General features: G+C 63.8%; 53 protein-coding genes (1 of these 53 cut by a window edge). 18 read left to right on the forward strand and 35 right to left on the reverse strand.

The genetic code is table 11. The features are described from left to right. Nucleotides 1-118: 118 nt before the first annotated feature. Together B552_RS0118295 and araD are read right to left on the reverse strand one after the other, a co-directional pair. A complete protein-coding gene (locus tag B552_RS0118295; protein ID WP_019450501.1) occupies nt 119-838 on the reverse strand; it encodes a ribonuclease activity regulator RraA in 720 nt (239 codons plus the stop codon). Nucleotides 839-845: 7 nt separating this feature from the next. Continuing rightward, complete coding sequence (araD, locus tag B552_RS0118300) at nt 846-2585, reverse strand: L-arabinonate dehydratase (RefSeq protein ID WP_019450502.1); 1740 nt, start codon at nt 2583-2585, stop codon at nt 846-848. A 247-nt stretch (nt 2586-2832) separates the two neighbouring features. On the opposite strand from araD, the gene B552_RS0118305 reads away from it, so the two are divergent. Next, a complete protein-coding gene (locus tag B552_RS0118305; protein WP_237718272.1) occupies nt 2833-3075 on the forward strand; it encodes a helix-turn-helix transcriptional regulator in 243 nt (80 codons plus the stop codon). A gap of 4 nt (nt 3076-3079) precedes the next feature. Here B552_RS0118305 and B552_RS0118310 read toward each other — a convergent pair whose 3' ends face one another. Together B552_RS0118310 and alkB are read right to left on the reverse strand one after the other, a co-directional pair. Next, nucleotides 3080-4564, reverse strand: a complete 1485-nt coding sequence (locus tag B552_RS0118310; protein ID WP_019450504.1) for an SLC13 family permease — start codon at nt 4562-4564, stop codon at nt 3080-3082. Between the two features lie 115 nt (nt 4565-4679). Next, nucleotides 4680-5342, reverse strand: coding sequence for a DNA oxidative demethylase AlkB (gene alkB, locus B552_RS0118315; protein ID WP_019450505.1), 663 nt, complete (start codon nt 5340-5342; stop codon nt 4680-4682). A gap of 141 nt (nt 5343-5483) precedes the next feature. On the opposite strand from alkB, the gene B552_RS0118320 reads away from it, so the two are divergent. Then, nucleotides 5484-5951: a helix-turn-helix domain-containing protein gene (locus tag B552_RS0118320; RefSeq protein WP_019450506.1), complete on the forward strand. Its 468-nt coding sequence runs from the start codon at nt 5484-5486 to the stop codon at nt 5949-5951. After that, the gene (locus tag B552_RS0118325) at nt 5948-6523 is read left to right on the forward strand and encodes a PIN domain-containing protein (protein WP_019450507.1); all 576 of its coding nucleotides are present in this window, start codon (nt 5948-5950) and stop codon (nt 6521-6523) included. Before B552_RS0118320 ends, B552_RS0118325 begins: the two co-directional genes overlap by 4 nt. A 237-nt stretch (nt 6524-6760) precedes the next feature. Here B552_RS0118325 and B552_RS0118330 read toward each other — a convergent pair whose 3' ends face one another. The 6 genes from B552_RS0118330 to fliF are packed head-to-tail and all read right to left on the reverse strand — an operon-like array spanning nt 6761 to nt 13613. Next, nucleotides 6761-8209, reverse strand: coding sequence for a flagellar hook-length control protein FliK (locus B552_RS0118330; protein WP_019450508.1), 1449 nt, complete (start codon nt 8207-8209; stop codon nt 6761-6763). Nucleotides 8210-8224: 15 nt separating this feature from the next. Further along, nucleotides 8225-8677 carry a flagellar export protein FliJ gene (gene fliJ, locus B552_RS0118335; RefSeq protein ID WP_019450509.1) on the reverse strand — a complete coding sequence of 151 codons (453 nt, stop codon included), beginning with the start codon at nt 8675-8677 and terminating at the stop codon, nt 8225-8227. Next, nucleotides 8670-10118 carry a flagellar protein export ATPase FliI gene (gene fliI / locus B552_RS0118340; protein ID WP_019450510.1) on the reverse strand — a complete coding sequence of 483 codons (1449 nt, stop codon included), beginning with the start codon at nt 10116-10118 and terminating at the stop codon, nt 8670-8672. The genes fliJ and fliI overlap by 8 nt, the downstream gene beginning before the upstream one ends. After that, on the reverse strand, nt 10111-10947 hold the full coding sequence (gene fliH / locus B552_RS0118345) for a flagellar assembly protein FliH (RefSeq protein ID WP_019450511.1): 837 nt from the start codon (nt 10945-10947) through the stop codon (nt 10111-10113). Before fliH ends, fliI begins: the two co-directional genes overlap by 8 nt. Beyond that, nucleotides 10934-11944, reverse strand: a complete 1011-nt coding sequence (gene fliG, locus B552_RS0118350; protein WP_026035792.1) for a flagellar motor switch protein FliG — start codon at nt 11942-11944, stop codon at nt 10934-10936. The genes fliH and fliG overlap by 14 nt, the downstream gene beginning before the upstream one ends. Then, the gene (fliF, locus tag B552_RS0118355) at nt 11931-13613 is read right to left on the reverse strand and encodes a flagellar basal-body MS-ring/collar protein FliF (protein ID WP_019450513.1); all 1683 of its coding nucleotides are present in this window, start codon (nt 13611-13613) and stop codon (nt 11931-11933) included. Before fliF ends, fliG begins: the two co-directional genes overlap by 14 nt. A gap of 361 nt (nt 13614-13974) precedes the next feature. Here fliF and fliE point away from each other — a divergent pair, with 361 nt between their 5' ends. After that, nucleotides 13975-14295 (forward strand): flagellar hook-basal body complex protein FliE, encoded by a 321-nt coding sequence (fliE, locus tag B552_RS0118360; protein ID WP_019450514.1) that lies wholly within the window; start codon nt 13975-13977, stop codon nt 14293-14295. A gap of 61 nt (nt 14296-14356) precedes the next feature. On the opposite strand, the gene B552_RS0118365 is transcribed toward fliE, so the two are convergent. After that, nucleotides 14357-14695: a hypothetical protein gene (locus B552_RS0118365; protein WP_019450515.1), complete on the reverse strand. Its 339-nt coding sequence runs from the start codon at nt 14693-14695 to the stop codon at nt 14357-14359. On the opposite strand from B552_RS0118365, the gene B552_RS0118370 reads away from it, so the two are divergent. The 3 genes from B552_RS0118370 to rfbG are packed head-to-tail and all read left to right on the forward strand — an operon-like array spanning nt 14690 to nt 18779. Next, entirely contained in the window at nt 14690-16924 is a 2235-nt protein-coding gene (locus tag B552_RS0118370) for a tetratricopeptide repeat protein (RefSeq protein WP_019450516.1), read from the forward strand. The two genes, B552_RS0118365 and B552_RS0118370, sit on opposite strands and share 6 nt — an antisense overlap. Next, complete coding sequence (gene rfbF, locus B552_RS0118375) at nt 16921-17691, forward strand: glucose-1-phosphate cytidylyltransferase (RefSeq protein WP_019450517.1); 771 nt, start codon at nt 16921-16923, stop codon at nt 17689-17691. The genes B552_RS0118370 and rfbF overlap by 4 nt, the downstream gene beginning before the upstream one ends. Next, nucleotides 17673-18779, forward strand: a complete 1107-nt coding sequence (gene rfbG / locus B552_RS0118380) for a CDP-glucose 4,6-dehydratase (protein WP_026035793.1) — start codon at nt 17673-17675, stop codon at nt 18777-18779. Before rfbF ends, rfbG begins: the two co-directional genes overlap by 19 nt. A gap of 138 nt (nt 18780-18917) precedes the next feature. Here the strand turns inward: rfbG and B552_RS0118385 are convergent, their stop codons facing one another. The 8 genes from B552_RS0118385 to B552_RS0118420 form a co-directional block, all read right to left on the reverse strand. Beyond that, entirely contained in the window at nt 18918-19193 is a 276-nt protein-coding gene (locus tag B552_RS0118385; RefSeq protein ID WP_019450519.1) for an EscU/YscU/HrcU family type III secretion system export apparatus switch protein, read from the reverse strand. After that, nucleotides 19190-20545: a flagellar hook-length control protein FliK gene (locus B552_RS0118390; RefSeq protein ID WP_019450520.1), complete on the reverse strand. Its 1356-nt coding sequence runs from the start codon at nt 20543-20545 to the stop codon at nt 19190-19192. The genes B552_RS0118385 and B552_RS0118390 overlap by 4 nt, the downstream gene beginning before the upstream one ends. An 81-nt stretch (nt 20546-20626) precedes the next feature. After that, entirely contained in the window at nt 20627-20974 is a 348-nt protein-coding gene (locus B552_RS0118395) for a flagellar protein FliT (RefSeq protein ID WP_019450521.1), read from the reverse strand. Between the two features lie 18 nt (nt 20975-20992). Then, a complete protein-coding gene (gene fliS / locus B552_RS0118400) occupies nt 20993-21424 on the reverse strand; it encodes a flagellar export chaperone FliS (protein ID WP_019450522.1) in 432 nt (143 codons plus the stop codon). 24 nt (nt 21425-21448) lie between these two features. Then, a complete protein-coding gene (gene fliD, locus B552_RS0118405) occupies nt 21449-22954 on the reverse strand; it encodes a flagellar filament capping protein FliD (protein WP_019450523.1) in 1506 nt (501 codons plus the stop codon). 41 nt (nt 22955-22995) lie between these two features. Beyond that, nucleotides 22996-23376: a flagellar protein FlaG gene (locus B552_RS0118410; protein ID WP_019450524.1), complete on the reverse strand. Its 381-nt coding sequence runs from the start codon at nt 23374-23376 to the stop codon at nt 22996-22998. Nucleotides 23377-23495: 119 nt separating this feature from the next. Then, complete coding sequence (locus B552_RS0118415; protein ID WP_019450525.1) at nt 23496-24692, reverse strand: flagellin FliC; 1197 nt, start codon at nt 24690-24692, stop codon at nt 23496-23498. Nucleotides 24693-24951: 259 nt separating this feature from the next. Next, nucleotides 24952-25272 carry an RNA chaperone Hfq gene (locus B552_RS0118420; RefSeq protein ID WP_019450526.1) on the reverse strand — a complete coding sequence of 107 codons (321 nt, stop codon included), beginning with the start codon at nt 25270-25272 and terminating at the stop codon, nt 24952-24954. A 931-nt stretch (nt 25273-26203) separates the two neighbouring features. On the opposite strand from B552_RS0118420, the gene B552_RS0118425 reads away from it, so the two are divergent. Next, nucleotides 26204-28201 (forward strand): methyl-accepting chemotaxis protein, encoded by a 1998-nt coding sequence (locus tag B552_RS0118425; protein WP_280949278.1) that lies wholly within the window; start codon nt 26204-26206, stop codon nt 28199-28201. Nucleotides 28202-28315: 114 nt separating this feature from the next. Here the strand turns inward: B552_RS0118425 and B552_RS0118430 are convergent, their stop codons facing one another. Genes B552_RS0118430 through B552_RS0118450 form a run of 5 tightly spaced genes read right to left on the reverse strand, consistent with a single transcriptional unit; the run spans nt 28316 to nt 32646 of the window. Beyond that, nucleotides 28316-28969, reverse strand: coding sequence for a hypothetical protein (locus B552_RS0118430; protein WP_026035795.1), 654 nt, complete (start codon nt 28967-28969; stop codon nt 28316-28318). Further along, nucleotides 28956-29774, reverse strand: coding sequence for an NAD(P)-dependent oxidoreductase (locus tag B552_RS27685; protein WP_019450529.1), 819 nt, complete (start codon nt 29772-29774; stop codon nt 28956-28958). The genes B552_RS0118430 and B552_RS27685 overlap by 14 nt, the downstream gene beginning before the upstream one ends. A 5-nt stretch (nt 29775-29779) precedes the next feature. Beyond that, nucleotides 29780-30844, reverse strand: a complete 1065-nt coding sequence (locus B552_RS0118440; protein ID WP_019450530.1) for an FkbM family methyltransferase — start codon at nt 30842-30844, stop codon at nt 29780-29782. Between the two features lie 12 nt (nt 30845-30856). Further along, nucleotides 30857-31411, reverse strand: a complete 555-nt coding sequence (gene rfbC / locus B552_RS0118445; RefSeq protein ID WP_019450531.1) for a dTDP-4-dehydrorhamnose 3,5-epimerase — start codon at nt 31409-31411, stop codon at nt 30857-30859. Beyond that, nucleotides 31408-32646 (reverse strand): class I SAM-dependent methyltransferase, encoded by a 1239-nt coding sequence (locus tag B552_RS0118450; RefSeq protein ID WP_019450532.1) that lies wholly within the window; start codon nt 32644-32646, stop codon nt 31408-31410. Before B552_RS0118450 ends, rfbC begins: the two co-directional genes overlap by 4 nt. Nucleotides 32647-33136: 490 nt before the next feature. Here B552_RS0118450 and B552_RS0118455 point away from each other — a divergent pair, with 490 nt between their 5' ends. Both B552_RS0118455 and B552_RS29380 read left to right on the forward strand, forming a co-directional pair. Then, nucleotides 33137-34693 carry an MDR family MFS transporter gene (locus tag B552_RS0118455; RefSeq protein WP_019450533.1) on the forward strand — a complete coding sequence of 519 codons (1557 nt, stop codon included), beginning with the start codon at nt 33137-33139 and terminating at the stop codon, nt 34691-34693. Nucleotides 34694-34807: 114 nt separating this feature from the next. Then, entirely contained in the window at nt 34808-36358 is a 1551-nt protein-coding gene (locus B552_RS29380; protein ID WP_019450534.1) for a methyl-accepting chemotaxis protein, read from the forward strand. A 73-nt stretch (nt 36359-36431) separates the two neighbouring features. Here the strand turns inward: B552_RS29380 and B552_RS0118465 are convergent, their stop codons facing one another. The 9 genes from B552_RS0118465 to B552_RS0118505 form a co-directional block, all read right to left on the reverse strand. After that, nucleotides 36432-37559: a phosphoserine transaminase gene (locus B552_RS0118465; RefSeq protein WP_237718274.1), complete on the reverse strand. Its 1128-nt coding sequence runs from the start codon at nt 37557-37559 to the stop codon at nt 36432-36434. 13 nt (nt 37560-37572) lie between these two features. Continuing rightward, nucleotides 37573-38856, reverse strand: a complete 1284-nt coding sequence (locus B552_RS27690; RefSeq protein WP_202802751.1) for a hypothetical protein — start codon at nt 38854-38856, stop codon at nt 37573-37575. 374 nt (nt 38857-39230) lie between these two features. After that, nucleotides 39231-40193: an oxygenase MpaB family protein gene (locus B552_RS0118475; RefSeq protein ID WP_019450537.1), complete on the reverse strand. Its 963-nt coding sequence runs from the start codon at nt 40191-40193 to the stop codon at nt 39231-39233. A gap of 48 nt (nt 40194-40241) precedes the next feature. Next, a complete protein-coding gene (locus B552_RS0118480; RefSeq protein ID WP_019450538.1) occupies nt 40242-41279 on the reverse strand; it encodes a cytochrome d ubiquinol oxidase subunit II in 1038 nt (345 codons plus the stop codon). After that, complete coding sequence (locus B552_RS0118485; protein WP_019450539.1) at nt 41276-42655, reverse strand: cytochrome ubiquinol oxidase subunit I; 1380 nt, start codon at nt 42653-42655, stop codon at nt 41276-41278. The genes B552_RS0118480 and B552_RS0118485 overlap by 4 nt, the downstream gene beginning before the upstream one ends. Before the next feature lie 3 nt (nt 42656-42658). Further along, complete coding sequence (locus tag B552_RS0118490) at nt 42659-43291, reverse strand: GbsR/MarR family transcriptional regulator (protein WP_019450540.1); 633 nt, start codon at nt 43289-43291, stop codon at nt 42659-42661. A 187-nt stretch (nt 43292-43478) separates the two neighbouring features. Beyond that, nucleotides 43479-44450 carry a tripartite tricarboxylate transporter substrate binding protein gene (locus tag B552_RS0118495; protein ID WP_019450541.1) on the reverse strand — a complete coding sequence of 324 codons (972 nt, stop codon included), beginning with the start codon at nt 44448-44450 and terminating at the stop codon, nt 43479-43481. A 134-nt stretch (nt 44451-44584) separates the two neighbouring features. Next, nucleotides 44585-45748: a mandelate racemase/muconate lactonizing enzyme family protein gene (locus B552_RS0118500; RefSeq protein WP_019450542.1), complete on the reverse strand. Its 1164-nt coding sequence runs from the start codon at nt 45746-45748 to the stop codon at nt 44585-44587. 65 nt (nt 45749-45813) lie between these two features. Further along, complete coding sequence (locus B552_RS0118505) at nt 45814-47175, reverse strand: MFS transporter (RefSeq protein ID WP_019450543.1); 1362 nt, start codon at nt 47173-47175, stop codon at nt 45814-45816. 237 nt (nt 47176-47412) lie between these two features. Between B552_RS0118505 and B552_RS0118510 the strand changes: the two genes are divergently transcribed. Beyond that, nucleotides 47413-48450, forward strand: a complete 1038-nt coding sequence (locus tag B552_RS0118510) for a LacI family DNA-binding transcriptional regulator (RefSeq protein WP_026035797.1) — start codon at nt 47413-47415, stop codon at nt 48448-48450. 125 nt (nt 48451-48575) lie between these two features. Here B552_RS0118510 and B552_RS0118515 read toward each other — a convergent pair whose 3' ends face one another. Together B552_RS0118515 and B552_RS0118520 are read right to left on the reverse strand one after the other, a co-directional pair. After that, a complete protein-coding gene (locus tag B552_RS0118515) occupies nt 48576-49745 on the reverse strand; it encodes a porin (protein ID WP_019450545.1) in 1170 nt (389 codons plus the stop codon). A gap of 392 nt (nt 49746-50137) precedes the next feature. Further along, the gene (locus B552_RS0118520) at nt 50138-50833 is read right to left on the reverse strand and encodes a TetR/AcrR family transcriptional regulator (RefSeq protein ID WP_019450546.1); all 696 of its coding nucleotides are present in this window, start codon (nt 50831-50833) and stop codon (nt 50138-50140) included. A 139-nt stretch (nt 50834-50972) separates the two neighbouring features. Between B552_RS0118520 and B552_RS0118525 the strand changes: the two genes are divergently transcribed. The 7 genes from B552_RS0118525 to B552_RS0118555 form a co-directional block, all read left to right on the forward strand. Further along, nucleotides 50973-52205 (forward strand): acyl-CoA dehydrogenase family protein, encoded by a 1233-nt coding sequence (locus B552_RS0118525; RefSeq protein WP_019450547.1) that lies wholly within the window; start codon nt 50973-50975, stop codon nt 52203-52205. A gap of 18 nt (nt 52206-52223) precedes the next feature. After that, entirely contained in the window at nt 52224-52727 is a 504-nt protein-coding gene (locus tag B552_RS0118530; protein WP_157160292.1) for a flavin reductase family protein, read from the forward strand. 80 nt (nt 52728-52807) lie between these two features. Then, nucleotides 52808-54130, forward strand: a complete 1323-nt coding sequence (locus B552_RS27695; RefSeq protein ID WP_019450549.1) for an MFS transporter — start codon at nt 52808-52810, stop codon at nt 54128-54130. 15 nt (nt 54131-54145) lie between these two features. Next, nucleotides 54146-54754: a nuclear transport factor 2 family protein gene (locus B552_RS27700; protein WP_019450550.1), complete on the forward strand. Its 609-nt coding sequence runs from the start codon at nt 54146-54148 to the stop codon at nt 54752-54754. A 31-nt stretch (nt 54755-54785) separates the two neighbouring features. Further along, nucleotides 54786-55625: a fumarylacetoacetate hydrolase family protein gene (locus B552_RS0118545; RefSeq protein ID WP_019450551.1), complete on the forward strand. Its 840-nt coding sequence runs from the start codon at nt 54786-54788 to the stop codon at nt 55623-55625. Between the two features lie 14 nt (nt 55626-55639). Continuing rightward, the gene (locus B552_RS0118550; protein ID WP_019450552.1) at nt 55640-56560 is read left to right on the forward strand and encodes a VOC family protein; all 921 of its coding nucleotides are present in this window, start codon (nt 55640-55642) and stop codon (nt 56558-56560) included. 3 nt (nt 56561-56563) lie between these two features. Then, a protein-coding gene (locus B552_RS0118555) for a nuclear transport factor 2 family protein (protein WP_019450553.1) crosses the window boundary here: on the forward strand, nt 56564-56644 show its 5' end (the start). 366 nt of this gene lie beyond the right edge of the window; the window shows 81 of its 447 coding nt (coding positions 1-81); it begins with the start codon at nt 56564-56566; its stop codon lies off the right edge, out of view.

A 56644-nucleotide genomic window follows, 5' to 3' on the forward strand; every position in this document is an offset into this window, starting at 1 on the left:
AAGTGGGAGAGGGGTGGGGGAGAGGGCAATGAGGTTCCATTTGCGACCTCGCATCTTGAGCCGCTGAGCCCTCTCCCCCGGCCCCTCTCCCGCAAACGGTAGAGGGGAGAAAAACTGGTCACCGTCCCTGTGCCTTGCGCCAGATCGCAAAGTCTTCGCGCGCTTTTTCGGTGGTTGGCGGGTAGAGCCCGATGATCGAGCGGCCGTTGCGCACTTCTTCGGTCACGAAGTCCTCGAACGCCGTCATCTCGACCGCTTCGGCGGCAATGTCCTCGACCATTTCCCGAGGGATCACGACCACGCCTTCGGCATCGCCGACGATGACGTCGCCGGGAAACACCGCCACATCGCCGCAACCGATCGGCACGTTGAATTCCAGTGCCTGATGCAGCGTGAGGTTGGTCGGTGCCGAGGGGCGATGGTGATAGGCGGGCATCGCCATCTGGGCGATCTCGGGCGAGTCCCGGAAGCCGCCATCGGTCACGATGCCCGCGCCGCCGCGTTGCATGAGGCGCGTGACGAGGATCGATCCCGCGGATGCGGCACGGGCATCCTTGCGGCTGTCGATCACCAGCACCGCGCCTGGCGGGCATTGTTCGATGGCCTGGCGTTGCGGATGATTCGGGTCCTGGAACACGGTGATCGGGTTCAGGTCCTCGCGTGCGGGGATGTAGCGCAGCGTGAAGGCCTGGCCGACCATCGTGCCGGGGTTGGACTGAAGCGGTCGCACGTCCTGGATGAACTGGTTGCGCAGGCCGCGCTTGAACAGCGCGGTGCACAGCGTGGCCGTGCTGACGGTCTTCAGCGCGGCGCGCAGGGCAGGGGTTAGCTCGGACATGGCGGGTTCAGTAGATGCTCGGCTCGCCGACGGGGTCGCCAAAGTCGGTTTGCAGGAAATCGAAATCACAGCCGTCATTGGCCTGGCGGATATGGCGCGAGAACATCCAGCCGTAGCCGCGGGCAAAGCGCGGTGGTGGCGGCGTCCATTCCGCGCGGCGGCGTGCCAGTTCGTCGTCGGAAACTTCCAGATGAATGCTGCGCTGGTCGATGTCCACCGTAATCAGGTCGCCGTTGCGCACCAGTGCGAACGGCCCGCCGATATACGCTTCGGGCGCCACATGCAGGATGCATGCGCCATAGCTGGTGCCGCTCATGCGCGCGTCGGACATGCGCAGCATGTCGCGCACGCCCTGTTTCAGGAGCTTCTTCGGAATCGGCAACATGCCCCACTCGGGCATGCCAGGCCCGCCTTGCGGCCCCGCGTTGCGCAGGATCAGCACGTGGTCGGCGGTTACGTCGAGGTCTTCGTTGTCGACGGCGGCCTTCATCGACGGATAGTCGTCGAACACGAGCGCCGGGCCCGTATGTTTGAAGAAGCGCTTCTCGCACGCGCTCGGCTTGATCACGCAGCCATCGGGTGCGATATTGCCGCGCAGCACGGCCAGTGCGCCTTCCTGGTAGAGCGCGTTGTCACGCGTGCGGATCACGTCGTCGTTGTAGACCTCGGCCCCCGCGATGTTCTCGCCGAGCGTGCGGCCCGTGACGGTCAGCGTATCGAGATGCAGCTTGTCGCGGATGCGGCTCATCAGCGCCCGGAGCCCGCCTGCATAGAAGAAATCCTCCATCAGGTACTTGTCGCCGCTGGGCCGGATATTGGCGATCACGGGCACATGGCGGCTCATGCGATCGAAATCGTCGAGGCCAATGTCGTGGCCCGCGCGGCGCGCCATGGCGATGACGTGAATGATCGCGTTGGTCGAACAGCCCATGGCCATGGCCACGGCGATCGCATTCTCGAAAGACCTGTGCGTCTGGATGCGTGCTGGCGTCAGGTCTTCCCAGACCATGTCGACGATGCGGCGGCCGGATTCGGAACACATGCGGATGTGGTTGGCGTCCGCAGCGGGAATCGACGAGGCACCAGGCAGCGTCATGCCGATGGTCTCGGCGATAGCCGTCATCGTGCTGGCCGTGCCCATCGTCATGCAGGTGCCATGGCTGCGCGCAATGCCACCTTCGATGCCGATCCACTCGGCCTTGCTGATATTGCCCGCGCGGCGCTCGTCCCAGTACTTCCACCCGTCCGAGCCGGAGCCAAGCACCGTGCCCTTGTAGTTGCCGCGCAGCATCGGTCCGGCAGGCACGTAGATGGCCGGTACGCCTGCGCTGGTCGCGCCCATCAGCAGGCCCGGCGTGGTCTTGTCGCAGCCACCCATCAGCACTGCGCCGTCGATCGGATGCGAACGGATCAACTCCTCGGCTTCGATGGCCAGCAGGTTGCGGTAGAGCATTGTGGTCGGCTTGACCGAGCTTTCGGACAAAGAAATGGCCGGTAGTTCCACTGGGAAACCACCGGCCTGCAGGATGCCGCGCTTGACGTCGTCCACGCGCTGCTTGAAGTGCGCGTGGCACGGGTTGATGTCGGACCATGTGTTGATGATCGCAATGAGCGGCTTGCCCATCCATTCATCGGGCGAGTAGCCCATCTGCATGATCCGCGAGCGATGCCCGGACGATCGCAGGTCGTCAGGCGCAAACCAGCGCGCGCTGCGGAGCGTGTCCGGCGTCTTTCTGTGAGCCGTCATCTTGTCTCTTCCACCGTTGCTGTCATCGCAGTCATCAGTTGTCGTATGACTGTTGTTCGGCTGATTTAATCACCGATGCAATGGGGCGTCAATGCAAGGCAGATATGCGCAGGTTGGGATTGCGCGACAGAAAAATCACGTTATACATCACAAATTTCACGGGAATTGGCGTGGAATTTGTCATCAATGTTCGTGGGCTGATAGCTTTCGGATACTTCCTAACCGGTAGCCGGCCATGTCGAGAGTCATGATTACTAGCAGCGAGCAACTCGGCCAGGTGCTTCAGGGTGCTCGAAAGGTAGCGGGACTGACCCAGGCCGACGCCGCCGCCAGGCTGGCCATGAGCCAGAGCCGCATGTCACACCTGGAACTGAACCCGGAGATGATCAGCGTGGCGCAGTTGCTGGCGCTGCTGGCGGCCTATGAACTGGACCTGTTGGTGGAGCCGCGCGCGATGGACGACACGGAGATAGACCGCTTCGAATGGTGAGCTTTCACGGCAGGTAACCAAGCAGACGCCACCAGAAATAATCCAGCGGCAGCAGCACCACAAGCGTGATCGCCGTCATTGCCAGGCACAGCCGCGTGCCGTGCCGCAGGCCCACGCCGCCAAGTTGCATCGCGATCATGATCGGCGGTGACTGGTACGGGAAGAGCACGGTGGAAAACACCGGCACCTGCAGCATCAGTACCGATTCAAGTGGCAGGCCGGTGGCGCGGGCGAGATCCCCCGCAAGCGGCGTCAGCACGGCCGGTAGTGCCGGCAGTGTGGACATCATGCCGATGATGGAACCCATTGCGCCGATCGTCGCGACGTTTGCGGCAGTATGTCCCGGTGTTAGCGGCAGCCAGTGCAGCATGCCGGCGCTGATCGCGCTGCCCAGTCCCGTCGATTCCACCACCGCGCCAAGCCCCAGGAACCCCGCCACATAGATCAGCGGCACCAGATGCACCTGCTCGGCCATGGCTTTCGGGGATACCAGCCCGATACCCGGCAGCAGGCACACGATACATGCGGCCAGCGAGATCCACGCGGGCGAGATGCCGTGCCAGGCATCCGTGGCAAAACCCGCCACGGCCAGCGCCAGGATGATCGCCAGCACGCGCTCCTGCACACCCAGCGCCGAGCGCGCACTGGCGGGCTGCGGTGCCATCGGCCCGTTTTCGGGAAACATCCGGCACACCACCCAGATCAGCACCGCCGTCTTCAGCACGCCGAGTACGGGGAAATGCAGCAACAGGTAACTGCCGTAGCTCAGGTTGATGTTGTAGAGCGAACTGGCGGCGCCCAGCAGTACGCTGTTAGGAATGTTGGCGGGCAGGATTGCCGTGGGCGGCATGTAGCTGGCGGCCGCAGTGGTCAACACCATGCCGATGCGGCCATTGGAGCCCGGCGCAAAACCCAGGCGGTCCGATAGCGCCAGTACGATCGGCATCAGCAGCAGCACCCGGCCCGTGGTGGACGGCATCAGGAAGGCCAGGCCGACGGCACTGAGCGCCACGGTGGTGATCACCTGCGGGTAGGTGCCTACGCGCTTGTGGAAGATGATGTCGGCCAGCCGCAGCGCCAGCCCGGTATTGCGCAACGCCACGCCGGTGACGGCGCCGCCGAACATCAGCCACCACGCGGTGGACGTGAACCCCGAGAACACAACCTTCGGCGGCGCGATATGGAATATCACGGCGCTCAGGAAGAACAGCAGCGTCGCGGTGGGCTCCGGCAGCACGCCCACCGCCCAGCAGCAGACCGTCGACAGCACAAGCGCCCCGGCCCAGATCAGCGCGGGCGGCACATGCAGCGAGTGTCCGGCAATCCAGACCGCGCTGGTGCAGGCGGCGATCAGCAGTGCGGCACGGATCGAATCGGCAGGGCGGCCGCCAAGCGGCGCGGGTTTGGGGGCCGCGGTTTCCTGCTGCTTGTCTTGCTGCTTCTCTTGCTGTGGCTCGGCGTGGCCTGACTGGCCGGAAGAGGCTGACATCGGGGTTTGTCTCGCAGACGGCCGGGCTTATCGTGGCGCCGGCGTTGTTTTCGTGATGGTGCAGTGCCGCTATCGTAGTGGTTGTATCGTTGTGCAGGCAACTGCTCCTGGCGTTCTACCGGGTCTTGCGAAACGTCAGGTTGATGCGTTCGTTGCCGGTCAGCGCGTGATCGCCGTCGGCCAGTGGCGCAATGCCGTGAAAGACCAGCCGTGACGGCCCGCCCCAGACCACTACATCGCCATGCGCCAGCCGCAACCGGCTCGGCCGGTCGGCGCGGCGCAGGCCGCCCCACAGAAAGATGGCAGGCAGGCCCAGCGACACCGAGACGATCGGCGCGCGCAGATCCAGTTCGTCGCGATCCTGATGGAGCGATAGCCGTGTACCGGGCAGGTAACGGTTGATCAGGCAGGCGTCGGGTGCAAAGCCTGTATAGCCTGCTGCCTCGGCCGCGCGTTCGGCCAGTGACCGCAACACGGGCGGCATGGGCGGCCACGTACACCCCGATTCCGGATCGACGGGATCGTAGCGATAACCAGTGCGATCCGACACCCAGCCACGCTCGCCGCAGTTGGTCATGGCCACCGACATGCGCAGCCCACCCGGCGTGATCAGATGCCGGAACGGCGCTTCGGCGCTGACGGCTTGCACCGCAGCCAGCAAATCCGGCCCGGTATCCCGCGCGAATCCACGCAATACCACCGCGCCAGGCGCCAGCGGTTCAACGGCTGGCGTGGCATCAGGGTCGGCGGGAAGGGCGTCGAAGAGATCGAAGGTCATGGTGGGGGCGGGGCTGCGCCTCGATGATACCGGCGGGCAGACTCCGACGGCGAAATCCGCCGTTTCGTTTATTGCGAATTTCGTTTATTTCGATTACGCTGCGAACATCCAAAAATTGCTGCGGCCAGTTGGAGCCATGCCATGACCACCAAAGTTGACACGCGCGTGACATTACCCGTCGAACACGAAGTGCAGGCCGCGATGCGGGGCCGGCGCGATCTGGCCGCCTACCTCTCGACACACATTGACACACAGCGCATCCAGATTCTCGATGAGAAGAATGAGGCGCATCAAATCGAACTGCCTACCTCGGCACTACGCTTGCTGCTCGATATCCTGGCGGAACTGGCGGCCGGCAATGCCGTGCAGGTCGTACCCGTTCATGCCGAACTGACGACCCAGGAAGCTGCGGACCTGCTCGGCGTGTCCAGACCGTTTCTCGTCAAGCTGCTCGAAGATGGCGAGCTGCCGTTTCATCGAACCGGCAAGCACAGGCGCGTACGCTTTGCAGATGTGATGGCGTATAAATCGGCGCGTGACGAAGCCAGCGAGGCTGCGATGACGGAACTGGCCCGAGAAGCCCAGGCCCTGGGCATGGGCTACGAATGAGATGCTCAACTTTTACTGCAATCTACGATGCCTGCGTGCTCTATCCCGCGCCACTGCGGGACTTCCTGATGCGCCTTGGGCTATCCGGGCGCTTTCGCGCGCGATGGAGCAGGCAAATCCATGACGAATGGAAGCGCAACCTTCTGCTTAACCGGCCGCATTTGACGCGCGCGCAGCTCGACAGAACCTCGGACCTGATGGACCGCGCAATCGCGGACAGCGTGGTGACCGGTCACGAAGGTCTGATCTCTGGTCTCGATCTTCCGGATCCCGATGATTGTCACGTCCTCGCTGCAGCCATTCGCTGCGGTGCGAGCGTCATTGTGACGTTCAATCTCAAGGATTTTCCTGCCGAAGCGCTCGGTCGCTTCGGCATCGAGGCCCAGCATCCTGATGAGTTCGTCGATAACCTGATCGATCTCGACATGGGCGTGGTGCTCGCAGCGGCGCAGCGCCAACGTGCAGTCCTGAAGAGTCCGCCGCTGAGTGCCGACCAATTCCTGGAGACCCTCCTGAAACAGGGCCTTGTACAGACAACAAAGGCCCTCTCGGCTTTTCGGACAGTGCTCTAGCCCGCAGCTTTTCTCCCCTCCAGCAGCGCATTGTGGAAGAGGGGGAGAACCGAACAGCCTTCGATATGCCCGCGGCGTTCTCCCCTCTCCCATGCAATGGGAGAGGGGGCGGGGGAGAGGGCAATGCGGTTCTGCTTGCCGTTGGTGCCAACTTGAACCGCTGCACCCTCTCCCCCGCCCCCTCTCCCGCGCTGCGGGAGAGGGGAGCAAACCGACGCAAACCGATGAACCGCTCGATCAGGCGAACGTATCCACTTCGCCGCGCGCCAGCGTACGTGGCACGCGCGGTGCCGGGGCCGTGTCGGCCACCGATGTGTCCTGCGTCAGGCCAGCGGCCTGGGCGAAGGCGCTGCCATTGGTCTGGCGTTGCTGCTGTTGCTGACCGCCGTTGCCGGCCTGTGCAAAACCATCCGAGCCGACCGACGTATTGCCAAGCTGGATGCCTGCTTCGGCCATCGACGTGCGCAGATGCGGCAGCGCGGCTTCCACCGCGGCGCGCACGGCCTGGTGGGGCGAGACGAATTGCGCCTGGGCCTGGTCGTTGACCATGTTGAGCACGACCTTGAGCGGGCCCAGGTTGGGCGGGTTCAGGTCGAGTTCGGCGGTCTGGCTGCCTTGCGTGGACAGGCGAACCATCTGCTGGCCCAGTGCCTGCGCCCACTGGTTGTCGCCGACATTGGGGGCGATGGCCGGGCGCGCGGCAGCGGCGGCGGCCGTGGCCTGTGCGGCATTCGATTGCGTTTGCGCGGCCAGTGCCGACGCCATCATCGCCGCGCTGCCCGGGTTGGTGGCGCCGGTATCGGCGGCCTCGCCGGTACGTGCGCTGGCCTGCGCCGCCGCATACGGAGTTGCGGCCGGCTGTGCATTGCCTTGCGTGGTGTCCGCCTGCAGTTGCGGCTGGGCACCATGGCCGAGTCCTGCCTGCTGTTGGCCGGCACCCTGACCACGCGCATCCTGCGCTGCGGTCTGGGCCGGTGCGGTCAACGTGGCGGCGATCTTGTCAGCGGCGGTCGGCGTGTTGTTCTGCAGCGCGGCGCGTTGCTGGGCGATGGTGGCCAGCGTGTCCGCCGGGCTCGGCGTGGCGGCCTTCGCGGCGGAATCCGTGGTGGCTGCCTGCGCGAGCAGTGCGGCGGCATCGGCGGCAGGATTCGCCGGGGCGTTAGTGGTGGTTGCCGCGTTTGCTGCCGTGGCAGCCTGTGCTGCTGTCGGCAGGCCGCCGGTTGCGGCCAGGCTTGCTGCATCGGCCGCAGCTGCACCAGCGGGCGTCGGCGTGGCCGGTGCCGTGTGCTGGGCCAGCATTGCAGCGGCCAGTGCCGCAGCGGCGGCTTGCGCATCGCTCGACACGGTGGAGCCATCGTCGCTGCCTTGCTCGCTGTCGTCCTTCGCGTTGCCCTGTGCGGTCTTGCCCGAATCCTTCTGCTGCGGCGCGCTGGCCTGCGCGCTCTGCTGCGCCTGCTGTCCGCTGCCTTGTGCCGAGTTGTCCTTGGGCGTGCTGTTCTGGCTGGAGTCCTTGGCCGGTGCCTTGCTGGCCGACGAGGATGCCTGCGCATTCTGCTGGCTGCTGTCGCGCGCGCGAGAGAGGGCGTCCTGGAACGCGTTGGCGTCCGTCCCGGTGGAATTGGCCGTGCTGGACGGGGTCAGGTTCTTGAGCGCGGCATTGCCGAGAATCTGGCTGATATCGATCATGTTCTCTTCGTCGGATCAGTTGTGGCCGCTCGCCGGCTGGCGGGCGATGCGGGCCGCATATTCGTCATTGGCGCGCTGCTCGCGCCGGGCGGAGATCTGCTGCTCGCGTGTTTCCGCGCGCGTGATCAGCGTATCGAACGAGTTCTGGCGACGCTTCTGCTGCTGCCAGTTGGCGCGGCCGGCCAGCAGGTCGGCCTCGGCCCTGTCCAGCGCGGTGGTCTGCTGGCGGATGGCATGGTCGAGCGAGTCAAGGAAGCGCGAGAAATCGTGCCAGCGGCTCGACGTCATGCCCTCCGCCGCAATCGCCTGCATGCGCGTGCGGTACTCGTGACGGTACTGCGTCAACGCGTTCAGCTGCTGCTCGGCCTGCGTGCGCAGCCCCTGCAGCCGGCCAAGTTCGCGCGCGGCTTTGTCCGTGTTGTCCTGGGCAAGATCGGCCAATGTGTTCAGCGGATTGTGCTTAACCATGGTGCATCCTCTCGAAGAGATCGTGCAGCTGGGCGATCGAGCTGCCGTAATCGGCGCGCTCGTGGATGTCCTGCTGCAGGAAGGCCTCCATGCGCGAGTGCATGCGAATCGCGAGATCAAGTTCCGGATCGCTGCCCGGCACATAGGCGCCGACGCTGATCAGGTCGCGGTTGCGCTGGTAGCGCGACATCAACTGCTTGAAGCGCCGCACTGAGGCAAACTGCGGCGCGTCGATCAGGGCCGTCATGGCGCGGCTGATCGATGCTTCAACGTCGATGGCCGGATAGTGGCCGGCCTCGGCAAGACTGCGGGACAGCACGATGTGGCCGTCCAGAATGGCGCGCGCTGAGTCGGCGATCGGGTCCTGCTGGTCGTCACCCTCGGTCAGCACCGTATAGAACGCGGTAATCGAACCGCCGCCCTCGGGGCCGTTGCCGGTGCGCTCCACCAGCGTCGGCAGCTTGGCGAATACCGACGGCGGATAGCCCTTGGTAGCGGGCGGCTCGCCGATGGCCAACGCGATCTCGCGCTGGGCCATCGCGTAACGCGTAAGCGAATCCATGATCAGCAGCACGTGCTGCCCCTTGTCGCGGAAGTACTCGGCCAGCCGCGTGGCATAGGCGGCGCCCTGCATGCGCAGTAGTGGCGAGCAGTCTGCCGGCGCGGCAACCACCACCGAACGCTTGCGGCCTTCCTCGCCAAGGATGTTCTCGATGAATTCCTTCACTTCGCGGCCGCGCTCGCCAATCAGGCCCACCACGATGACGTCAGCGTTCGTATAGCGCGCCATCATGCCCAGCAGCACGCTCTTGCCGACGCCAGAGCCCGCGAACAGGCCCATGCGCTGGCCGCGCCCAACCGTGAGCATGCCGTTGATTGCACGCACGCCCGTGTCAAGCACGGTTTCGATCGGCGCGCGTGTCAGCGGGTTGATCTGCATACCGGCCAGCGGCACTTCGCTGGCGGCGGTGATCGGGCCCAGACCGTCCAGCGGACGGCCGGCGGCATCGAGCACGCGGCCCAGCAGGCCATCGCCAACGGGCAGGCGCTTCGAGCCCGGTTCACGCGGCGCGGCCACGCCACTGGGCAGCGGCGAAGGTTCCAGCGGGTAGACGCGGGCACCCGGCACCAGGCCGGCCACGTCCGATTGCGGCATCAGGTACAGGCGGTCGGCGCCAAAGCCGACGACTTCGGCTTCGGCCGTGCGCGGGCCGCCGTGCGAATGCTGGCCGGACGGCAGTTCGATCAGGCAGTCGCTGCCCACCGGCATGCGCAGGCCCACGGCTTCCAGCACCAGTCCGGCGGCACGCGTCAGGCGGCCGCAGGTGCGCTTGCTGTCGATCTCGGCGACGCTTGCCGACGCGGCCGTCAGCGCATCGCGCCAGCGTCCGGCATGGCCTGCAGCGGGGGGCGCAGTGACCTGAGCCTGCTCGTCATGCATGCGGCGGCTCCCACGGGTCGTTACGGCCGAGTGCCTTGACTACGCGCTCCCAGCGCGTGGATAGGCTGGCGTCCATTTCACCGCTGGCCGCGCTGGCGATGCAGCCGCCGCGCGCGATCGTGGGGTCGGCACGCAGCGTCCAGCCAGCGGCTTCCAGTTCGCCGCGCAGGTGCGTTTCCACCAGTGTCACGTCGTCCGGGTTCAGCAGCAGGCACGGCGCGCCGGACAGCGGCGGCTCGGCGGCCAGCAGCTCGCGGGCGGCCGGCAGCAATGCGGCCGGGTCCAGTTCCATGGTCTTGCGCACAAGCTGGCGGGCCACGTCGAGGGCCAGCCCGATCAGCGCGTTGGAGATGTCGTTGTCGACACGGCCGAGCGCATCGCGGAAGTTGGCGGCAAGCTGCTGGAGACGCGCTGCTTCATTGCGCGCCGATTCCAGTCCACGTGCGTAGCCTTCGCGGTGGCCATCGCCATAGCCCTGGGTCTGGCCCTGGTTGTAGCCTTGCGCGTAGCCTTCCTTGCGCGCGCCGTCGCGCATCGCATCGAGCGCTTCGAAGTCGATTGCGGGCGGGGGAGGCGGCTCCACGGGCAACTGGGCCTCGAGTGCCTTCTTCAGTGCGTCGCGCGGATCGAGCGAATCCATCTGCCAGCGCTGCCAGCTTTCGCCACGCGTGCGTGCGCGGGCAGGGGTGGCAAAGCCCTGGAACCCTTCGTCCTTGCCGTTCCCGTTTCCGCTTCCATTGCCGCCGCCGCTGGACGGCGCGCCGAAGAAGCCGGGGTCGCCGTGGCCCGGGCCACGGCCGGCGGCAAAGCCGCGGTCAAACGTAGGCATCTTCGCCTCCGCCAATCTGGATTTCGCCGGCTTCGGAAAGGCGTCTCACAACCTGCAGGATTGCCTTCTGTTCGGCCTCGACCTGCGACACGCGCACCGGCCCCAGCGCATCGAGATCCTCGCGAAGCATTTCGCCGGCACGGGTCGACATGTTGCGGATGAACTTGTCGCGCAGTTCCTGCGGCGCGCCCTTGAGCGCGACGATAAGCGACTCGGTGGCGATTTCCTTGAGCACGCGCTGGATGCCGCGGTCTTCCACTTCCAGCAGGTTCTCGAACAGGAACATCTCGTCGATGATCTTCTGCGCCAGATCGGCGTCGTGCGTGCGCACGCCGTCGATGACCGCTTCCTCGTGGGCCGTGCTCATCAGGTTGATGATCTCGGCAGCCGTGCGGACGCCGCCCATGCGGCTGCGCTTCAGGCTCTGGCCTGCCAGCAGCTTGGTCAGCACGTCGGTCAGTTCCTGCAGCGCGCCCGGCTGTACGCCGCCGAACGTGGCGATACGCAGGATCACATCGTTGCGCAGGCGGTCCGTGAACAGCGACAGCACTTCGGAGGACTTCTGGCGGTCGAGGTGGATCAGGATCGTGGCGATGATCTGCGGGTGTTCGTCCTTGATCAGTTCGGCCACGGACGTTGCATCCATCCAGTTCAGCGAATCGATGCCGCCGCCCGGATCGCGCGATTCGAGGATGTCCTCGATCACCGACAGCGCGCGTTCTTCGCCCAGCGCCTTGTTCAGCACGCTCTTGATGAACGAACTGGAGTCGACGTTCAGCGCCAGGTACTGTTCGGTCTCGTTGCGGAACTCGGTCAGCACCTCGGCCATTTCCTCGCGGGTCACCGCCGACAGGCTGGCCATGGCCGAACCAAGCTGCTGCACTTCGCGTGGCGACAGGTGCTTGAAGACTTCGGCGGCCGAATCCTCACCCACAGCCATCATCAGGATGGCGCTCCTCTGCAGGCCCTTCTCGGTCATTCCCTTAGCCCTCGTCATTTGCCATCCAGGTCTTGATTACGCTGGCGACCAGGCGCGGGTCGCGTTGCGCGGCGTCGCGCACCAGGGCGAGATCGCTTTCGTATTTCGCGGCAAGGCGCAGCACTTCCGGATTGGTTTCCACTTCCGGCGGCAGCAGAACGGCTTCGGTTGCGGCGGAAGTCTCGGTGGGCGCGGGCAGCGGCGGCGCGGTGTACTTGCGCAGCACCGGACGCGCCACCTTGAACCACAGGAACACGGCCAGCAGTGCCAGCAGCAGATAGCCCACGCCAGTCTTGGCCAGGTCGATCATCTGCGGCTGCTTCCACACCGGCACTTCCGGTTCCTTCTCGACGTCGTTCGTGAACGGGCTGTTGACCACGTTCAGCGAATCGCCGCGATCGGCGGAGAAGCCCATCGCTTCCTTGGTCAGGCTTTCGACCTGCGCCAGTTCCTTGGCCGACAGCGCTTCCGTCACCGGCTTGCCCTTGGCATCGACCTTGGTGCGGTAGTTCACCACCACGGCCACCGACAGGCGCTTCACGCCGCCCGGGGCCTGCTGCACGTGGCGAACCGTGCGGTCGAGTTCATAGTTGGTGGTGGCGTCGCGGCGGCTGCTGCTCGGGCCGGTCTTCTCGGCGGTCTGGGTTGCCTGGGTGGCCTGATTGGCCTGTGCTGGCGGATTCGGCTGGCCGGGCTGGCGCGGCGGCTGTGGCGTGGTCACCGGCGCCACGGCAGCAGCCGGCGGCTGGTTCGACAGCGCGCCGGGCACGCCGCCCACTGGGGCCGAGTTCTGCGTATTCGATTCGCTGACCTGCTGGCTGCGGATCGCGGCGTTGGTCGGGTCCTGGTTCGGCTTGAAGCTCTCGTCGGTGTGCTCCACGGACGAGAAGTCGACGTCGGCCGTGACCTGGGCGTGGACGTTGTCCTTGCCGAGGATCGGCACGAGGATCGACTCCACGCGCTTCACGTAGTTCTGCTCCACCTGCTGCACGAACTTGAGCTGGGTGGCATCGAGCGACCGGTCGCTGTTGCCCGACAGCAGGTTGCCATGCTGGTCGACGATGGAAATGGACTTGGGCGTCAGTTCCGGCACGCTGGACGACACCAGGTGCGTGATGGCGGCCACCTGGCCTTCATCAATCGCACGGCCCGGATACAGCTGAAGGACGACCGATGCGGTCGGCTTCTGGCGCTCGCGCACGAAAAGCGTGGGCTTGGGGATGGCCAGGTGCACGCGTGCCGCCTGGACGGCACCGATCGATTCGATAGAGCGGGCCAGCTCGCCTTCCAGGCCGCGCTGGTAGTTGACCTGTTCGGCGAACTGGCTGATGCCGAACTTCTGGTTGTCCATCAGTTCCATGCCCGTGGTGCCGCTCTTGGGCAGGCCCTGACCGGCCAGGCGCAGGCGCGTCTCATGCACCTTCTCGGCGGGCACCATGACCGCGCCACCGCCCTCGGCGAACTTGTACGGCACGTTCATCTGCTGGAGCGACTGGATCACGGCACCGCCGTCGCGCTCCGACAGATTGGAATAGAGAACCTTGTAATCGGGCGCGCGGGACCACATCACGCCCACGGCGATGGCCGCCACCAGCGCGGCGCCGCCCAGCATCATGGGCAGGCGCGGATTGGCCTTGACCTTTTCCAGCAGGGCCGCGCTGTTAGGCAGGGTTGCGGTCGCGTTCATGCGAGCGTCTCCGGCTCGACAGGGCTAACCCTGCCCTTGCCACTCTGGCCTTTGCTGCCGTTATTCATTCCGGCACGGCTCAAATCACGCTGCTGAAAAAACACGCGCACTCCCGCGATAGTTGATATTCATTGGCCGGGGGCGGGCTGCAAGGGACGCGGCTGTTCCGCCAGATCCGGCACGGTAGCGATGATCGGCCACAAGCGCCCATGACAATCGGCTGAATAGGGGAGGTTTTCCCGCCGATTTCGTCCTTTGGTCAGTGCGGGCGGATCAGTACAGTGCGAGGGCTGAAACTGGATGATGTGTGATTTATCGTGCACGTCGTCCGTCAACCCTGACTTATGGACCCGGACGCGTCATGACGATTTCTTCCATCGAGGGCATGCTCCAGCAACTGCGCGGCCTGGCGCAGGTGGCTGGCGGCGGCACCACTACGCAGGCGGCCACGGCTGCCACGGAAAGCTTTTCCGGCGAACTGCAGCGCTCGCTGCAACGCCTGAACGCCACGCAGGACCGTGCCTACGGCAAGGCGGAGGCATTTGAACTGGGCAAGCCCGGTGTGTCGCTCAACGACGTGATGATCGACATGCAGAAGGCCAACATCTCGTTCCAGACCGCCGTGCAGGTGCGCAACCGCCTGACGACGGCCTATCAGGAAATGATGAACATGACCGTCTGAGCGTCACTCAGGACGGCAAAACCCGCGGCGCGCGCGTGCCGCGGGCGTCCCCTCCGGGACATCACAGACAGAAGATCTCTTCCGCGTAGCGATGGCTGCGCGGCTTGAACGCCAGATCCCCGCCTTCGGCGCCAAACACCGTGCAATCTCCCGGCGTATCGCGGTTCACTACCTGCGTGCCGATGGACAGCGCAGAGAAGTTGCCAATGTGGCTGCGTCCGATGATCGAGGTGCCGGAGACCCATTCCCGCCGGTGGTTTTCATGATTGGTTGAATTGCCGAGGTTTTCGGCGCGAGTTCGCCAAATGGGCGTAGCAGCGGCAGCAGTAATCTGCGCGGACTCAAACTGGAAAGGCGTTTTGCGTGGGAGGCCGCGCGGCGCCGGGCTCCCATCATGCATGACAGCTACTACGCCGAGAAGGCGTCCAAATATCTCGCCAAGGCCGAGTCGCGCTTCAAGGCAGAACAGTACAAGGACTGCATTCGCCTGGCAGCACGCGCCGAGGAACACGGCTTTGACTCGCCTCGCACCCACTTCCTACGTGGGGTCAGCTGGTTGCGGCTTGGTGACAAGAACCTGGCATTGCGCGCTGCCGAGCAGGGGATCGACCGGTTTGCGGACGATGATGAGCTGCGCTCGCTGGCTGGCGAGGTCCTGATGGCGCTAGGCCGATATGCCGAGGGAAAGGCAGTGCTTGAACCGGCTATCGCGAAGAACACGCCAATGTGGCAAGCGTGGGTCGCCTACTCGGCTCTCCACCTCGGCTTGCAGGACTACCCGGGTGCGACCGAGGCAGCGCTGCGCGCCCGAGCGTTAGCCCCGGGGAAGACGGCCGCGCTGACGGCGTATGCCAATGCCATGAAGGAAACGGGCCACGTGACGGAAGCCGTTAGTGCGCTGCAAGAGGCGATCCGGATTTCGCCGAACGAGCCGTTGATACGCCTGATACTGCTGTTCGTGATGCTGTTCGACGAGAACACAACAGGGCTGGACCTGCGTCGCGAGGCCGAGTCCTGCGCGGCCCTGCTGATGCCGCGCAACGCCACGGAGGTGATCAAGCCCTCTGATAGCGGCCGGATACGGCTGGGCCTGATCTCCAACGACCTCGTCAATCACGCGTGTGCGTACTTCATCATTCCGTTCCTGGCGAATATCGATCACACCCGCGTGCAGGTCTTCGCCTATTCGCTGAACGGACATATGGACAACATCACGCAGAAGATCCGCTATCACGTGGAGAGCTTCGTCGAGCTTGCCGGCAAGTCCGGCACCGAGATCGTGGATAGGGTGCGCGCGGACCGGCTCGATGTGCTGATCGATCTCGGTGGCTATACGCGGAACACGCCGCTGGGCTACATGGCCCACCGTCTGGCCGTGACCCAGGTCACGTGGCTCGGTTATCCGGCCTCCACCGGATTGCCCACCATGGACTATCGGCTCACGGATGCCGTGACAGATCCTGTCGGCAATGAGGCGTTTCACACCGAGAAGTTGCTACGAGCACCGGTCTCGATGATGGCGTATTCCCCGCTAGTGGCGCGTCCGCTTATCGCCTATGCCGCTAACTACCGGACGCGGCCGACGCCGGCGCTGGAGAATGGCTATGTTACGTTCGGCTGCTGCGTCAACCTTGCGAAGATCAGCCAGCGGACGCTCCGGCTCTGGGCAGGTGTGCTGGCCCGCTGCCCCGAGGCCAGGTTCCTGGTCGAGTGCGCCGGGCTCCAGAACGATACCGTCCGGTTGCCGTTGCTGGAGCGCATGGCAGCCGCAGGCATCGATACGGATCGCGTGATCTGTGTGCCGCGCGAAGGCCCCAACCAGTATTTGCTCTACCACCGCATCGATATCGTGCTGGACACCGTACCGCTGACCGGTGGGACCAACGCCTGTGACGCACTGTGGATGGGCGTGCCGATCGTCAGCATCGCCGGAAGCGCCTGCCACGAGAGAATTTCTGCGTCATACCTCAAGGCCGTGGGGCTATCTGACCTGGCTTGCGAGACCAACGAACAGTACATCGAGACCGCTGTGTCGCTGGCTTCGGACGTGGCGCAACTGAACGCACTGCGCATGTCGATCCGGCCAATGTTCGAGAACAGCGCGCTCTTCGATGCCGCGGGTCTGTGCCGCTGGCTGGAGGGCGAAATGGAGGGCTGGGTATCCGCATACCGGACGCCGGGCCGGCTGGACCGTCCTGCGGGCGACGGCTTTTTCTTCAGCGGGCAATGGATTCCGATGGAGCAGATCTTGACTTCGGCCGTTGAAGCCATGGTGAACCACGACGCTGAAGGGCTGACCAATGTTCTCGAGAACATCTCCGCCAAGTGGAACAAGCACTGGCTGGTGGCCTACGCGCTATCCGAACTGCTGTACCAGGAGGGCGACAAGCCCGGCGCGCTGGAGCTGCTGATCGACAGCGCTGTGCTGCGCAAGTACTCGCTACCGCTGTACCGATTGCTGCTTGCCCGGTTGGACGAACTCGATCGGGACAAGTCGGTGCTGGCTGGCTTCCTGCAGGAGTCGTTTGGCCTCGACCTCGCTTTTGTCGAGGCAATGCCGGTGCCGTCTATCCACGAGATTACCGGCGTGCCCGCGCGCACGCAGCAAGCCGAAGAGGTGGCAGCATGAAGGCAGTGATCCTGGCCGGCGGACTCGGCACGCGTATCTCGGAAGAGTCGCACCTGCGGCCGAAGCCGATGATCGAGATCGGCGGCAAGCCGATCCTCTGGCACATCATGAAGACGTACTCGCACTACGGCATCAACGACTTCGTGATCTGCCTCGGCTACAAGGGCTACATCATCAAGGAGTATTTCGCCAACTACTTCCTGCACATGTCGGACGTTCGCTTCGACATGAAGCACAACCAGATGGAAGTGCTGCAGCGGCACGTGGAGCCGTGGCGCGTTACGCTGGTGGATACCGGCGAGCACACGATCACCGGCGGCCGCCTCAAGCGCGTGCGCGAGTATCTCGACAACGAGCCGTTCTGCTTCACGTATGGCGATGGTGTTTCGGACGTCAATATCCGCGCGCTGCTCGACTTCCACCTGAGCCATGGCAAGCCCGCCACCGTGACGGCGATCCAGCCGCCGGGCCGCTACGGTGCGCTCGACATGCACGGGTCGGAAGTGCGCAAGTTCCAGGAGAAGCCGGCCGGTGACGGAGCGTGGATCAATGGTGGCTATTTCGTGCTGGAGCCGTCGGTGATCGACCTGATCGACGGCGACAGCACTGCCTGGGAGGCTGAACCGATGATCCGGCTTGCGCAGCAGGGCGATCTGCACGCGTTTTCGCATCGCGGCTTCTGGCAGCCCATGGATACGCTGCGCGACAAGAATCTGCTGGAGCAGCTCTGGACTTCCGGCAATCCGCCTTGGAAGGTTTGGACGTGAAGTGCTTTGGCGATATCTACCGTGGATGCCGCGTCCTGGTGACCGGTCACACGGGCTTCAAGGGGAGCTGGCTGGCGCAATGGCTGCATATGCTTGGCGCTCAGGTCACGGGGCTGGCGCTGCCGCCAGCTACGGCGCCGAATCACTGGGGCTTGCTCGGCCTTGACCGCTCGGCGGCCTGCAATGACTTGCGCGGCGACGTAAGCGATATCGCCGCCGTCGATGCCGCATTCGTGCAAGGCCAACCCGAGATCGTGTTCCATCTGGCTGCGCAACCGCTGGTGCGCGCATCCTATCGTGATCCGCTCGAAAGCTGGTCGACCAACGTCATGGGCACCGCCAACGTGCTGGACGCCTGCCGCCGGCATCCCGGCGTGCGGGCCGTGGTCGCAGTTACCACCGACAAGGTCTACGCGAACCAGGAGTGGTCCTGGGGCTATCGCGAAGCGGACCGGCTAGGCGGCCATGATCCCTACAGCGCCTCGAAGGCGGGGGCCGAGCTTGTAGCGGCCAGCTACCGTCAGAGCTTCTTCGCGCAGACGGGTGCGCCGCTTCTGGCAACCGCGCGTGCAGGCAATGTGATCGGGGGTGGGGACTGGTCCGAGGACCGGCTCATCCCCGATCTTGTCCGCGCCGTGTCGCGTGGCGAATTGCTCGAAATCCGGTCGCCGGGTGCTACACGCCCGTGGCAGCATGTGCTCGATTGCCTGTCCGGCTATCTGCTGCTTGGGCAGCGGCTGCTGCAGGGTGATGCCGATTGCGCCGACGCCTGGAATTTCGGGCCCTCCGAGGCGGACAACCGCACGGTTGAAAGCGTGCTGGGCGCAATGCAGAGCCATTGGCCCGCGCTCGACTGGCATGTCAGTGCAGCGCCACGTCCGCACGAGGCGAACCTGTTGTACCTCGACAGCGCGCGGGCACGCGGAAAACTCGGCTGGCGGCCTGTCTGGCAACTCGAACAGGCGCTAGCCGCCACGGCAAGCTGGTATCAGGCGCCGCAGGGTGACATGGCGAACATGACCTGGCGGCAGATCGACGCGTACATGACCGCCGCCGCCGTCGCGGGTGTCCGTTGGATGACCTCATGAACATCACACCGCTACCGATAGCCGGTGCGCGCTGATCGATACTCGGCGCATGACGGCCTATCTGGATGCGTTTGCCGAATCTGCCCAGATTGCCGAGCTTCTGGTTGGACAGAGTTCGCGCGTGATGCGCCGGCTGGATCAGGCCCGGTTGGAGGCGCCGTCCTCGATCTGGTGCAGCCACGCCAGCAGTTGCGCCACCGCCAGGTAAAGCTGCGGCGGAATCTGGGAATCCATGTCCACCTGCATCAGCAGGTTGACCAGCGCCGGCGAGTTGTGGACGTAGACGCCGGCCTCCTGCGCGCGCGCGACGATCGAATCGGCGGTTACGCCATAGCCCTTGGCCACCACGCGCGGAGCCCTTTCGCCTTCTTCGTATGACAGCGCCACCGCGGCGCCGCGCGACGTGTCGTTCATGATGACGCTCCTGCTTCCAGCGGCGCCGTGTCGGCACGTGCCGTGATCTGACCCACAACGAAACCGCTTGCGGCAAGCCGGCCATGCAGGTCGGGGATGGCGGCATTGAGCCGCGAGACCGTGTCGTCCAGCGGCGCATTGACGCGCACATCGAGCGTGGTGGGGGACAAAGTCAGGTTGGCTTCGACGACGCCGATGCCGGGCATCTGCACGACAATCCGCGTGGTCCAGTTGCGTGCGCGTGCCTGCGCACCGGAGCCATCCTCGTCGGCGCGTTCCGGTGAAACCTCCCACGACATCTGCGTACCAGCCCACGCTTCGCCCTGCCAGCGAAACTGCTGGGCGGCCAGTAGCTCGAGCTGCTGGCGCATCAGGCCTTCGGTAGCAGGATGCACAACCGGCCCCTGTGGTTGCGGTGCGGCAGCTGTGTCTGGCGGGGAAGCGTGCGATGGCAGCAGTGGCGCGCGTGGCGGATCGCCGGCATGGGCGACATCGGCGTAGGACTGCGCCGCATGCAGCGATTGTGTGCGCGCGCCGTCAGGCCCGGGAATCGGGTCGCCCACGGTGATCGTGCGCGTAGCCGGCGGGTGGCGACCGAACGACGAAGCATCGGCCTGCCGATTGGCCATTGGGCCGGTGCCGCCACCAGTCTGCGCGGCACCCTGCGTGGGGTTGCCGGCGCGGCCAGTCAGGGCCGCATCCGCGTCTGGCGCATCGGACAGGCCCGTGCGGGCAGCCGCCAGCAACGCGGTGTGCGCCGTGTCGGCGGCATCGCGTGGAGAGTAGGGCAGCGCCAGAAGCTGATGCAGTGGTTCGTCGGCTGCTGTCGGGAGTGTGGCGCCGGGATTGCCCGGCGTGGGCCGTGCAAGCTGGGCCTGCGGCTCACGCGCGATGTCCTTGAGCGTACGCGCTCCGCTCACCCATTCGGCGAGATGCGCTTCGTAGAACATGCCGCTCTGATCGAGCAGCGTTGCAAGCTTCGTGGCCAGCAGTGGCGCCGATTGCATTTCCGTGCGCGTGGCCAGCGGTGATGCCGAAGCCAGCGGCGCGGCTTCGCCGTCGGCATTCGCAAACAGATCGAGAATCGTGCGCGCGGCGGAACTCAGCGTCTCGCGCGTGGAGCCGGGCGTGGCGGTGGCGCCATTGCCGGCCGAGGCATCGCCTGGTCGAGCGCCGGGCACGCGGCCAGTGCTGCCGAGATTGGTGCTGGTATCGCGTGAGCTGGTTTCGGCCGTGTCCTGGACCGGCATCAGCGCCGCCAGTTTGTCGACGGCCAGTGCAGTCCTTTGCGTCAGCAGGTCGCTACGGGCGAGCTGGCCTGCATCGGTCTGGGAATGAATGGGTATGGACATGGAACGGGCCGCGACAGGGAGCGTTGGCGAAGCGCGACGAGCAACTACTTTAGCGAGGCGCCATCAAGATGATGGCGCCTGTCAGGCCGAAACGCCGTAGGCCTCGTTTACGTCGCGGCGGCGGCGCGCGTTGCCGATCAGCGTGCCGAGCTGTTCAAGCTGAGGCATCACCAGGTCGCGGATCGCGGCATCGTGCGCCAGCAGCTTGGCCAGCAGCGCCTGGCGCTGCATGCGCTCCTGCAGCGACGCGGGTGCTTGCCCATCCTTGAGGCGGAGCGTTTCGACCTGCGCCACGTAGACGCGCTGGACTTCGGTCATCGCGTCCCAGTTGCCATGACGGGCGGCTTCGAGCATTTGCTCGGAGAGCAGCACGAGTTCCTCGTAGATCTGGACGATCGAGGGTGTGGCTGGCATGTTGGAGTATGTCATCGCAGTTTCCGATGGAAATCAGCCGTTGGCGGCCATCGGCTGCAGCGCAGCCGCTTCGCTGGACGCCGGGTTGGCGATCTGCGCCCAGGCACTCGACAAATCCTGTAGCAGGGTGTCCACCTGATCGAGCAGCGCCACGTCGTTGTTCAGGTTTGCCAGCATGAGCTGGCGCGACATGAAATCGTAGAGCCGTTCGAGGTCGGCGGAAATTTCGCCGCCTGCCGTGTGGTCGAGCACGGCGCGCAGGCCGTTGTCGATGATGCTCATCGACATCGAGATGGCCTTGCCCTTTGCGGGGATATCGCCTGCCGCCATGTGGAACTTGGCGCGGGCGATGGCCGCGCGCGCACCGTCGTACAGCATGACGATCAGCTGGTGCGGGCTGGCACTCATGGCTCCGGTTTCGACACCGACCTGGGCGTAGGCATTGACAGCCTTGCGGGCGAACATGATGACTCCTGCTGGTAACGGGCTTTACTTCTTGCTGCTGCTGGTGCTGTTCATGGCGTCGAACTGCTGTGTCAGGTACGTGCTGGTGCTCTGCATCTGCGACATGAGCACGTCCAACTGCTGGAACTGCGTCCGATAGTTCGCGATGGTAGTGTTGATTTGCGTCTGGGTCGCAGTGTACTGGTTCCCGAGATCCTTGAGGGTACTGTTGATGCCGGCTGTTGCAGTCGTTAGCGCGCCAGTGCTGCTGGTCAGGTTCTTGACCAGCGTGCTGATCTGGTTGCCGTAACCACTTGTACCGTCGGTATTGCCGAACAGGCTGGCTACTGCGCCCGTATTGTTGTTCAGCGCCGTGGTCAGCTTGGAGGTGTCCAGCGCCATCGTGCCGTCGTTCTGGAACGAAATGCCGACCTGGGTCAGGTTGGTGAACGCATTGCCGGTTTGCGGCGTGTTAAGCACGTTACGCAGCTGGGACTGGATCACGCGCAGCGTAGTGTCGCCCGTCAGCGGCGACCCCGTCTGCGTGCTCGGGTCATAGGCGGACAGCGAGGCGGCCGTGCTCTGGAGGTTGTTGTAGGCCGTGACGAAGGCCTGCACACCGGTCACGATCGAGTTTGTATCGCGCTGGACCGTCACGTTGCTCGTGCCCGTCTGCGCCAGGTTCATCGTCACGCCGGCCACTGCACCGGTCACCGTGTTGGTGCCGCTCTGGATGGCGATGTTGTTGACCGTCAACTGGGCGTTCTGGGCCTGGACGGTCTGCTGCATGTTCTGCGTGCCGGCCGGGTCGTAGGCTACGAGGTTCGAAAGTGCCGAACCGCCGTCCGTTTCGTTGACCGACAGGCGCACGCTGTTGGTGGCGCCTGTGTTGTTCGAGTTGATCACCAGACGGTAGGGCGTGCCCGATCCATCGTTGATGATGCTCGCGGTTACGCCGGCATTGGCCTTGTTGATCGCGTCGGCAACGCCCTGCAGCGTGTTGTTGCTGCTGTCGATGCTGATGTCGACGCCGGTGCTGCCGCTGTTGGCCGTGAACGTGGCGCCTGTGTATTTGCCGTAAGTCGCGCTGGACGTGTTGGTGTCAAGCGTGCCACCGGTGATCGAACCGAAATCGATATGGACCGTGCCGGTACCGAGCGCCGTGGACTGGCTGGACTGCCCCTTCGAGACGATCGACTGTGCCTGCGCCAGTTGCGTGACGTTGACGGCATAGGTGCCCGTGGCCGCCGTATTGCTGCCCGTCGCGCTCAGCACAGAAGTGCTGCTTGAGTTGGCGGTGGTTGCCTGAAAGAAGGACGGGTTGGCAAGCTGGTTGGCCGATGCCTGGAATGCTCCCAGCATGCTCTGCAACTGACCGTACGCGGACAGCTTGGTCTGATAGCTCTGCTGCTGTTGCGTGATTGCCGTGAGCGGGATCTGTTCGGACTGGGTGAGCTGGTCGAGCAGGGAGCTCAGGTCAAGGCCGGAACCAACGCCGAGGTTGGAGATCAGGCCGGTGTTCGAAGAGGTCGTGCTGGAGGTCGTAGTCATGACTTGCTTTCCGGGAGAGCGCTACTTCTTGTTCGTACGATTCAGGCCGTCTGATGGACGAGCAGGCCCTTGAGTTGCGCCATTGCGTCTGCGATACGCATGACTTCCTCATTGGGAATCTGGCGGATGACCTCGCCGCTGGCATTGTCGACGATCTTGGTCACGACCTTGTTGGTCGCGTGGTCGATCTCGAACTGCACGCTGACCGACGTGGTGCGCAGCGCTTCGGCGACCTTCTTGAGTGCGGTGTCAATGCGGGTGCGCTCCGCACGATCGGCAGCGGCCGGCGTGGCGGATGCGGTGGCATCGGGCGTTTGGAAAGCGTCCGCGGGCGTGGCGGCTACGCGCATGCCGGGTTGCTGCAAGGGCAGGCCGGTCACTGCGGACACTACGCCGGACGATGGAGCCGCTTGGGTTGCCATGATCGTCGTTACTCAGTCATCTCGAAATGTTTTCCCAGGACCTGGATCCTGGGGAAACACTCCGGTGCACAAGAAAGCCGGACACGGGGTCCGGCCTTCCTGTTACGCGGGGGTGCGTATTACTTCAGCAGCGACAGCACGCCCTGCGACGTCTGGTTCGCTTGAGCCAGCACCGAGGTACCAGCTTGCTGCAGGATGTTCGCGCGGGTCATGTTCGACACTTCCGTTGCGTAGTCAGCGTCCTGAATGCGCGAGCGCGACGACGACAGGTTGGTCACGGTCGTGCCCAGGTTCGAGATCGTCGAAGCCAGACGGTTCTGGATAGCACCCAGCGAGCTGCGCAGGCTGTCAACGGTCGACAGGGCGCTGTCGATCGTGGCCAGCGGGTTGGCCGAAGCGCTGCTCAGCAGGTTGGTAGCCGTCACCTTGGACGTGTCGAGGCTGAACGAAGCCGTTGCGCCAGACGTGCTGGTCGTCGAGTTCGGGCTCACTGCCACGTAGTAGGTCATCGGAGCGCCGGACGTGGCGTTGCTCATGCCCTCGTTCTTGAGCGCCTGGGCTTCGGTGGCGTTTGCCGGCGTAACCGTGACTTGAGCGAACCAGTTGCCGTTGGCGTCGACCATGGTGTTGCCGCCGATGGCCACGCTGCCCGAGCCGATGCCCAGAGTGGTGGACAGCGTATTGGCGGTCGCTTCCGTAACCGACGACGAGGTGAACGTGGTGGAGCTACCGAAGACCTTCTGGAAGTCAGCGGCGGCGGCGCTGTGCAGGGCGCCTTGCGGGCCGTTCACGTTGAAGCTGGTCAGGCCCAGGGTCTTCGTGCTGATTTCTTGCAGGTTCACCGAGATGGTCTGGCCGTCTTGGGCGCCAACCTGGATGTTCACCGGCTTGGTCGTCGACGACAGCACCTTCACGCCGTTGAAGTCGGTTTGAGCCGACAGACGGTCGATTTCAGCCATACGCTGCGTGATTTCGTCCTGGATCGACTTCAGGTCCGAAGCGGTGTTCGTGCCGTTGGCGGCTTGCACCGACAGGTCACGGATACGTTGCAGGTTGTTCGTGACTTCGGTCAGCGCGCCTTCGGTCGTCTGAGCCAGCGAGATGCCGTCGTTGGCGTTGCGCTGGGCTTGCGTCAGGCCGTTGATGTTCGACGTCATGCGGTTCGCAATTGCCAGGCCGGCTGCGTCGTCCTTTGCGCTGTTGATGCGCAGGCCCGACGACAGGCGCTGGATCGCCGTGTTCAGCGACGACTGCGAGTTGTTCAGGTTGTTCTGAGTCATCAGAGACAACGAGTTGGTGTTAATGACCATCGACATGGTGCGACTCCTATTTGCAATTTGTTAGGCATTCCGGCGGTTGCCGTAACGTCGGCTGCCTGCGTTGCAGGGCGTAGAGTGCCTCCGTTGCAAAGGTTATCGACCGGGCACTGGGAGACTTTAGAGTGATCTTTGCGGGAGTTGCGCGCAGAGTTGCGCGCGGAGTTGCGGGCGCAGTGTCATCCCGGTTATGCGCGCGAGCCCCCTATATATGGAGGCTCGGAGAGAGCAGCGGCGCGCCTGCAACCGGCCGGCTGGCTCAGCGGCGCTTGCGCGTGCGCGGAGTATAAAGACGCACGAAATCGGGCGATGTCTCGGCATCGAGCAAGGCCGTGGTGATATCGGGCGCGTGCGCGGGCGTCACCACTGTGATGGCGCGCTTGTATATCAGCGTGGGCGTCGGATCCTCCGCGGTCTGGCCGAGCAGGATCATGTAGTCGTCCGACGCCAGGACGACGCCGGTCAAATTCGTGCCGTTGGATAAATGGACAATGACTGCGTTGCGGCTTGCGCTGAGTGCGGCGTATTGCAGATGCTGCAGTTTCCTGCCGGGTCGGGGGGGCTTTTTTTCCTTCTTCACAACTTCTCCGGAAGAGCCCGCAAGGGTTCTGGCGGCTGACAACGGTCCGATCACCACGCAAACCGATAGACGGCGTCGCACTAAAAGTGACGTCTGGCGCGGCCCAATCGTGGTGCGGTTTGAAACATTCGTTCTCGGAGCCGGCGCAAGGGCTGGCCATCCTGATTGCAGCAAGCGGGTATTTCACGAAAGTGAATAATGCTGCCCAACTGCCGCGCTCAATCGGCGCTGCCAGGAGAGAAGGGGAATACTTCAGGCGGGAGAGTAACAAAGTTTTACAAGCGTTGACGAAGCGGCTGCTTGTCTGGGGCTAGAGTCATTACTCTACTGAAGAAATTGATGTAGGCGTTGGACTGGTGTAGCGGGTTGTGATGCGCCATTGCCTGCCGATTCATGCTTGCCCGCCAAGCCGCGTGGGGTAAAGCTTTGCGGGAATCGGTCGACAACTGGCGTTAAGGAGAAATTTGATTCATGGATCACTTTTGATAGATGTGTGATCCATTGGATACATCCCGCTTACACCCGCTATCAGTGTTATCCCTGATAGAAGCCTGATTTACACCTCATGTAAGCAGGGTTTATATTAGCTCGTCGGACCGGGTACAGCCGGTCCTTCAAAGCAGTCCTGAGAAGCCCACGAGCACCCCGCGCGTGGGCTTTTTTTTGTGCTCACGCAGTCTGGCCGACTTTCGGTCTGCTGCCGTTTGTCTGGTCATCAGTACATTTCGATTGCACGGGATGGATTAGAAGCCATCCGTTGCGCCGTCAATCCACCGAATACTGGTGGTTTTTCCCCTCAATTCATTTGCATGCTCAAGTCCAGCCGCCCGGCTGCCGTTAGGGGGCCGTGCGATGCCCGGTGCCGGGCGATCGGCGCTCGTACGAACAACGGACCGAAAGAGAAAGGTACAGAGTGATGGGCTTGCGAAAAATGGGAATCGGGGCGCGGTTGACCCTGGCATTCAGTCTCGTTGTATTCCTGCTGGCCGCCGTCGCCGCTGTCGGGGTGTCGGCGCTGGGCAGCATGAACGAGGCCATGCACCGGGGCGTGGAGCAACGGCTGCTGCGGGTGATCGGCCTGAACCATGCCAAGGAGCAGGTGCTGGCGATTGGCCTGATGGTGCGCGACTCGGCGCTGACGGAAGACCCCGCGCTGGCGACGCAGAACGCAGGGAAGATCGCCAGGATTCGCGACGAGATCAGCGCAACGCTGGAGCCGACCGGCAAGATCCTGATGGGGTCCGGCAAGCCCGAGTGGAAGGCGATGTTCGAGCAGCTCACGCAGGCGCGTTCGGCCTACAACGGTCAGCTCGATCTGGTGATGAAGCAACTGGCGGCTGGGGAATACGATGGCGCCCGCGCGGGACTGACCGCCACGCTGCCGCCGTCGCAGGCTGCCTATTTCGAGAAGCTCGATACCATCGCCGAACTGGCCCGGAAGCTGGCCACCGACTCGGCGGAGCAGGCTTCCGCGCAGTACGAGACGACGCGCAACCTGCTGATCGGTCTCGCGGCACTGGCGGCGATCATTGCCGCATCGCTCGGTATCCGCATGACGCGTTCCGTGACGCGGCCGGCCAAACAGGCGCTGGATGCGGCCGAAGCGCTGGAGCAGGGTCAGCTCGGCCATGAGATCCAGGTGCGCAGCCACGACGAGATGGGCCGCATGCTTGGCGCACTGGGGCGTGCCTTTGGCCAGCTTGGCACACTCGTACGCGGCATTCAGCACGCGGCCGGGTCCATCGACACCGCCGCCCGCGAGATCGCCAGCGGCAATTCCGACCTGTCCCAGCGTACCGAGGAGCAGGCTGCATCGCTGGAGCAGACCGCCGCGTCGATGGAGCAGCTGACATCGACGGTGCGCCAGAACGCGGAGAACGCCCGCCAGGCCAACCAGCTCGCGGCGAATGCATCGGAAGTGGCCACCGAAGGCGGCCGCGTGGTACGCAGCGTGGTGGATACGATGGACGGCATCACGAAGTCGTCGGCGCGCGTGGCAGAGATCATCGGCGTCATCGAAGGCATTGCATTCCAGACCAATATTCTTGCGCTGAACGCCGCCGTGGAAGCGGCGCGCGCCGGCGAGCAGGGCCGCGGCTTCAGCGTGGTGGCGGCGGAGGTGCGCAGCCTGGCACAACGCTCGTCGTCGGCCGCCAAGGAAATCGGCGAGCTGATCAACGGCTCGGTCCGCCAGGTGCAGGAAGGCGCAAAGCAGGTGGAAGTGGCCGGCAAGACCATGGATGACATCGTCGGCGCCGTGCGCCGCGTGACGGACATCATGGGCGAGATCACCGCCGCCAGCGAGGAACAGACGGCCGGCATCGAGCAGGTGAGCCTGGCCATCACGCAGATGGAGACGGTGACGCAGCAGAACGCCGCGCTTGTGGAGCAGGCGAGCGCGGCTGCGGATAGCCTGATGCAGCAGGCCAGCGGGCTTGTGGCGGAGGTTGCGCGCTTCGATCTGGGCCAGCAACGCCAGTTCGACGTGCAGCCGGCGCAGCCGGTGCAATTCGAGCAACCGGCGCGATTGATGCAACCCGCACAGCCAGTGCGAAAGCTTCCCGCTCCGTCGGCGCCCCGGTTGGCCGCCGCTGCCCCGAAATCCGCAACTCCGAAATCCGCAACTCCGAAAGCCGTACCCCCGAAGCCTGCAACCCCGAAGGCCGCAACCGTGGCGGCGCAGCGTGGCGCCCGCCCGTCGCGCGCGCCCGCGGTGCCGGCGGCGGTACGCCCGCCTGTTGCCCGCAAGACAGAGGCCGCTCCGGTGCTGTCGCGGCAGCCGGCCACGCCACCCAAGGCCCGCGCGCCGATCACGAATCAGCGCAAGGAGCCCGTGCTGGCCACGCCCGCCCGCCGCCGTGCCATGCCTGCCGCTGCCCCCGTGCCCGCTGTGGCCGCCGTGGCCGATGGCGACTGGGAAACGTTCTGAACATCAGAGGCCCCGCGCGGGCGTGCCGTTGCGCGCGGGGGGATTTGCGGTCTTGGCAAAGGCCTCCGGGTTGGGGGGCTGCGGCCCGCTATCGCATTGGGGCGTTTGAGTGGATCAGACTCGGAAGATATCTTCCAGCACTGCACGCTTCACTGTCTTGAAGACGAGGCTTCCCGACTCGCCGGGATAGGCGACGCAGTTTCCGGGCGTGTCGCGATTGATGACACCAGTTCCTTGAGAGAGGATGGTGTTTGCGCCTACATTGCTTCGTCCGATGATTGCGGTGTTCGGATACATCACAACCCCATCTCCGATGACCGGCGCAATGCCGTGGTTCTTTCCGACGGTGGAGTTCTGATACAGCACGAAATAGTTTCCGTACGTGGCCTTGGCCAGCACGATCCCCACGGAGTGGCCAATGAAGAATACTTCTGGCATTTCGATCTCATAGAAGAGATCGATGGCGTTCAAGGCCTTGTTAAGGCAGAACAGGCGCGTCGGCACATTGGCGTCGCATTCGTGACGCCATATCGTGTTCGCGAGGTAATACAGGTAGATGCAGTACTGGCTTGAATTGAGGTAGTTGAAACGGCCCGGCGCCCACATTCGCACGGCACTTATGCAGCGATCGGTGCGATGGAGCGCTTCATCCATATGACGAGCGACGTGCGTGCGAACGAGTTCGTTTCTTCCATCAGGGAAGAAGGATGCAACCTGCGCGCAGGTGTAGTCGATCAGGCTTTGTCGAGTGTGGTCAATCAGTTCCATTCCACCTCAGCGTATTCAGATAGGTGTTGACGACATCGCGTACAGGGCGTGGTGCCTGCCATAGCGCGGTCAGTCGGCTGATATCGCATTGCGAGACTGATTGACGCGGCAGCTCGCGGGAGAAGCTGATCGACCAGCCGCAACGATTGAAGACCTCAGCCAATTCGCCATTGGAAACGTTCTCGCCGCTTGCGAGGTTCACGATTCCGCTTGTCGCACAGTCCGACATTGCCCGCAGGCCCGCAACGACATCGTCGAGATGAATGTAGTCGCGCACGTAGCCGGTGCTTGAATCGAGGTGAATGATTCTCTCGGTGGCCGAACGCTGCAGCCATTCGGAGAGATAACCTGGCGCCCCGGCACTTGAGTCGTAGACACAGGCAAGCCGCGCGACTGCGGTGCGATTTCCTGCGACGGTCAGGCACAGGTTCTCGCCCAATGCTTTTGAAAGATCGTACAGGTGGCGCGGATTCGCTGGATTCAGTTCGAGGCTGCTCTGCTCCTGTCCGCCTTTGGCACCGAGACTGTCGTAGAGGCGGGTTGAGGACAGGTAAGTCAAGTGCGAAAAACGGGCCTCGCGCAAGACGCCGGCAAGTAGGCCGACGTGCGCTTCAACCGTATCGAACGGGCGCACCGCAAAGTCGGCGGTCAGCCCGATGCAGTAGATGACCTGTCCGAGGTCGCGTGCGAAAACGTCGGGTTCGCCGCGCGCGGGCGCATAGACCTCATGCCCGTCAGCGCGCAGCGATGCAACGAGACGACTGCCGACAAAGCCGGAAGCGCCGAGTATCGTGTAAAGCGACATCGCGCTTAGAGGCCGCCGATAGGGTGATGAAGTGCCGGATCCTTATGGCGCAGCAGCTTGGGGCTGACGCCTCTGAGGATGGAATAGTCCGGCGAATCGAACAGGCTCTCGTCCTTGACCGCTACCATGTTGAAGCCATGGGCCGGGCCCTCAAGATAGACGGAATCGGCCGGAATCAGTTCTACCGGCTTGTGTGACATGGCGAAGTTGGAATTGAAGTCCCGAACCGCAAAGACCTTGTACCCACGGTCGCTCAGCAACCTGACGATGGGGGTGTTCTCCAGACCATTGCTCCAGTCAACATAGTGTCTATGGACTTCGAACACGACGTTCGGTGCTTCACCGGCAGGGCGCTCCAGGAAAGCTTGTGCGCCTTGCAGTGCGCGCAGTTCGGCACCTTCGATGTCGAGCATGATGAGATCCAGCTTCTGCACACTGATCGCACTCAGATAATCCTGAATGGACACCGTCTGGAAGCCATCATCACCGCCTTCGTTCGCTACTTCCGGGTGCGCGAAGGAGTCGAAGCCGACCAGCTTCAGGGTCGTGGAACTGTTGTCCCACAGGCCTTCGGAGCGCGGCACGATGTTCGTAAGTTTGTTCAGCCCGGCATTGTGCATGAGCATGCGACGCTGATCGTTGTTGGGCTCGAACGCGTGGACGACGCCACCATTGCCGGCGACCTGCTTTGCGATCAACACTGCCTGGTCGCCGAAGTAAGCGCCGCCAATGACAACCTGTTTCGCTCGCCTGGCGAGGTCGACTAGAAGGCGCGAGGTTTGCGGTTCCCACGCATGATCAGGCTTGGCCGGCTCCGACATTACGAAATCGCGCGCGATCTTCGAGCGATAGAGGAAGTCCAGTTGTGTGCCGTCAGCCAGTTCCTTGCGTACGATCCGATCATCATCGTGAAGGGCATCGATCAATGGGCCCGTGACTTCCTCGCGAACGTCGATGCCAGGCGTGACGACTTTTTTTTCGAATGCCAGTATCTGCGAAATGAATTCGGCACGCCACGCAGGATCTTCCGCGATCTTGGTCAGTGCTGCCAGGAGGTTTTCGTGAGCCATGCTTGTAGTCTCTCAGGTCTGCATATGTCTAAAACTATCGGAAAGCAGGGGATACTTCCGGTCCCTGTCGGAGATCACTCTATTTGCGCATCCGGGCCATTCGATGCCCAGTGTCGGATCGTCCCAGCGCAAGCCGCGCGACGATGGTCCGTGAAACCGCGTCGTCATCGCGTACAACACCTCCGTTTCGGGCAGAAGCGTTTGAAATCCGTGTGCCACACCCTGTGGGACATAGAGTTGCCGATGATTTTTCGCAGAGAGATCGACACCGTACCAGCGCCCGAACATCGGCGATTCATCTCGTAGATCGACTATCACGTCAAAGACCGCCCCGCGTGTCACGCGCACCAGCTTTTCCTCGGAATTGGGCGAAATCTGGTAATGCATGCCTCGCAAGGTTCCGGCGCGCGGATTCCATGAAACGCTCTGCTGCACGAACCGAGGATTGAGCCCGGATTGTGAGAACGCATCGAAGCAGAACGTCCTTGCAAAGAATCCGCGCTCGTCCTCGATCGGTTCAACATCGATCACAAAGGCGCCCGGTACTGTTGTGGCGGTGAACTTCAATCGATTACCTCGACCGAAGGGATGGGTACTACAAACCGGCCACCCCAATTGCGGATGTCGGCCATCTGTTGCATGACCTCATCCTTGATGTTCCACGGGAGAATGAGAACGTAGTCCGCACGTTCTTCAAAGATCGCTTCAGGATGCCGTACAGGAATGCGCGATCCGGGCAGAAGCTGCCCCTGCTTGATGGGATTCCTGTCCACTACGAAGTCGATGAAGTCGGTACCAATGCCGCAGAAGTTCAGAAGAGTATTGCCCTTTGCCGCTGCGCCATAGGCGACGATCCGCTTGCCTGCTCGCTTCGCCTGGATCAGGAAGTCGAGCAGGGCGCGTTTTGTCTCGCGCACCTTTTCTCCAAAATCGGCATAGGTCTGCAGATTTTTTAGCCCCGCTACGCTTTCCATTTCCAGGCATTCAGCTACTGCAGGGCTCTCGGTATGCGAAGCAGCTTGATGGCAGGCATACACGCGCAGACTGCCACCGTGGGTCGGAAGATGCTCGACATCGAAGAAGCGCAATCCGGCGCGCTTGAAAATCGGAACCAGCGCCGTCAGCGAGAGATATGAGTAGTGCTCGTGATAGAGCGTGTCGAACTGGGTCTGCTCGATCAGGTTCAGCAGGTGCGGGAATTCGAGCGTGATTGCGCCTTCCGGTTTCAGCACCAATGGCATGCCACCAACGAATTCGTTGATGTCCGGGACGTGTGCCAATACGTTGTTGCCGAGCAGGAGGTCGACTTTTCCACCTTCCGAGACAAGCTGATTCGCTGTATCGCGATTAAAAAAGAGCTCGAGGCTCTCGACACCAAGCTTTCGGGCCGCGGCTGCGGTATTTGCAGTCGGCTCTACACCGACACAAGGGATGCCGGCCTGCACAAAGTACTGCAGCAGGTAGCCGTCATTACTTGCGATTTCGACCACCCTGCTGGACTTGTTCAGTTCGAAACGCGGGATGATGGTCTCCACGTAACGCTTGGCGTGCGCCAGCCATGACGTGGAGAACGAAGAAAAGTACACGTAATCTTCGTGAAAGTGCGTCTCTGCGCGAGCTACATCGGGTAACTGTACCAGCCAGCACTGCGCGCATACGAAAGCGTGCAGCGGGTGGAAAAGCTCGCCGTGCGCCAAATCTTCAGGCTTGACAAATGCATTCGAGATCGGCGAGAGCCCGAGGTCTGCAAAGGTATGCGTCAGTGGCGTGCCGCAGGAGCGGCAGGTGCGAGTGTCATTCATGATCAATTGCTATCGTGTCAACCGGGTTAGGAATGACAGGTCCGGCGTATGCGCATCTTTGGCTTCGATCGGCCCGTCCTCAGGGATGGCGGTGGCCTACTCCCCCTCAACAGCTTTCCATGCGCTCCGGGAGCCTTTTTTGAGCGGTTCCAATGCTGGCACTGGAGCAATCGGAATGAAGCCTCGAACAGAGGGGGATTTTGGCGCCAGCTTTTGAGTAGTAGATGTGGTTCAACGCTCGGCAGACGACAGGCGGTTGTATGCAGGTATGCGGGACCGTTTGACGCCCATTCGGGTGAGTTGTTGATAACTGTGGTGGCATCCCCCGGGCTAGCTTGTTGCGAATCAGGCACATTAATGCCGTGGCTGAAAGCAAGCCGACAAGCAAGGTTTGAAGCGCTCGCATAAAATGGCGGCTCTTCTCGATGACAAGAGCAGACAAGCCCGCCCGGCCGATCGTCCGGCCGACGTCTGCCATGCAGGATCCCCCATGTCCGCTCCGCAAGCGCCAGCCGCATCGCCATCTTCCCCGCAGTCGCCCGCCGGCGTGCCCGTGATGCAGGTCATCTTTGGCCTGATGCTGGCTATCCTGCTTGGCGCGCTCGAGCAGTCGATCGTGGCCGTGGTGCTGCCTGAAATCGCACTGCAGCTCAACGGCTTCGAGGACATGGCGTGGGTGATTTCCGCCTACCTGGTTGCGTCCACCGTGGTCACGCCGATCTACGGCAAGCTGTCCGATGTGCTCGGGCGCCGCTCGGTGCTGACATTCTCGATCGTGCTGTTCCTGCTGGCGTCCATCGCCTGCGCGCTGGCCACCACGATGCCGATGCTGATCGTCGCGCGCATCCTGCAGGGCCTGGGCGGCGGCGGCCTGATTTCCGTATCGCAGGCAACCATCGCCGATGTGGTGCCGCTGCGCGAGCGCGGCCGCTATCAGGGCTATGTGAGCGGCGTCTGGGCCGTGGCCAGCATGGCCGGGCCCGTGATCGGCGGCTACCTTGCACACTTCCTATCCTGGCGCTGGATCTTCTGGATCAACATCCCGCTGTCGCTGGTCGCGCTGGTGGTGGTGCGGCGCGCGCTGCGGCATCTGCCGGTCAGCGGGCGCAAGCACAAGATCGATTACCTTGGCGCGCTGCTGTTTGGCGGCGGCCTGTCGGGCGTGCTGGTGTTCCTGACGCGGATGGGTCAGGGCCGCTCGCCGCTGGAGCCGCAAACGATCGGCCTGCTGGCCGCCGGGCTCGTCGGCCTGGTGCTGTTCGTCTGGCAGGAACGGCGCGCGAGCGATCCGGTGATTCCGCTGAAGATGTTTGGCGTGCCCACCGTGGCCATCTGCTGTATCACGCTGTTCCTGTGCTTCTTCCAGTTGATTGCGATGTCCGTGCTGCTGCCGCTGCGCTTCCAGGTTGTAGGCGGCGCGCAGGCCGACACCGCCGCGCTGCGCCTGGTGCCGCTGACGCTGGCGATCCCGTTCGGCGCCTATATCTCGGGCCGGATGATGTCGTGGAGCGGCCGCTACAAGCCGCTGCAGTTGACCGGCTGCGCGGTGGCACCGCTGGCGATCGTCGGGCTGGCCTTTGTGCCGCCGCATGCCGTGATTCCGGCAGCGCTGGTGATGATCGTGCTTGGGCTGTCTATCGGGCTTCAGCTCCCCAGCGGGCTGGTGGCCACGCAGAATTCCGTGCCGGCGCAGCACGTTGGCATTGCCACCGCGTTGACCTCGTTCTCGCGCATGCTTGGCGGTGCCGTGGGTGTGGCTGTGCTGACAACGGTGCTCATTGTGCTGCTGCGCCATGGCGGCATGGCCGTCAGCGATCTGCGTGGCGGCGAGGATGTGCTGATGAGCATGTTCCGCCGGGCCATGGCGGCCCGGGACCAGGGCGATGCCGCCGCGGTGCGCGCGGCGGCCGACAGCGCGTTCCGGCAACTGTTCCTGATGAGCGCGGGCGTATCGCTGATCGCGCCGTTCCTGGTCATGCGGCTCACGGAGAAGACGCTGCGCGGCAGCCCGGCTGCGGCTGCTTCGGCGGCGGCTGCAGCGGAATAGGCATGTTTCCCGGCGCCGCTCCTGCCGGCGCCGGCTTGCGATTCATCGGGATCGCATAAAGGCGGGCGTAAATGTGCCGATAAAGCACTTATCGATACGTCCAATGCCTTTTATATGAACCTGCTGCCCCGGCGCTTTTCGTCGCGCCTGACAATATCCACGCTGATTCCCGGGCTCCTGTTCACTTGTGCCATCGGCTTCTGTCTATGGGGGCTGTGGCGTACCCAGGCCGATTTCGACGCGCACATCAAGACCGCACAGGCCGTCTCGGATGACTTGTCCGAGATGTATGCACAAGGTTTGCAGCAGGGGCAGGCGCTGCGCAATTTCGTGTTGAATCCCCGTGACACCAAGGCAATAGAGAACCTGGAGTCTGGCCGCAAGCGGTATGCGGAGGCATTTGCCGAGCTGAGCAGGCTGGCCCCGGCCATGGGCATGGAGCGCGAGGTTCAGGCGCTGGGTTCGCTGGCCGCGGCACAGGATGCGGCTGCGACGGCCGTCGTGCAAATGGCCGCGCAGGATGCGGCGCAGGCTGTTCTGTTGCTGAACAAGGAGCAGACCCCCGCCTGGCGGGCTTTGCGCGCCGCCCTGCTGAAACAGCGCGATGCCGCACGGGCATTTGCAAAGGCATCGCATGAGAACGCACAGTTGCGTGCGAATGAAGCGATGGCCGTGGCTGGTGTCCTGGCGCTTGTAGCGGTTACCGCGGGCGTGTTGCTCGGCTGGGCACTGCGGCGCACCGTCCGCCAGCAATTGGGTGGGGACCCTGCAGAAGCGCGCGAGGCCGTGCTCAGGATCGCGCAGGGCGATCCGGTTTCGCCGGTGCCGGCTGCCATGGCGCCGCAAAGCCTGATGGCGGAACTGGCAAGCATGCAGGCGCAGTTGCGCACGATCGTCGGGCAGGTCTGGCAGGCCAGTGAAAGCATCGGGACTGCCAGTGCGGAAGTGGCGAGCGGCAATATTGACCTCTCCTCACGTACGGAGGAGCAGGCCAGTTCGCTGGAGCAGACGGCGGCGTCGATGGAACAAATGACGGCGACGGTCAAGCAGAATGCCGAGAACGCGCGCCATGCCAACAGCCTCGTGATGAACGCAGCCAGCGTCGCGCAACGGGGCGGCGAAGTCGCGTCCCGCGTGGTGCTGACCATGGATGCCATCAGCGCGTCGGCCAGGAAGGTTTCCGACATCATCGGCGTTATCGACGGCATCGCATTTCAGACCAACATTCTTGCGCTGAATGCCGCCGTCGAGGCTGCGCGGGCGGGCGAGCAGGGACGTGGTTTCGCCGTGGTGGCGGGCGAGGTGCGTGGGCTTGCGCAGCGTAGCGCGGCGGCGGCCAAGGAGATCAAGGCCCTGATCGAGGTATCGGCGGGGCAGGTGGAAGCCGGCAGCAGCCTGGTTGACGAGGCCGGCACGACGATGGATGAGGTGGTTTCGGCGGTGAAGCAGGTCACCGGACTGATGAGCGAAATCGCCGCCGCCAGCGACGAGCAGAGCACGGGCATTCAGCAGGTCAACAACGCCGTGGCGCAGATGGACCAGGTCACGCAGCAGAACGCGGCATTGGTGGAAGAGGCTGCCGCAGCGGCGGAATCGATGCAGGAGCGTGCGAGGGATCTGGCAGCGGCCGTCAGCATCTTCAAGCTCGATACTCGCCACGCGTGAAGCTGGCGCAGCAGCGTTGGATTGCGCTGCTGCGCCGCGTAATGCTTGCCGTTTGGCGTTGCTCGCGTCGCGCTCAAGCAGCCCGCAGCGATCGATTGCGCGCTCGGAAATCCTCCATGAATCCAGCCAGCCGCTCTACCGCCGAAAGCTGCAGTCCGTTATAGAGCGAAGCACGAATGCCACCGACGCTGCGGTGGCCACCCAGGCCGGAAAAACCAGCCTCGCCGGCCGACGCCAGAAAGCTTCTTTCAAGATCTTTCGATGGCAGCGTGAAGGCAACGTTCATTTTCGAGCGATCTTCGCGGGCTACGCGCGCCCGGTAGAACCCATCGCTACTATCCAGTGCCTGGTACAGGGCATCCGCCTTTCTGGTGTTGATCCTGTCCATGGCGGCCAGACCGCCAATTTCATCACGCAGCCAGCGCGTGACGAGTAGCACGACGTAGATGGCAAATACCGGGGGCGTGTTGAAAATGGAATCGGCCTCGATCTGCTTGCGATAGTCCAGAAAGCCCGGCATCGTCGTCGGGGCGTCCTTGAGGATTTCATCCTTCAAGACCACGACAGTGACGCCGGAAGGGCCGATGTTCTTCTGCGCGTGCGCGTAGATGACCGAGAACCGGTCGAATTCCCCGGGTGCCGAGAGAAAGTCCGATGACATGTCGCATACGCGCGGCACATCGTCTCGCCCGAGAACGCGGCGGAACTGAAGACCTTCTACCGTTTCGTTCGAGACATAGTGCAGATAGGGGGCGTCGGGCGAAAGGCTCAGTTCCTCGTCCCGCGGCAAGCGGGAGAATCCGGATGATTCGCCGCTCCACACGACACGTACCGGGCCCTCCAGCCTGGCCTCGGGCAACGCCTTGCCACTCCAATAACCGGTATGCACGTATTCGGCTGGCCGTGCGCTACCTGCCATCAGGCTCATCGGCACCATCGAGAACTGCTGTGTTGCCCCGCCTTGCAGGAAAAGAACGTGATAGTTCTCCGGAAGGCCCAGAAGATGGCGGATATTGGACCGCAGTTCGGCCACGACCGACGCAAACCAATCGGACCGATGGCTGATCCCCAGGATCGATAGGCCGACCTCAGGCACCGCGTGGATGGATTCCTGTACCTGATGCAGGACGCTTTCCGGCAGCACACCCGGTCCACCGGAAAAATTGAGCTGGTTGCGTTCGTTGATTGGCATGGTTTTCATGCGTAGCGCTCGGTCAAATTGGTTGAAGCTGAGGGGCGATCAGGCTGGAGAGAAGATCTTCGAAAGCTCTCCTGACTTTCAGCATGTGCACCTGTTTGTACGGGAACAGGTCTTCCGGGTCCATGGCATGGACGACCATCGCGTGGTCCACTTCAAAGATGAGCAATTCACCTTCGCGGCTCACGGCGCAATCGATGCCGATGTAGTCGAGACCGCAGCGCTGAAACACTGCATCGAGCGCAGTCCGGTGGCGGCGCGCGAACTCGCTGAAATCCGCCATGAACTCGGCCTCCTCGGCGCGCTTATGGTCGTCGACATACATGCCCGCGTTGACATAGTGGATCATCCAGTCCGACGACACCGCCATATGGCAGGCGAACGGCTGTCCCGCGATCAGGACGATCCGGTATTTCCGAAAAAGCCCGTCCGTGCCGCTGTAATCGATGAAACGCGACAGATAGAACTCGCCATCTGGCACCGCCACGAGGTATGACGCGATGCCCGCTGCGTCGTCGACCCTGACCAGGTCGCGCCCGGCATGCGACCCCACCGGGCGCAGAATGATCGGGAAGCGGCAATCATTCTGAAGTGCTGTCAAGTCCAGCGCGCCGCGCGCCACCTCCTCCAGGTGTTCCCTTGCGACCTGGTGAGTGAGCGGCATCAGAAGGCCGGGCACATCCTGCAGCAGCTCGCTTGCGGTGTTGCGCTCGACGTTGGGAATGTACTGCGGCAAGTTGATGGCCGGCCTGTCCCAGCCGGCCAGCAACGATTCCAGCCTCTTCAGGATGGGACGGTTCTTTTCGGTATCCGACAGTCCCACCACCAGCACATCATGGGAAGGCAGCTCGGGCGGCAGTGGTGCCTCCGGCGTGACGTAGTACAAGGTGAGATCTACTGCGCCGGATTCGATCAGGCAATCGAGCGGCGTGTTCTCCGCGAGGTCTCCCGGAGCCACCAGCATCAGCACATGGAATCTCGCCGGCTGCAGCGAAGCCGGGAGGTGGAACTGCCGCTGAAGCAGTAGTCCCTGCTCCTGCATGGACACGCCGAGTGAACGCTCGCCAATCGAAAGAAACGCGGTGGCCAGGTTCATCCAAAGCACCGCGTTGTCCTGGTCCTGTGTGGCGTTTGCCAGCAACGCTTGTGCGACCTGGCGCAGATCGCCGTCCCGGACACTCAGTCGCAAGAACGGCGCAAGACCGAGATAGGCAAACGCCGAGCGCTCGATGATCGCCTGGCAGAGCTCGGCCACTTCGGCTTGCTGCGAGTCGCGAGTAGGGGAAGTTGTCAAAGTCATAGCGGAATGCGGTGTGCCAATGTGGTTGACCCGCAATGCCTGCCCTCTACCGTTTGCGCGAAGCGCGGATTCGAGGTGGAGGGGGCGCTCCGATCGCCGTTCCGCAACGTCGGACACCACGCCAACGCCCTGGACGATGCACGCGCTGCGGCTATCCAAGGGGCTCGGGGTGGCTGCCATGGGCGCAACATGCGGATCGTCAGCGCGAGTCACGCCAGCATGATGCGTGACAACGCTCCGCGCTAATGCCTCGATGAGAAGCCAAAAGAATGGTCAATTTGAGGGTGCGGTGGCCACCCCGAGGGAGGTGTTGAATTGCCTGGGGCGCGGATGTGATTCGTTGGCAACACCGTCGCCTGGTCAATGCAGCCGGTTCAGGCCTTGCGTGCCACGCGCCTCCGCGCGCGTGCCGCCAGCCCCGGGCCCAGCGCCCAGCGCAGCGTGGGCGCCAATGCGCGCATGCCGGTCAGCGCCAGAGACCGGCGCAATGACGGCCGGTGCAGGCCAAGCATCTGGCGCGCCCACGGCGGCAGCAGTGCCACGCCCGCATCGGCCATGGTCCGCACGGCGGGAATCAGCAGCGGATTGGCTACCGGCATCGCCATCACCAGCCGCACCACTTCACGCGTGCGGTCGCTGTTGACCAGCAGCGGGCGCTGCGCTTCCAGATAGGCATCGATCTCCGCGCGCGAACGCGGCACGTCCGGCGCGCCCAGCAGCGCCGCGACTTTCGCTTCCTCCTGGAAGTACCGGTCCTGGTCGGCCACGGACAACGGTCCAACATAGCGCAGATAACCCGCCAGGAAGCTGGACACCTCCGCCACGTGCACCCACGTCAGCAAAGCGGGGTCGTCCGCGGCGTAGGGCTGGCCATCTGGCGCGGTGCCCTTGACGAATTCATGGATGCGGCGCACGCGCTCGATCAGCGCCATGGCGTCCGCGTGGCTGCCGTAGGTGGTGCCGGCGATGAATTGCGCAGTGCGTCCAAGCCGGCCTTGCATGTCCGTGCGGAATGTGGAGTGGTCCCAGACGCCCGCCAGCGCGAGCGGATGGAGCGCCTGCAGCAGCAGCGCACTGACACCGCCCGCCAGCATCGACGGGAAGTCGGCATGCACGCGCCAGCAGATCGCGTCAGGACCAAACAGGCCGGGGTCTCCGGCCGGGTTGTCGTAATCGAGCGTCAGCCCCGAGTTGCTGCGCGTCAGCGCGCGGACCTGTGCGCCGGCCTGGCTGCGCAGACGCTGCAGCGGGCCGGTGGCGGGGGTGGCAGGCGTAGCGGGGCTGGCGGGGCCGGCCGGGTTGTTGGGATTGGGCGAGCCAGGATGTGCTGGGGGCATTGCGACCTTGGCGCCTCCCTGACGCCTGAGATTACGCGGTGGATATCTTCAATCGTAGCGCAGGTCCGTGGCCTTGCCCCAGAAGACCCGGTACGCGTAGACCGTGTAGCCGAGGATGGTGGGCAGCACCACCGCCGCGCCGATCAGGATTACCGCCAGCGATTCCGGTGCGCTGGCCGCCTGCCAGATGTCGATGCGATCAACCACCAGGTACGGGAACAGGCTGTAGGCCAGGCCGTTGAAGGCCATCAGGAAGATCACGGCCGTGCCCGCGAACGGCACCCAGCACCAGCGGTCGTTGCCGCGAGCATGCAGGTCGCGCATGCGGCGAAGCAGGCGTTCGATGACCACGAACAGCACCATCGTCAGCAGCGGAATCGGCGCCAGCAGGATGATGTTCGGCAGCGTGAACCATTTGTCGAAGATGCGTTCGCTGACCATCGGCGTGACGATCGAGATCGCCGCTACGCCAAGCGCGGTCAACCACAAGCTGCGTCGCGCCCAGTAGATCGCGCGCAACTGCAGGCTGCCCGTGGTCTTCATGATCAGCCAGCTTGCGCCGAGCAGGCAGTAGCCGGCCACCAGGCACAGGCCAACGGCCACGGCAAAGAGCAGGTTGGGCAGGTCGTAGCGGAAGCCCGTGATGTACAGGCCCAGCATCAGGCCTTGCGAAAAGCTGGCCAGCAGCGAACCCGCGTAGAACGCGAAGTTCCACCACGGCTTGTGCGGGTCACGTGCCTTGACGCGGAAATCGAACGCCACGCCGCGGATGATCAGGCCCGCCAGCATCAGCGCCACGGGCAGGTACAACTGCGTCAGGATCACGCCGTGCGCCATCGGAAACGCGGTCAGCAGCAGGCCCACGCCGAGCACGAGCCATGTTTCGTTGGCATCCCAGAACGGCCCGATCGAGGCGATCATCGTGTCCTTGTCGGCGTCGTCGGCGCGCCGCAATAGCACGCCCACACCGAGGTCATAGCCGTCGAGGATCACGTAGATCAGCATCGACAGGCCCATCAGCGCCAGGAAGACCAGCGGCATCCAGCCGGCCGGCTGGGAAAGATCGTGAATCGTGGCCGGGTTCATTGTGCGCTCCTGATCTGGGCGGGGATAACGGATTGGGGGGCTTCAGCCTCGTCGGCCTTGCCGGTCTTGGGCTTGCCGGCCTTCCGTGCCAGATGGAACACCACCGAGATATATGCGACGATCAGCACCGCGTACAGCGTCAAGTACATCGCCAGCGTGCTGCCGATCATCGTCGCCGGCACCTTGGACGCCGCTTGCGCGGTGGTCAGCACGCCGTAGACGAGGTACGGCTGGCGGCCGATCTCGGTCACATACCAGCCGGCCACCAGCGCGACCCAGCCCGAGAACGTCATGGCCACCAGCAACCGCGCCAACCACGTGGCAGGCGCGCCGCGACGGCGGAGCTGCCACGCGCCAACCCACGACACCGCCAGCATCAGCAGGCCAACGCCCACCATGATGCGGAATGCGAAGAACAGCGGGGCCACGGGCGGATGACGGTCGGCAAACGCATCGATGCCCTTGATCTCGCCATCGGCCTTGTGGGTCAGGTAGATCGACGCCAGCTTGGGAATCGCAATCTCGAAATCGTTCGATTGGGTCGTGGCGTTGGGCAGGCCGAACAGCACGGCGGGCGCGCCCTTTTCGGTCTTCCAGATACCCTCCATCGCGGCGATCTTGGCGGGCTGGTGGTGCAGCGTGTTCAGCCCGTGCAGGTCACCGGCCACGATCTGCAGCGGAATCAGCATGGCAGCCAGCACAACGCCGGTACGCAGCGAATGCATGACCTCGCGGCTGCGGTCGCGGCGCAGCCAGCGGTAGGCGGAGATGCCGGCCAGCAGGAACGCCACGGTCAGGCCAGAGGCCAGCAGCATGTGGACCAGGCGATAGGGGAACGACGGGTTGAAGATCACCTCGATCCAGCTTGTCACATGCGCGCGGCCGTCGATCATCTCGAACCCGGCCGGGGTTTGCATCCACGAGTTCAGCGCCAGGATCCAGAACGCCGACAGCGTGGTGCCGCCAGCCACCAGCAGCGTGGCCACCGTGTGCATGCGGTTGCTGACGCGGCGCATGCCGAACAGCATGATGCCGAGGAACGTGGCTTCCAGGAAGAACGCGGTCAGCACCTCGTAAGCCAGCAGCGGGCCGGCGATATTGCCGACGGTTTCCATATAGCCGGGCCAGTTGGTGCCGAACTGGAAGCTCATCGTGATGCCGCTGACCACGCCCAGCGCGAACGTCAGCGCGAAGATCTTCACCCAGACGCGATAGGCGTCCATCCAGCTTTCGTCGCGGGTCTTGTTATAGCGCAGCTTGAAAAACAGCAGTACCCAGCCCATCGAGATGCTGATGGTGGGAAACAGGATATGGAATGTGATATTCGCGGCGAACTGGATGCGCGCCAGTATCACCGGATCGACACTTGCAAACACGAATTACTCCTTGCGGGAACGGGCAGTCTTTGCGGGGGCTTTGGTGGTTGCCTTGCTTGCGGCCTTGGCAGGCGCCTTGTCGCCACCGAGACCGATGGCGGAGGTCAGGCGGTCCTTGACATCAAGCAGCTTGGTGACGCGCGACCCCAGGCGCATCAGCTTCTCCAGCGTGGCGACGTCGAGCTTCTGCATGTCGCCGAACCACGTGGTGACCAGGAAAATCAGGCCGTACATCTCTTTCATGCGCGCCTGCGCATGGCGGTCTTCGTCCGATTGGGGTGTCTCAAGCTGTACTTCGCGCAACATCGACAACGTCGGGTCGATCTCGCGCCGGCGGCGTTCCTCGGCCAGCGTGCGGAAGATGGCCCAGACGTCGTCCGGGGCAGAGAAGTATTCGCGACGGTCGCCCGGCTGGTGGGATAGCCGCACCAGGTTCCAGGACTCAAGTTCCTTCAGGCCAATGCTGACATTGGACCGCGAGAAACCCAGCGATTCCGCGATTTCGTCGGCGTTGAGCGGGCGCGGCGCGGTGAAGAGGAGGGCGTAAATCTGACCAACCGTCCGGTTGATCCCCCAGCGGCTGCCCATCTCACCGAAGTGGAGGACGAACCGCTGGATCAGGGGCGAGAGTTGCATGTTCGTTTCGAACTTTCAGAATTTTGTGAAAGTTTAGTACGAAACGCTTGATCGTGCTCAAGGAATTTGTGCGGTGCATCGTCGCAGGTTGTCGCATTCCCCGCGGGCTCGGTGCTGCGGCGTGCGAAAGATCGCATTCTTGCTACTCCCATATGAGTACCCGACTTCCGTACCCATCGCGCGACGACTATTGAACCGAAATGTTGTGGTCCTTGATAACTTTTGACCAGACGGTTGTCTCTCGCTTGAGCAAGGTACGCAATGCATTCGCATCGCCGCTCTGCGGTTCCGCTCCCATACCAGCTAGCTTGTCCTTTACTTCGGCGGTTTCCACGGCAGATCGAACTGCGTTCTTCAAGGCAGTAACGACCTCGGGCGGTGTCTTGCCTGTCACGAAAACGCCAAACCAGCCCATGGCCTGAAAATCGGGAACACCGGAGGCCGCTACGGTCGGCAAATCGGGGAGCAGCGCGGTCCGTGACGGGCCAGTGACGGCAATCCCGCGCAGTTGTCCGCTCTTGATGTAAGGAGTCAGGATCGCGACGTTATCAATGCCTGCCTGCAACCGCCCGGCGAGCAGGTCGGGCATCAGCGCGCCGGTTCCCTTGTAGGGCACGTACTGCATGTCGACTCCCGCCTGGCTCTTGATCAGTTCCCAACCAAGGTGCTGCGCAGTGCCTGGCGTCGATCCGGCGTAAGAGATCTTGCCGGGATTGGCCTTCGCATACGCCAGCAGTTCGGGGAGACTCTTCACTGGTAACGAGGGATGCACGACCATCACATACGGAGAGGTTGCGATGATGCCAAGCGGCTCGAGGTCCCTTTCCGGATCCAGCTTCGTTGTCGCGAAGAGCGCCCGGTACGTTGCCAGTTGCGACGATGCCATCAACACGGTGTATCCATCGGCAGGCGCCTTCGCCACGGTTTCGGCAGCAATCAGGCCACTGGCGCCGGTTCGGTTCTCCACCACGACGCTTTGACCTAGCGACTGACTCATCTTGGCCGCAATCAGGCGGGCGATAACATCCGTCGTTCCACCTGCTGGCGTGCCAACGAGCATGCGGACCGGCGCAGCCGGATACTTCGGCTGGGCCGAGACGCCCCCCATGGCCATTGCCATCACAATGGCTGCTGTGTATTGCAATACCAGGCTAGTCATTCGCATGCTGTCTCCTTTGGGTCATGGGTAATTGCTTCCTTTGCAGTCAGCCCGGTCAGTTGGGCTGATTCACGGCCTGCTTGGCCAGTAGTTGCCAGCCCGGTTCATGCAGCCACACTGACAGCCAGAAGGGCTCACGGCTTCCTGGATATCACTGCGTCTTGTGCTGTCCAGCCGGCCACGCGCTCGCTGAGTGACAGCCCTAGGCCGGGGCGAGTTGGAACAATCATGCGGCCGTCGCGTGTCTCCAGCTTCTCGTTGAACAGCGGCTCGAGCCACTCGAAATGCTCGACCCATGGTTCGCGGGAGCAGGCAGCCGCCAGGTGGACGTGCAACTCCATCGCGAAGTGCGGCGCGATCGACAGTCCTGCGTGCTCGGCCAGCCCGGCAATCTTCAGGAAGGGCGTGATCCCGCCCACGCGCGGGCCGTCTGGCATAAGGTAATCGGCGCCGCGCTGGCGGATGAACTCCCAATGTTCCGACACGCTGGTGAGCATCTCACCGGTGGCGATGGGCGTATCGAATTGCGCGGCCAGCGCGGCATGGCCCTCGGCGTCGTAGCAATCGAGTGGCTCCTCGATCCAGACCAGATTGAATGGCTCGAAGGTACGGCACATACGTTGTGCGGTCGGACGGTCCCACTGCTGGTTGGCATCGACCATGAGCGGGAACGTGTCGCCCAGATGCTTGCGCACCGTGGCTACACGATGCACGTCGGTCGCACAATCGGGCTGGCCGACCTTCAGCTTGATGCCGCCGATTCCCTTCTCCCGCGAGATGTCGGTATTGGCTAGCAATTGTTCCAGCGGCGTATGCAGGAACCCGCCCGAGGTGTTGTAGCAGCGCACGGAGTCGCGTTGCGCCCCCAACAGCTTTGCGAGCGAAAGGTTGGCGCGTCTGGCTTTCATATCCCACAGCGCCACGTCGAATGCGCCGATGGCCTGTACGGCCAGGCCGCTGCGTCCAACCGACGCGCCGGCCCAGGCCAGCTTGTCCCACAGGCGCGCGATATCGTTGGGGTCCTCGCCGATCAGCGCCGGGGCGACTTCGCAGGCGTGCGCGAATTGGCCTGGTCCGCCGGCGCGCTTGGAGTAACTGAAGCCGAGTCCGCGGCATCCGTCGACGGTTTCGACCTCGGCGAACAGAATCGCGATCTCGGTCATGGGTTTCTGGCGGCCAGTGAGGACCTTCGCGTCGCTGATCGGACTGGCAAGAGGCAGGAGAACCGAGGTGACGCGAACGCGTTCAATGCGGTCGCCAGTCGGGGTGCGTGCAAGCATCTTGTCGGGGTTGTTCATGATGTGGTGTTCGGTTGGTGGATAGATTCGCAAGAGGTGAGGAAGCGGAAGGGGCCGCCAGGACTTCAGGAAGGCTGGCGCACAGGCGAGGGGGCTGAATGCACTGCGACGTCGGTCGTCGCCGCATCGGAAGGCAACCGTTCCAGGCGGCCCACCACGAACAGGTAGGCAAAGGCGCCGAGCAGAGACAGGCTGCCAACGTAGACCAGGGCGGCTGCAAACGAACCGGTTTCCTTGATCATCCAGCCGATGGCGAGCGGCGTGACGATGCTGGCAAGATTGCCGCAGAAGTTGAAAACTCCGCCGCTGATACCCATGGCGTTCTTCGGCGACACGTCGCCGACGATGCACCAGCCAAGGTTGCCAATGCCCTTGGCGAAGAACGCCACCGACATCACTAGCACCACGATTGCGGTGGACTGCACATAGTTGGCCACGACGATGCAGCTCGATAGCGTCAGACCGACGATGATCGGGACCTTACGGGCCATGGTGAGGCTGTAGCCGCGCTTGAGCATCCAATCCGACCATGCACCGCCGATCAAACCGCCGAGGCAACCCGCCACGGCCGGGATCGAGGCGACCAGACCGACCTTGAGGATCGACATGCCCTTGGCCTCGATGAGATAGGTCGGGAACCATGTCAGGAAGAACCAGGTGATCGACGTCAGGCAGAACTGCCCGATATAGATGCCAGCCATCATGCGGTTTGCAGAGATAGCCGCCACCTGCCGCCAGGAGAAGGGCGCAGGACCGTCGCCCATGGTGGGCAGGCCGCCGCCGTCCGAGATATAGGCGAGTTCGGCCGCGTTGACGCGGGGATGCCGGGAAGGTTCGCGCACGGTGCGCAGCCAGACCAGGCCAAGCAGCACGCCGACGGCGCCCGTAGTGTAGAACACGTAGTGCCATCCCCAGCGGCTGACCGTGAACGTCATCACGGGCGTGAAGACGGCCAGCGCAAAATACTGCGCGAGCTGGAATACCGATGTGGCCAGCCCGCGCTCCTGGCTGGGGAACCACATCACAGTGAGCCGGCTGTTGCACGGAAAGGCGGGCGATTCCGCCACGCCCATCAGGAAGCGCAGCGCAAACAGCACCGCAAACGCCGATCCTGCCAGCAGGTGGACATACCCCTGCAAGTACGTCAGTACCGACCAGGTGATCAGGCTTAGCCCAAGTACCACGCGAGCGCCGAAGCGGTCGAGGATCAGGCCACCAGGAATCTGCATTGCGGTATAGGCCCAGCCGAACGCGGAGAAGGCAATGCCCATCGTCAGGGCATCGAAGCCGAGTTCGCGCCGCATGCTTGGCGCGGCAATGGAGAGCGTCGCCCGGTCCACGTAGTTGAACACTGTGACGATGAAAATCATCGCGAGCATCAACCAGCGGATGCGGGTTCGATCCTTGGATGCTGACGGGGCTGACATGATGGTCTCCTGTTTCGACGTCTGTTCGTATGTATGGCTGCAGCGCTTCGTTGCGCGCCTTCTGGCGCCGAATCGAGGCGACGGAACAAGTCCGGCTTGCGTATCTCGTGGGAGCCATTATGAGATGATTGCGCTATCATTCAAGCGCAATTGATTGCGCAATCATCATGGTTTACCCTTTCCAATATTTCCGGCGATGCTGGGCGGACGTCCGGTTTGAAAGAGTGAGGAACGACGATGGTCAGGAAAGCGAGGAGTGGGACACGGGGCGGTGCGAACGGCGACAGCGGCAACGTGACGTTGATCGATGTAGCCCGCGTAGCGGGTGTAGCGCCCATGACCGTGTCGCGAGCCCTGAATCGCCCGGAACTAGTGCGCCAGGCGACGCAGAAGAAGGTGCTCGACGCCGTACGTGCCACAGGCTACGTGCCGAACATGCTGGCTGGAGGACTCGCCAGCAGCCGCAGCCGGCTGGTCGCCTTGTTGCTGCCGACGATCGCCAGTTCGATATTTGCCGACACGGTACAGGCATTGATGGATGAGTTAACCGATGCCGGCTACCAGACGCTAATTGGCCTGACCGGCTACTCGGTCAGCCGCGAAGAGGCGCTCGTCGAGGCGCTGCTCGGCCGGCGCCCCGATGCGATCGTGCTGGCTGGCACCGACCACTCCGCGGCAACCGTTGCGCGACTGGAGCAGGCGCGCATTCCCGTCGTGGAGATCTGGGACCTTACCGACAGGCCAATCGACATGGTTGTTGGCTTCTCCCACGAACAGGTGGGGCAGGCCGTAGCACGACACCTGATGAGGAAGGGCTACCGGCGCTTCGCGGCGGTCTCGGTAGACGATCCGCGCGGCCTGCGGCGCTGCAAGAGCCTGCGTGCCGAACTTGCTGCCAACGGCCTGCTGGAATGCCCGCTTGAGGTACTTCCCGCGCCGGCCACGCTGGCTGCAGGTCGGCAAGGATTGGCAAAGCTGCTGGAGACGTTGAGGCCGGAAGTCGTCGTCTGCAGTTCCGACACGCTGGCAGAGGGGGCATTGATGGAGGCTGCAAGCCGCGATCTGCGCGTGCCGGAGGACCTCGCTGTCATGGGCTTTGGCGATTTGAGCATGGCGGCCCAACTGCATCCTGCACTGTCCACAGTCAAGGTAGGCGGTGCCGAGATAGGACGGCGGACGGCGCAGGCCTTGCTGGCGCGATTCGAGCCGGGAGCGAACGATACGCCAGTACGCATTGACACTGGCTTTACCATCATCGATCGGGATAGCGCTTAATCTCGCGTCGCATAGACATAGACGCCATCCGGACTCGCAAATCCCTTCACCTTAACGGGGTTCCCGCCAGCCCCAGCGGTGGCGGCCGCGCCGTGAGGATCGCGGCCCTTGCTACCTGGTGGCGATCAGAAGATATGGCGAATCCCTACCGCGGTGCCGAACATCGAGTTCTTGCCATTGCCCAGCACCAGGCTGTTGCCTAGTGCGAGCGTGTTTGCGTAGGTGGTCAGGCCGGAATCCATCATCAGGCCTGCATTCTTCGAGTAGGCCGTCGACAGGTAGAGCTCGGTCCGTTTCGAGAGGTTGTAGCTGGCCAGCAGCAGGATCTGCCACGGATTGGGCAGGGTGGTGTTGCCGAAGACGCTGTGAAGGTTGTCGTAGGTGTATTCAACCGTGACAGAGAACGCGGTCTGGAACTGGTAGTTCACGCCAAGCCAGTAGTAGTCGTCGCGCTGGATGTCGCCGCCCGCCGGGCCCTTGCTCTGTCCCCACCGATAGCCGCCCATTACGCTGGTGGCACCGACCGAATAGCTGCCGCCCACCGCGGCCTTGCGGAAGGTGCCGCTGCTGGTGCCAATGGTGGGATTGACCTGGTCATACGCCGCTACGAGACCGAACGTTTCGCCGTTGTACGCCACCGCTGCGCCGTATGCACTGTCGCGCCGGGCGCTGCCCGGAACCTCGCCATTGCCACCCAGCGCGAAGCCTGTGCTGCCAACCTGTGGCAGGACCGTGCCGTTGCCAAACGAGTAGTGGGCGAGTGTGGTGATGGCGCCGAACTGTCCGGTGTACTTGACCATGTTGTCTTCCCGAAACGCAGCGCCAGATTGCAGCGCGGCCGGCTCGTAGCCGCCGTACTTGGTGGGCGAGAAGTTCGCCAGCGCCTCGAACATCGACGTGTACTGACGGCCAAGGGAGAACTGGCCGACGCTGGCGCTCGTCAGGCCGACGTACGCCTGTCGCCCGAACAGACGCCCGCTCTGCTGCTGCGTGCCGGTGTCGAGATTGAAGCCGCTCTCGAGCACGAACACCGAACCCCAGCCGCCGCCAAGGTCTTCCTTGCCGCGCAGGCCCCATCGGGAACCGGCACGGTGGCCCGATGTCAGCCGCGTAACGCTGTGTGCGGGGCCAGGGTTGAACCCATTGGCGGCCGTGGGGACGTTGCCAAGGTTGTTCACGTACTCGATACCCATGTCCGCGACACCGTACACGGTCACGCTCGATTGGGCGGAAGCGACGCCGGTCCCGCAAAGGGACAGCGCAGCCAATGTGGTGCCTGCGATGGTGGTCTTCATGTTGTCTCCTCGTTTCTGGTTTTGTCTTCGCGCGATGCTCGTCGCGCAAAAACGGCGCGCAGCAAGAATCAACGGTGTGTCTATTCTTATGACGCGGGAGACACGGAACAAGATAGGGATTGCGCAGCGTTGGGCGTACACACTCGTCACCGTGACGTTCCGTCATTGGTGCGTTGGGCGCAGAGGAAATGGCCCGCATCCCGGGCTGGGCAGGCTTGGAGGGTGCCGCCGCCGGGGCTAAGGTCGCGGCGGACAAGCAGCGCCTGCGGGCGCTACCGTTGACACTTGTGCATGCCGAGCCGGGGACATTCCCTGACTGGCCGATTTGCAGTGCGTTCCTACAATGCAGGCAGAGACGAAGGCGACGGCGAAAGCTTGATGCACATACTCGTTCAGGCGCCGACGCGCCAGGTCTGGCGCACGCTTTCCGGCAGCCCGGCCACGAGTTCGCGCGACGTTTCGGTTGCCTTCAGTGCACGGCGCTTCTCCACCGCCAGGCCACGCAGCGTGATGCGGATCGCGCTATCGATGTATTGCGCGGGGTATTTCGTGCGCTTGAGCAGGATGGTGCGGATTCCTTCGACCGTAGCGCCCATCACGGAATCGACTGCGGCTTGCAGGTTGTCGAACTCCATGACGCCATCCAGCGCGCCGTCACGGAGGTCCTTCATGAGATAGGTAAGCAGAACGGACTCCTGTGCCACCAGTTCCGCACGCAGCACGAAGGCGGCCCAGCGATGATCGGTCAATGCCCGTGTCAGGAACAGACGCAGGCCGGTGCTGACCCGATTCACGGGGTCCGTCACCGCGTCGTAGATCGGCAGCATGTCCTGTGTCATCTGGTCAGTCACTTCACGGCCCACCGCAATCAGCGCCTCATCGAGCGAGGCGAAGTGCTTGTAGAACGTGCCGCGCGAGATTTCGGCCTCGCGTGCGACATCCTCGATCGATGTGGAGATCTTCGACGGGTCTGAGTACAGGTCCATGATCGCGCGCAGGATGCGGGCGCGCATGACCTCGCGCTTCTTGCGCGCGGTGACGGAGCGGTGGTCTTCGCGTTCGGTAGGAATGAAGGTGAGCGGGGGCACTTGGTTGACCTCTCGGATCGGTGCAGTGACGAATGTTCATGCCGAAGCGGCCGAAAACCCTATCTTGCCTGATTTCATGCAATTCCTACAATAACGAAAACGTCATTCTTAGCAACGACCAGACAACAAGGAGACCCTGATGACGCTGGCTGCCGTTACCGATATCCGATCCACCCACGCATCCGACGACGCCACCATCCGCGCCGACCTGTTGCGTCGCGCAGCGGCGATGGTGCCCGCGCTGCGTGCCCGCGCCCCTGAAGTCGATGCGATGGCCCGCCTGCCCGAATCGACCATCGCAGAGCTGGATGATGCAGGCGTCCTCGACATGATGGTGCCGCGCGACGCGGGCGGCCTGCAGGTGTCCCTGCGCACCTACATGGAGGTGGTCAGCGAGATTGGCCGTGGCGACGGCTCGGCCGCCTGGGCCTGCGCGCTGATCAACGTCTGCAACTGGATGGCCGCCGCATGCCTGCCAGACGCGGCACGCGACGAAGTGTTCGCATCGGGCGGCAAGGTGCGCACCGCCGGCGTGCTGTCGCCGCGCAAGGCCGTGGTAAAGCGCGTGGCGGGCGGCTACCTGGTGGAAGAGGGCATGTGGGGCTTCAACAGCGGTGTCTATCACGCCCAGTGGGATTTGCTGGGCATTCCGCTGGTCGATGAGGCCGGCAATGTGGTGGACCAGGGCATGGCGCTGATTCCTACCTCGGACGTCGAGTTCCTTAATGACTGGGACACCATCGCGTTGCGCGGCAGCGGCAGTACCACGGTGACCGTGAAGAACAAGTTCGTGCCCGATTCGCGCATCACGCGGCTGTCGGCAATCCTCGCGGGCGACTACGTCTCGCGCTTCGGTAACGACCAGGCGCTGTACCGCATGGCCTTCATGCCGGTGGCGGCGATCATCCTCACGTTCCCGGCGCTTGGCATCGCGCGCGCCGCGCAGGAAATGTTCCTGGAGAAGCTGCCGGGCCGTGGCATCCAGTACACGTGGTACGAGAAGCAGTCGGAGGCTGCCGTCACGCACCTGCAGGTGGGTGAGGCCTCGGCCATGATCGATGCGGCCCGCCTGGTGGTCGAGCGCTGCGTCGACGAGATCGACTCCCACGCCAGGGCCGGCACCATCCCCGACGCGCTGACTCGCGCCCGCATCCGCCGGGACACCGGCTACGCCAGCAAGACGATGTGGGACGCGGTGGACATCCTCGCCAGTGCCTCGGGCGGCTCGCTGGCCGGCGCCCGCAACCCGTTCAACCGCGTGTGGCGCGATGCGCGGGTGGCGAACCTGCACGGCATCGTCTGCACCACCACCAACCTGGAACTGTACGGCCGCATGCTGTGCGGCCAGGTGCCGAACACACCGCTGGTCTGAGGGCAGGAGGGCATGGCCATGAGCATCGATTGCAACGATTCCGCCCGCTTCCGCCGCGTAATGGGCAAGTTCGCCACTGGCGTGACCGTGGTGACCTGGCTGCGTGATGGCGAGCTGGCGGGCATGACGGCCAACGCGTTCATGTCGGTATCGCTGGAGCCCCAGCTCGTGCTGGTGTCGGCGCGGAACGCGTCGCGCTTCTGCGCATCGGTCGCGGCCGGCGACACGTTCGGCATCAACTTCCTGGGCGAGCACCAGCAGGACCTGAGCGCGCACTTCGGCGGCAAGGCCTGTGAAGGGCTGGGTGCGATGGCGATGCACGGTTCCGGTACGCCTTACCTGCCGGAGAGTCTCGCGCACCTGATCGTGCGCGTGGCCGACATCCATCCGGCTGGCGATCACCGGCTCTACGTCGCCGAGGTCATGGCGCTCGAAGAGAACGACCACCACGCGGCCAGCCCGCTGCTGTACTACGGTGGGCGCTACGGACGGTTGGCCGATCCCCAGGCCTGCCGCGCGTAGCCCCATGGCCCGGCAGTCGCCGGACCACCCCATTCGACAGCCACCGCGACAAAGACGGTGGCGGAAACGAGGAGACAAGCATGATCCATAGAAAGGAGGCGCGCACGCTCGGCCTGGCCGCGCTCGGCGCGATGCTCGAGTACTACGACTTCGTCATCTTCCTGTTCGTCGCCGCGGCGATCAGCGAGGCATTCTTCCCGCCCGGCGTATCGGCATGGGTCCGCCAGATGCAGACGCTCGGCATCTTCGCGGTCGGCTACCTGGTGCGGCCCGTGGCGGGTATCGTGCTGGCGCACTTCGCCGATCTGTTCGGCCGCAAGCGGATGTTCATCTTTCTGATGATCCTGATGGCGGTGCCGACTTTTCTTATCGGTGTGCTGCCGACCTACGAGCAGGTGGGTGTACTGGCACCGCTGGCCCTGCTGGTGCTGCGGGCCCTGCAGGGGTGCGCGGTCGGCGGCGAGTTTCCGGGTGCGGCGGTGTTCGTGTCGGAGCACGCCACGCCGACCCGCCTGGGTACGGCGAGCGGCACGATGCATGGCATCGTGCTGGCGGGCCTGCTGCTGGGTACCGGCGCCGCCGCCACGTCGACGTATATCGCCAGCGCTACCGGCGTGCCGTCGCTGGCGTGGCGGCTGCCGTTTATCGTCGGTGGTCTGTTCGGCTTGACCGCGTCCTACCTGCGCCGGCAACTGGAGGAATCGCCGCTGTACGCGGGCATCCAGCAGTCGCGCCAGCTGGCGAAATCCACGCCCATCCGGATCGTGCTGACGCAGCATGCCGACGCCTGCCTGTTCGGCCTGGCACTTGGCTTCACCATGGCGATCGGCACGGTGGTGTTCTTCCAGTACATGCCGATGCTGCTGGCCACGCAATACGGCGTGCCGCGCCAGGCCGCGCTGCAAGCCAACATGTGGGGGTCGTTCGCACTGTGCCTGTCGATGCCGTTCTGGGGGCGACTCAGTGACGCGATCGGTTGGGCCCGCTCGCTCGGCGTGGGTGCCGTAGCGATGCTGGTGGCGTCGGTCGGCTTCTTCCAGTGGCTGCCGGCCGTGCTGGCCGGGCAGGGCGCGCTCCCGCTGCTGTTCGCTTTGCCGGGTGTGGCACTCGGCGCGGTGGTGGCGCTGGTGCCGGGACTGGTGTCGGCGTTGTTCCCCACCCATGTGCGTCAAAGCGGCTATGCGGTGCCGTACAACGTTGGGGCGGCACTGTTCGGTGGCCTGACGCCGCTGGTGCTGGCCTGGATGGTGCGCGCCTACGGGCCCGAGTCGGCGATGGTCCTGCTGATCGTCACAGCGGTCGTGACGGCGGTGCTGGCCTTCAAGGTGCGCGGCATGCGTTTGTATCTGGGCGTCGCCGAACCGCAAGCCCAGGCCGTGGCCACCGCACGCAAAGCCAGCTGAGCGAAAGGAGCCGCTATGCAAGAGAGACTGCAAGCCATGCTCGACAAGGCCGAGATCGCCGAAGTCGTGCAGGCCGAGCGCGCCGCGCGCGACCAGGCGCAATGGGTGCGAATGCTGGAGACATACCACGCCGACGCGGTGGTCGATCTGTCGTGGTTCCATGGCAGCGGGCGGGAGTTCGTGGCGGCTTCCAGGCGCCTGTTCGAGGCGGGCCGGCACTCTGCCCACCAGATGGGGCCGACGCTGGTGACGCTGCGCGACGACCGTGCTCTGGCACACACACCGTGCGCCGTGACAGCGCGCATGCATCTCGATGGCGTCGAAGTCGAAGTCACCGCGCATTCACGGCTGCATGAACGCGTGGAACGGCGCGACGGTGTCTGGCGTATCGCGCATATGGGCATCGTCTACCTGCGGGACGCACTGGCGGTGCTCAACCCGTCGGAGCGCGTGGTGCTCGATGCCGGACAGCTGGCCGCCTACCGACCGAGCTATCGCTTCCTGTCCTACCTGCTGGCGCATGTCGGCCAGCGGCCTCGACCTGACCTGCCCGGGATCGACCAGCCCGAAACCGTCCAGCCGCTACTGGACCGCGACGACGCCTGGCTGGCCGGTGCCGGCTGATTTTCCGAACCTTCACAAGAGAGAAATACCCATGCGATACCTGCGCTTCATCCTCGATGGCAAGAAACAGACCGGCGTGCGCGACGGCGACAAGATCCGTGTGCTTGGCGCCACGCCGCTCGAAACGCTGCTGGCCAGTGGCGTGGATCTGGAAACCTTTGCCGACGGCATCCCTGGCGGCGCGCTCGTCACCGATGCCGACGTGACGTTCCTGCCTGTGCTCGAACATCCGCCCAAGCTGCTTTGCGTGGGCCTGAACTACGCCGACCACACGCGCGAAAGCAAGCTCGAACAGCCGAAGTACCCGACCATCTTCCCGCGCTACGACACCAGCCTGACCGGTCATGGCCAGCCGATCGTGCGTCCACGCGTGTCTGATTCGCTGGACTTTGAAGGCGAGTTCGCCGTGATCCTCAAGTCTGGCGGCCGCCATATCCTCAAGGCGGACGCGCTGCAACATGTTGCGGGCTATGCGCTGTTCAACGACGGATCGGTCCGTGAATACCAGTTCCTGGCGCCGCAGTGGACGATGGGCAAGAACTTCGATGACACCGGTGCCTTTGGCCCCGAGTTCGTCACGGCCAGCGAAGTGCCGCCCGGTGCGAAGGGCCTGACGCTGGAAACGCGACTGAATGGCGAGGTCGTGCAGTCGGCCAGCACCGATACGCTGATCTTCGACGTCGCAACGTTGATCTCGACGCTCAGCGAAGCGCTGACCCTGGAAGCCGGCGACGTCATCGTGACCGGCACACCGAGCGGGGTGGGCTGGGCGCGCGAACCGAAGCTCATCATGCGGCCCGGAGACGTCTGCGAAGTCAGCCTGACCGGCTTTGCCACGCTGCGCAACCCGATTGCCGACGAAGCCGCCTGAACGGGAGACGAACCATGAGCAACAACCATCAAGCAGCCGTGCATTCGATCGGCCACTACGCATTGATCGTGCCGAACCTTGAAGAGGCCCGCCATTTCCATGCGTCGTTCGGACTGTCCCTCGTGGACCACGGCGACCGCCTGGACGCGATGACCGCCGACGAGCAGGTCTGGGCGCGATTCTTTCCAGGCGAGCGCCGCGAACTGGCGTATCTGAGCTTCCATTGCTACGAAGCCGACTATGAAGCAATCCGCGGTCAGGTGGAGGCCGCCGGTGCGCGGTTTGCCGACAATGCGCCGTATGCCTCCGGTACTGGCATCTGGTTCCATGACCCCGATGGCAACCTGATCCAGGTCCGCGTAGGCGTGAAGACGAGTCCATCCGCCAAGCCGTCGCTGGAAAGCGTGCATGTTGGCGCCGACGCGCGCGGCGCGCTGTTCCGACATCAGGTAACTACCGTTCGGCCGCGCCGGTTGTCCCATGTGGCGCTGTTCACTGCGGACCTGCCGCGTGCGCTTGACTTCTACCATCGCGCGCTGGGCCTGCGCCTGTCGGACCGCTCGGGCGACATGGTCGCGTTCACGCATGCGCCGCACGGCAGCGATCACCACCTGGTGGCGTTTGCGGCGAGTCCTGCCAAAGGCTGGCATCACGCGTCATGGGACGTGGCAAGCATCGACCAGGTCGGGCAGGGTGCCGCGCAGATGGCTGCAGCGGGCTACGCCGAAGGATGGGGCACGGGCCGCCACGTGCTTGGCTCCAACTACTTCCACTATGTGCGCGACCCGTGGGGCTCGTTCTGCGAGTACTCCGCCGACATGGACTACATCTCGGCCGGCTCGACCTGGCCCGCCGGCGACCACGCCCCGGAGGACTCGATGCACCAGTGGGGCCCGGCCGTCCCGCCGTGGTTCGTCCATAACACGGAGGCCTGAGCGATGGCGCGTACCGTCGTGGACGCGGCGACGTGGGCTGCAGTCCAGTCGCTCGCGGCCGATTACTGGCGGCGCGTCGACGGC

The organism is Cupriavidus sp. BIS7 (assembly GCF_000292345.1).
In the GTDB taxonomy this organism is placed as follows: Bacteria; Pseudomonadota; Gammaproteobacteria; order Burkholderiales; family Burkholderiaceae; genus Cupriavidus.

Excerpts from the sequence above, each read along its gene's own strand:
- B552_RS0118490 (WP_019450540.1), bottom strand. The coding sequence starts at position 43,291 with ATGCAACTCTCGCCCCTGATCCAGCGGTTCGTCCTCCACTTCGGTGAG.
- B552_RS0118455 (WP_019450533.1), top strand. The coding sequence starts at position 33,137 with ATGTCCGCTCCGCAAGCGCCAGCCGCATCGCCATCTTCCCCGCAGTCG.
- B552_RS27685 (WP_019450529.1), bottom strand. The coding sequence starts at position 29,774 with ATGTCGCTTTACACGATACTCGGCGCTTCCGGCTTTGTCGGCAGTCGT.
- B552_RS0118505 (WP_019450543.1), bottom strand. The coding sequence starts at position 47,175 with ATGTCAGCCCCGTCAGCATCCAAGGATCGAACCCGCATCCGCTGGTTG.
- B552_RS0118395 (WP_019450521.1), bottom strand. The coding sequence starts at position 20,974 with ATGACATACTCCAACATGCCAGCCACACCCTCGATCGTCCAGATCTAC.
- B552_RS0118330 (WP_019450508.1), bottom strand. The coding sequence starts at position 8,209 with ATGATCGATATCAGCCAGATTCTCGGCAATGCCGCGCTCAAGAACCTG.
- araD (WP_019450502.1), bottom strand. The coding sequence starts at position 2,585 with ATGACGGCTCACAGAAAGACGCCGGACACGCTCCGCAGCGCGCGCTGG.
- B552_RS0118550 (WP_019450552.1), top strand. The coding sequence starts at position 55,640 with ATGAGCAACAACCATCAAGCAGCCGTGCATTCGATCGGCCACTACGCA.
- B552_RS0118310 (WP_019450504.1), bottom strand. The coding sequence starts at position 4,564 with ATGTCAGCCTCTTCCGGCCAGTCAGGCCACGCCGAGCCACAGCAAGAG.
- B552_RS0118465 (WP_237718274.1), bottom strand. The coding sequence starts at position 37,559 with ATGAAAACCATGCCAATCAACGAACGCAACCAGCTCAATTTTTCCGGT.
- B552_RS0118305 (WP_237718272.1), top strand. The coding sequence starts at position 2,833 with ATGATTACTAGCAGCGAGCAACTCGGCCAGGTGCTTCAGGGTGCTCGA.
- B552_RS0118430 (WP_026035795.1), bottom strand. The coding sequence starts at position 28,969 with ATGGAACTGATTGACCACACTCGACAAAGCCTGATCGACTACACCTGC.
- B552_RS0118365 (WP_019450515.1), bottom strand. The coding sequence starts at position 14,695 with ATGCATGATGGGAGCCCGGCGCCGCGCGGCCTCCCACGCAAAACGCCT.
- B552_RS0118515 (WP_019450545.1), bottom strand. The coding sequence starts at position 49,745 with ATGAAGACCACCATCGCAGGCACCACATTGGCTGCGCTGTCCCTTTGC.
- B552_RS0118480 (WP_019450538.1), bottom strand. The coding sequence starts at position 41,279 with ATGAACCCGGCCACGATTCACGATCTTTCCCAGCCGGCCGGCTGGATG.
- B552_RS27700 (WP_019450550.1), top strand. The coding sequence starts at position 54,146 with ATGCAAGAGAGACTGCAAGCCATGCTCGACAAGGCCGAGATCGCCGAA.
- B552_RS0118320 (WP_019450506.1), top strand. The coding sequence starts at position 5,484 with ATGACCACCAAAGTTGACACGCGCGTGACATTACCCGTCGAACACGAA.
- B552_RS0118390 (WP_019450520.1), bottom strand. The coding sequence starts at position 20,545 with ATGTCCATACCCATTCATTCCCAGACCGATGCAGGCCAGCTCGCCCGT.
- B552_RS0118525 (WP_019450547.1), top strand. The coding sequence starts at position 50,973 with ATGACGCTGGCTGCCGTTACCGATATCCGATCCACCCACGCATCCGAC.
- fliS (WP_019450522.1), bottom strand. The coding sequence starts at position 21,424 with ATGTTCGCCCGCAAGGCTGTCAATGCCTACGCCCAGGTCGGTGTCGAA.
- B552_RS0118385 (WP_019450519.1), bottom strand. The coding sequence starts at position 19,193 with ATGAACGACACGTCGCGCGGCGCCGCGGTGGCGCTGTCATACGAAGAA.
- fliG (WP_026035792.1), bottom strand. The coding sequence starts at position 11,944 with ATGACGAGGGCTAAGGGAATGACCGAGAAGGGCCTGCAGAGGAGCGCC.
- B552_RS0118425 (WP_280949278.1), top strand. The coding sequence starts at position 26,204 with ATGGGAATCGGGGCGCGGTTGACCCTGGCATTCAGTCTCGTTGTATTC.
- B552_RS0118415 (WP_019450525.1), bottom strand. The coding sequence starts at position 24,692 with ATGTCGATGGTCATTAACACCAACTCGTTGTCTCTGATGACTCAGAAC.
- B552_RS29380 (WP_019450534.1), top strand. The coding sequence starts at position 34,808 with ATGAACCTGCTGCCCCGGCGCTTTTCGTCGCGCCTGACAATATCCACG.
- rfbF (WP_019450517.1), top strand. The coding sequence starts at position 16,921 with ATGAAGGCAGTGATCCTGGCCGGCGGACTCGGCACGCGTATCTCGGAA.
- fliJ (WP_019450509.1), bottom strand. The coding sequence starts at position 8,677 with ATGGTTAAGCACAATCCGCTGAACACATTGGCCGATCTTGCCCAGGAC.
- alkB (WP_019450505.1), bottom strand. The coding sequence starts at position 5,342 with ATGACCTTCGATCTCTTCGACGCCCTTCCCGCCGACCCTGATGCCACG.
- B552_RS0118545 (WP_019450551.1), top strand. The coding sequence starts at position 54,786 with ATGCGATACCTGCGCTTCATCCTCGATGGCAAGAAACAGACCGGCGTG.
- B552_RS0118450 (WP_019450532.1), bottom strand. The coding sequence starts at position 32,646 with ATGAATGACACTCGCACCTGCCGCTCCTGCGGCACGCCACTGACGCAT.
- B552_RS0118510 (WP_026035797.1), top strand. The coding sequence starts at position 47,413 with ATGGTCAGGAAAGCGAGGAGTGGGACACGGGGCGGTGCGAACGGCGAC.
- B552_RS0118295 (WP_019450501.1), bottom strand. The coding sequence starts at position 838 with ATGTCCGAGCTAACCCCTGCCCTGCGCGCCGCGCTGAAGACCGTCAGC.
- B552_RS0118500 (WP_019450542.1), bottom strand. The coding sequence starts at position 45,748 with ATGAACAACCCCGACAAGATGCTTGCACGCACCCCGACTGGCGACCGC.
- B552_RS27690 (WP_202802751.1), bottom strand. The coding sequence starts at position 38,856 with ATGACTTTGACAACTTCCCCTACTCGCGACTCGCAGCAAGCCGAAGTG.
- B552_RS0118325 (WP_019450507.1), top strand. The coding sequence starts at position 5,948 with ATGAGATGCTCAACTTTTACTGCAATCTACGATGCCTGCGTGCTCTAT.
- B552_RS0118530 (WP_157160292.1), top strand. The coding sequence starts at position 52,224 with ATGAGCATCGATTGCAACGATTCCGCCCGCTTCCGCCGCGTAATGGGC.
- fliH (WP_019450511.1), bottom strand. The coding sequence starts at position 10,947 with ATGCCTACGTTTGACCGCGGCTTTGCCGCCGGCCGTGGCCCGGGCCAC.
- B552_RS0118440 (WP_019450530.1), bottom strand. The coding sequence starts at position 30,844 with ATGGCTCACGAAAACCTCCTGGCAGCACTGACCAAGATCGCGGAAGAT.
- fliF (WP_019450513.1), bottom strand. The coding sequence starts at position 13,613 with ATGAACGCGACCGCAACCCTGCCTAACAGCGCGGCCCTGCTGGAAAAG.
- B552_RS0118475 (WP_019450537.1), bottom strand. The coding sequence starts at position 40,193 with ATGCCCCCAGCACATCCTGGCTCGCCCAATCCCAACAACCCGGCCGGC.
- fliD (WP_019450523.1), bottom strand. The coding sequence starts at position 22,954 with ATGACTACGACCTCCAGCACGACCTCTTCGAACACCGGCCTGATCTCC.
- B552_RS0118370 (WP_019450516.1), top strand. The coding sequence starts at position 14,690 with ATGCATGACAGCTACTACGCCGAGAAGGCGTCCAAATATCTCGCCAAG.
- B552_RS0118495 (WP_019450541.1), bottom strand. The coding sequence starts at position 44,450 with ATGACTAGCCTGGTATTGCAATACACAGCAGCCATTGTGATGGCAATG.
- fliE (WP_019450514.1), top strand. The coding sequence starts at position 13,975 with ATGACGATTTCTTCCATCGAGGGCATGCTCCAGCAACTGCGCGGCCTG.
- B552_RS0118410 (WP_019450524.1), bottom strand. The coding sequence starts at position 23,376 with ATGGCAACCCAAGCGGCTCCATCGTCCGGCGTAGTGTCCGCAGTGACC.
- B552_RS27695 (WP_019450549.1), top strand. The coding sequence starts at position 52,808 with ATGATCCATAGAAAGGAGGCGCGCACGCTCGGCCTGGCCGCGCTCGGC.
- fliI (WP_019450510.1), bottom strand. The coding sequence starts at position 10,118 with ATGCATGACGAGCAGGCTCAGGTCACTGCGCCCCCCGCTGCAGGCCAT.